The sequence below is a fragment of the Streptomyces aurantiacus genome (assembly GCF_001418335.1).
In the GTDB taxonomy this organism is placed as follows: domain Bacteria; phylum Actinomycetota; class Actinomycetes; order Streptomycetales; family Streptomycetaceae; genus Streptomyces; species Streptomyces aurantiacus.
Genome location: NZ_LIPP01000040.1, coordinates 1 through 43,365 on the forward strand (window position 1 = coordinate 1; position 43,365 = coordinate 43,365).

Genomic DNA, 43,365 nt, shown 5'->3' on the forward strand with positions numbered 1-43,365 from the left:
TGAGGCACTCCCCGCAGCCGCGACACGACCGGGCGGGGGCGTGCCGGTATGTCACAGCCCGCCGCCTAGGGCCCTTCTGATGGATCTCCGTGGGGAAGGAGCGGCGTTCGGTGCGTGCTCTCGGCGTGCCGGGCACAGGCCCGCGTACTGGACGTACTTGGGTCTGTGCCCGGTGCGGCGAGTGGGGGTCCCCCCTGCTCGAAGAGCTTGGGGGAGCGTGCCGGGCGTCGCGACGCCGCGGAGATCCATCAGAAGGGCCCTAGGCCCGAAGTCCGGCTGGGGCGCGGGCACGACGACATCGGCGGCGTCGTGGGCCCTGGCCTTCATCACCTGGCCGAGCGAGCCGCTCATCCCCACGGTGAACGTGACGGCGGCGGTGCCGAACAGGATCGCCGTGCCCATGGCCAGCGCGCGGGCGGGCCGCGCGAAGGGCCGGGCCAGGCCCATGGCGACAGGACGCGGCAGCGGCAGCCGTCCGGCCAGCCGGGCGGCCCACCGGCCGCGCACCGCGGCAGCGGTACGTCCGACCGCGAGCGCGTCGACCGTACGCAGCCGGCCGGCCCGCCAGGCACTGGCCCACGCGGTCACCGCCACCAGGCCGAGCACCCCGGCGATCACCGCCAGGTCGACCCAGGGAGCGATGCCCAGGGACGAGGTGCCGTAGACCTCCGCGGTGTCGGCCAGTACGGGGACGGCGAGCAGGTGCCCGGCGAGAACACCGAGGGCCGTGCCGGCAGCGGCCGGGATCAGCGCCTGGCCCACGTAGGCCCGTACGACCTGGGCCGGGGTGAAGCCGACGGCCTTGACGATGCCGATGCGGCGCGTTCCCGTGCCGACGGCCGACGCGACGACGTTGCCGACGACGAGCACCGACATGACCAGGCCCAGGGTGCCGAACGCGATGAGGAACGGGACGTAGAGCGCGGTGTCGCGCTCGGCGGTCTTCTTGGCGGTGAGCCATGACTGTTCGCCGACGGCCGCTCCCGGCGGCAGGGAATCCGTCACGGCCTTGCCGCCCGCGGTGATCCGCGCTTCGGTGCCCGCGTCGGTGAAGCGGTAGAGCATCTGGTAACCGCCGTTGCCGGGCGCGGTGAGCGCCGGCATCTGGGACGGCACCACCCAGGCGTCAGCGGTCCGCGTGACCGAGCGGGCCACCCCGACCACCGTCAGGGCCGGACCTCCGGACAGCTCGGGGAAGCGGATCTGCATGCCCAGGGCCGGGAAGAGCGGGGAGTCTGCGGACAGCACGATCTCGCCGGAGCGCGCGGGCCACCGCCCGTCGAGCAGGGCCACCTCGTCCACGTCCCGGCCAAGATCGCCCCGGCCGACCACGGTCATCGGCCCCCCGGGGCCCGCCCGGTCCGCCCGCGGCATGACGGTCGCCGTACGGAACGGCCCGGCCACGGCGCTCACCCCGTCGGCGTCCTTGGACCTCGACAACTGCCCGGCACTCACCTTGCCCGCGTCGAACCGTACGGACAGATGGGCGCCGTGCCGGTCGGCGAAGGCGTCGTCGAAGGGCGCACCGGACACCACGAGCAGCGATCCGCCGAGGACGGAGGCGGCCACCGCCGTCATCGTGGCGAGCCCGATCACCAGCGTCTGCACCCGGCGTCTGCTCACCCCCGCGCGCACCACTTTGCCGAGCGCGCTCATCGGGCGGCCTCCTGTGACGTGACGGCCTCCGAGGTGGTGGTCTCCTGCGAGGTCGCGGCCTCTGGTGTGACGGCCCCCGACCGGACGTCGTCGGTGATCCGGCCGTCGGCGATCCGGACCGTACGGTTCGTGCAGGACCGGGCCAGCGCCAGGTCGTGGGTGACCACGACGATGGTCTGCCCCTCGGCGTTGAGGTCGGTGAGCAGCCTGCTGACGTCCTGTCCGGCGGCCGTGTCCAGGGCCCCGGTCGGCTCGTCGGCCAGGAGCAGGGCCGGCCGGTTCATCAACGCACGGGCCACCGCGACGCGTTGCCGCTCGCCACCGGACAGCCGCCCCGGGTAGGCGCGGGCGTGCCGGCCGATGCCCAGCAGTTCCAGGAGCTCCGCCGTACGGCGGTCCGCCGCGCCACGTGCCATGCCCGCGAGGCGCGCGGGCAGGACGACGTTGTCGGCGACGGTCAGATCGTCGAGCAGGTTGAAGAACTGGAAGACCATGCCGATCCTCGACCGCCGATAGAGCGCCGAGCCGGCTTCGCCCAGCCGGTCCACCCGTACCCCGTCCACGGTGACGGTCCCCGCGTCGGGCCGGTCCAGGCCCGCGATCAGATTGAGCAGCGTGGACTTGCCGCTGCCGGAGGGACCGAGAATCGTGACGGCCTCGCCGGGCCGTACGGTCAGCGACGCCTCGTGCAGAGCGGGCGGACCGTCGTCGTAACGGCGGCTCACCTCGCACAGTTCGATCACCGGCACGGTCATGAAGTACTCCTCGGATACGGGCAGTTGGCTGCGTGAACGCTAGGAGCGAGCCCGGGTCGCACGCGTCACCCGTGCGGACCCATCGCGGTACCGCGCTGGGACGACCCCCGGAAACGTCATCCCTGCGATGTAGGCGAGCGATGTATCCGGTGCGCCGGGAACGACCGCCGGGACGGACTCCACGGGTCCGCGCGGCGGCGACAATGAACCGGTGACGGACGTACGTACGACGCCGGCGCGACTGCGGGAAGCCGCCCGCCGGACGATCCGCGACGCCGGACTCCGGACGCTTCGCGATGCCACCGGCCGGACGATGCGCGACGCGGCCCGCCGGGCGATCCGCGACGCCGGAGTTCCGAGCGGTCCGCCGCTGCGGCCCACCCGGCGCGCCTGGCAGTTCGACGTGCTGGTGGCCCTGGTACTCGGCATCGCCACCGTCTACTACGGCATCGACAACTCCGACAACGTCCTCGTGGTGCGTGAGATCGCGCCCGGCGAGCAGCGCGTCGTGCCACGCCCGACCGGCCCCGGCGGCCTGGCCTTCATGGTGACCCTCGCCGCCGTCGCCTCGGGTGCCCTGGTGCTGCGCCGCCGCTACCCCCTCGCCGTGCTGTGCGTCGTGACGACCGCGACACTGGCGACACCGCAGAGCGTCCTGCGGCTGACCTTCTACGCGTTCGTCATCGCCGTCTACGGCGCCGCCGTGTACAGCCCGTACCGGGTGGCGACCCTGGCGGCGCTCCCGACGTCCGTTCTCCTGGTCGCCACCTCGGGGAACTCGATGACACCGATCGTCCCCAACCAGTACACCGCCCTGCTGATCCTGGGCCCGATGGCCGTGGCCGCCGTCGGCCTGAGGTCCTGGAAACTGCGGACCGACGAGGGCCGCACCCGGCTCTCCGCCCTGGAACGCGAACAGGCCGAGGCGCTGCGCCGGGCCGTCGAGCACGAGCGGGCCAGGATCGCCCGCGAACTGCACGACGTCGTCACGCACAACGTCAGCGTGATGATCATCCAGGCGGGCGCCGCCCGCAAGATCATGAAGACCTCCCCCGAGCAGGCCGTCGAGGCGCTGCTCGCCGTCGAGTCGGGCGGACGGGCGGCCATGACCGAGCTGCGCCACGTCATGGGACTGCTCACCATGGCCGACGAGGGCGAGAGCGCGGGCGAGGGGAGGGAGGCAGGTGCGCACGGAGGTGCGGAACTGGGCGAGGCGGGGGCGGAGTTGACCCCGCAACCCGGCCTCGGCCAGCTGGCAGAGCTGGTCGGACGGGTCCGGGACACCGGGCTGCCCGTCGACCTGACCGTGACAGGGCTGCCCCGTCCGCTCCCGCCCGGCCTCGAACTCGCCGCCTACCGCGTGGTCCAGGAAGCCCTGACCAACACCGTGAAGCACGCGGCCGGGGCCACCGCCGCCGTGACCGTCGAATACGGCCCGCAGCGGCTCCGGTTGGAGGTCACCGACACCGGTGGGCACCCGGGCGCGGGCACGGCCACCGGAAGCGGCCGGGGCCTGGTCGGCCTGCGCGAGCGCCTCGCCGTCCACGACGGAACCCTGACCACCGGCCGACGCCTGACCGGCGGCTACCGTGTGGAGGCCCTGATCCCCTTGGAGACACCGTGACCGAGCCGCCGCGGGTGCTCGTCGCCGACGACCAGACCCTGGTCCGCACGGGCTTCCGGTTGATCCTCGGCGCCGACGGCATCGACGTCGTCGCCGAGGCGGCCAACGGAACCGAAGCGGTCGAAGCGGTCCGCCGCACACGGCCCGACGTGGTCCTGATGGACGTCCGGATGCCCGAGATGGACGGCCTGGAGGCCACCCGACGCATCCTCGACGGCGCCGCCGACACCCCCGGCATCTCCGGCGCCCCCGAGGGACCTCGCGTCATCATCCTGACCACCTTCGACCTCGACCGGTACGTCTACGCGGCACTGTCCGCCGGGGCCAGCGGCTTCCTCCTCAAGGACGTCACACCCGAGCAACTGACCGCGGCCGTCCGCACGGTCCGTACCGGCGACGCCCTGCTCGCGCCCGCCATCACCCGCCGCCTCGTGCAGCGGTTCGCCCGGCGCGGCAGCGACACCACCGCCCTGCACCGCGACCTCGCCTCGCTCACCCCGCGCGAACTGGAGGTCCTCGGCCTGCTGGCCCGAGGACTGAGCAACGCCGAACTCGCCACCCGCCTCCACCTGGCCGAGGCGACCGTCAAGACGCACGTCGCCCGCATCCTCGCCAAGCTCGGACTCCGTGACCGTGTCCAGGCCGTCATCGCCGCCTACGAGACGGGGTTGGTCAGCGCCGGCGCACACGACGAGTGACCGGGCGGTCGCGGTGAGGTGGTCAACCACAGAAAGTCTCCGTTGGGTACGACGAAGGTCACAATTACATATCGGGCACTTCGCACATCAATCTTCACGCGAGACACACAAGTTGGCTAAGTTGACCGGCAGGCCGTACGACTCCCTCCGGTGAACCTCGCCGGGTCGGGCGGCCTCCGCCGAATCCGGCAGGCCATGCGGCAGCCGGAGCCGGAGGTCCAGTCGATTTTCAGGGTGAATCGGCCCAACTGCCCAGTCGGCAGGGGCCGTAGGGCATGCCTTCCGGAACCGTCCGCCCGGACCCGACAGTCGACCCGGCAGGCGGAGCACGGAAGGAGTCGTCTCCCATCGCGTCGGAACGAACGCCGCGCCCCGGAGGCCCCGGTCTCCCCGGCAACTCCCGGTCCGCCCTCGTGAAGGCGGGCCCCACTTCCGTGGACCAGTACTCCTCGGACCGGTTCGCCGCCGCAGGCACGCCCGCCCCGAAAGACGACGAGCCGAGCCGCGAGGAGGTCCAGCAGCGGATCAGCAGCCTCTACGACCGGGTCGAGAACGCCGGCGGGAACTTCAACGCGACCCGGGCGGCGACCGCGGCGACGCGCACGGTCAAGCCGGCCTCCGGGAACGGCGGAGGCCGCGGCGGCGCCACCGATGCCGCCGCGCCGCTCCCGGAGGTGGCGAAGCGGTGGTTCGACGTGGGGCGCTCCCAACTGGGCCCCGTCGTACCGGCGATGCTGCCGCCCGACCGGATGCCGGACCGTAGGCCCGACCGCGGCTCGGCCGGGTCCCGGCCCGCCGATTCCGGCGCGCGCCCGGGCGGCCGGGATGAGACGGCCGGCAAGCCCGTCCTGGAGCTGACCGCCGGACCGTCGGCCGGAGGCGCCGCCGGACCCGTGGCGGAGCTGACCGCGAGACCCGTGGCCGAGTTGACCGCGGGACCCGTCGCCGCGCTGCCGGCCGTACCGGCGCAGCGCCAGGCGTCCGGCAGGACAGCCGCCTTGCCAGGACCGGCAGCCGACCCGTCGCAGACCTCGCAGGCGTCGTTGCGCACCTCCAAGCAGCGGAACCAGCGAAAGCTCGGACAGGCCCGTGAGCTGCTCGCCGGGCACGCCGCCCGGCGGAGCGCGCCCGTCGCGGCGATCGAGTCGTCCCGGCCGGTCGAGAACGCCTGGCGCCCCGCCGAGGAGCAGACCTACCCCTGGGCCGCGGCGGACCCGTGGCAGCAGCAATCCACCGGCTACGGCACCGAGCCGTACACCGGCAGCGCGCCGTACGCCGGTACGGACATGCGCGCGGGCACGGACCAGTACGCCGGTACAGCCGCGTATCCCGGTACGGCCACGTACCCCGGTCCGGGAATGGGCGCCGCCACCGACCAGAGCATCGGCGGCGGCATGTATCTCGGTACGGATCAATACGCCGGCACGGGCCTGTACGCCGACGCGAGCACGCCCATCGCCGCGGGAATCGTCCGTGACATGCAGGGCACGCCCGCCCCTGCGTACGCAACGCCCGCCCCTGCGTACGCAGCGCCCGACCCCGGGTACGCAGCGCCCGGTCCGGGGTACGCAGCGCCCGACCCCGGGTACGCCGGAAAGGCCGCCAGGGCCGTCGACTTCGCGCGCGGTCAGATCGGCAAACCGTGCGTCTGGGGTGCGATGGGGCCGGGCTCGTACGACTGCTCCAGTCTCACCCAGGCCGCCTGGAGGGCCGCCGGAGTCGCGCTCCCGCGTGCCGTCCACGAGCAGGCGACCGCCGGCACGATGATTCCCGTCTCCGACATCCGGCTCGGTGACCTGATCCTCTTCAGCGGGCCCGTCGGCCACGTCGGCATCTGCACCGGCAACGGCATGATGATCCACGCACCGAGCCCGGGAGTGGCCATACGCGAGGAGTCGATCTACTGGGCAGGGGAGTCGGCGATCCACAGCGTGATACGGCCCGTCTGAGCCCGCCGGCCCGCTACCGCCTCGTCCGCACGCCGCCGAGGAAGGCCGGGTGCCGGCCGAGGCGACGGACGTACTGGTCCAGCTCGGGGTACGCGGCCAGGGCGTCGGCCGTGCCGAGGTGGGTGAGCGCCACCCAGAGGTCCACGTCCGCAGCGGTGAGTTCCTCGCCCAACACGTAGGAATGCGTGGCCAGTTGATGGTCGAGGAGCGTCAGTGTCGCCGCTCGGGCATGAGGCTGAGCGGTCGGTGTGACATCCCGGGCGAGGAGCTCACGCAGGGCGTCGATCTCCGCGGCGAGGGCCGGCGGCCGAAGTACGGGCAGGCCGGCCGCCTCGTCGTCCCGCAGCCCGGAGAGGTCGGCGAGGTCGCGCAGTATGTCGGGCGTGTGGTTGCTGACGACGCGTCCGCTCCACCGGTCGCACAGCGCGGGCGCGGTGAGCGGGCCGTCGTAGTGGTGCCAGGTCGCCTCGTAGGCCCTGCGCAGTGCGGCGAAGGCGTCGGGCGTCTCGGCGGGACGGGTCAGGACCGTGGTGGCCGTCGAGTTCTCAAGTCCCAGCAGGGCCAGGGTGATCGAGACACGCAGCGAGCGCTGACAGCCTTCGGACAGATACAGCTGATAGCGGTGCGGCGCCGGATAGAAACCGCCGGCGAGACCGACGCCGATGCGGCCGCGGAAACGGTGCGGACGTGCTGCCGAGCCGGGCGCGGCCGGACCGCAGGCAACCGGACCGCAGGCGGCCGTGCCGGTGACGGCCGCACGGGCGGCGGCCGTCGCGAAGGTACCTGCACTTGAACTGCGGGAACTCGAACCGCGGGAAACTGTCTCGGGCATGGCTCTCCAGAGGGAATCGCGGAAGCCCTGGCAGCCTTGTGGGCGCCAGTGGCGAAACGGAGTGACTGCGCTGTCGGCGTGCAAATCCGGGTCGAGCGGACGTGCAGCCGACTAGTAAGCGCTGGAGACGCGGAGAAGATCGATGTGCAGTCGCCTCGTCAAGCCGTTCCTGGGCAATTCCCACCCGTCCACGGTCGGGGCTCGCACGAGGCGAGACCACGCTTGTCCCGCCGCTCCGGCGGAACCCGGTCGTCACCCGGGGCACCCCGTCGCGGTGGAAGGGTTGCCTGCCAGCGAGCCGGGGCCGATGACCGTACGGACGGGGGAACCCCGACCGACGGGCGCTGACAATCGTGACCGTCCCCGCAAGTGTCGGTGCGCTGAGTGAGGCCGTCAAGAAGGCGATACGACACGTCTCAACACGTGGGCAGACACATCGCCGAACCGCCGAACCGGCGTGCGGGACGTACCGTCGGGCCGGACGAACCGCCGGTCAAACCGTTCCCCGAACCGCTCAGGAGAAAATTCCGGCTGCCGGAAGAAACGGCATACCCGTACTGTTGTGTGCGTCGACGAGCAGACGGTGCCCGATCAGGGGACCGCGAACGAGGCCGGCCGGACCCGGGTCCGCCGAGCCGCAGGGACGGAGGTGACGCACGTGCGACCGAGCCCCGTGCCCCGCCTCCGCGTCCCGAAGCTCACCCCGCGCCGCCGCGTACGCCTGTACTCCCGGCCGCACATCGATCTGCTGCGCATCGCCGGCGCGCTCTGTCGTCCCTGACCCGTATCCCTCGCGGCCCCGCCCTCCTCCCGTGAGGGCCGGCTTTCTCCTACGGTCGATCAGGAAGGCACACCTCTCGTGTCCTCAGCTTCCCCTGCCCTGCCCTCTTCCGAGTCCGAGTCCGCCTCCGCTCCCTCCCACCTGCACCTCGCCGTGGCGCTCGACGGTGCCGGCTGGCATCCCGCCGCCTGGCGCGAACCGGTGGCCCGCCCCCGGGACCTGCTCACCGCCGGCTACTGGACGGACCTCGTCACCGAGGCCGAACGCGGCCTGCTCGACTTCGTGACCATCGAGGACGCCCTCGGCCTCCAGTCCTCGCACTTCACCGAACCCGACGGCCGGACCGACCAGGTCCGCGGCCGCCTCGACGCCGTCCTCATCGCGGCCCGCGTCGCACCACTGACCAGCCACATAGGTCTGCTGCCGACCGTGGTGGCCACCCACACAGAGCCCTTCCATATATCGAAGGCCATCGCCACGCTCGACTATGTGAGCACCGGCCGTGCGGGCGTACGGGTCCAGGTGTCGGTACGCCGGAGCGACGCCGCCCATTTCGGCCGCCGTACGCTCCCCTCGTTCAGCATCGAGGACCTGGGCAGCCCCGAGGTGCGGGAGCTGACGGTCGACCTCTTCGACGAAGCGGCCGACTACGTCGAAGCGGTCCGACGGCTGTGGGACAGCTGGGAGGACGACGCGGAGATCCGGGACGTCGCCACCGGCCGATTCATCGACCGGGACAAGCTGCACTACATCGACTTCGAGGGCGAGCACTTCAGCGTCAAGGGGCCCTCGATCACGCCCAGGCCCCCGCAGGGCCAGCCGCTCGTCGGCGCGCTCGCCCACGACACCGTGACCGGTGCGCCGTTCCGCCTGCTGGGCCGCTCCGCCGACCTCGGGTTCGTCACCCCGCACGACGCCGGACAGGCCCGGGTGATCGTCGCCTCGGTGCGCGCCGAACAGGACGCGGCCGGGCGGACGGGGGAGCCCCTGCACCTCTTCGGCGACCTGGTCGTCCTCCTGGACGACGATCCCGCCGAGGCCGCGGCCCGCAAGGAACGGCTCGACGCCCTCGCCGGCTACCCGTACACCAGTGACGCCAGGATCTTCACCGGCACACCGGCCCAACTCGCCGATCTGCTAGAGGAGTTGAGCCAGGCCGGTCTCACCGGCTTCCGGCTGCGCCCCGCCGTCGCCGGCCACGACCTCCCGGCGATCACCCGGGGCCTGGTCCCCGAACTCCAGCGCCGCGGCGTCTTCCGGCACGCGTACGAGGCCGACACCCTGCGCGGGCTGCTCGGGCTCGAACGCCCTGCCAACCGCTACGCCGCTGCTGCCCCCGACGCCGCCGCCGCCACCGCCTGAGCCGGAAGGACCACGACCATGAGCAAGCCCCGCAAGCAGATCCACCTCGCGGCCCACTTCCCCGGTGTCAACAACACCACCGTGTGGAGCGACCCCGCGGCCGGCAGCCACATCGAGTTCAGCTCCTTCGCCCACCTCGCGCGCACCGCCGAACGCGCCAAGTTCGACTTCCTCTTCCTCGCCGAGGGCCTGCGCCTGCGCGAACAGGGCGGCAAGATCTACGACTTGGACGTCGTCGGTCGGCCCGACACCTTCACCGTCCTGTCCGCGCTCGCCGCCGTCACCGAACGCCTCGGACTGACCGGCACCATCAACTCCACCTTCAACGAGCCCTACGAGGTGGCGCGTCAGTTCGCGAGCCTCGACCACCTCTCGGACGGCCGCGCCGCCTGGAACGTCGTCACCTCCTGGGACGCCTTCACCGGCGAGAACTTCCGCCGCGGCGGCTTCCTCCCGCAGGAGGAGCGCTACTCCCGCGCCAAGGAGTTCCTGGCCACCGCGAACGAACTCTTCGACTCCTGGCGCGGGGACGAGATCGTCGCCGACCAGGAGGGCGGCACGTTCCTGCGCGACGCGAAGGCCGGCGCCTTCGTCCACCAGGGCCGGCACTTCGACATCGAGGGGCAGTTCAACGTCCCGAGCTCGCCCCAGGGCCGCCCGGTGATCTTCCAGGCGGGCGACTCCGAGGAGGGCCGCGAGTTCGCCGCCGCCGGCGCCGACGCGATCTTCAGCCGGTACGCCACCCTCACGGAGGGCCAGGCGTTCTACACGGACGTCAAGGGCCGCCTGGCCCGCTACGGTCGCACGCCCGACCAGCTGCTGATCCTGCCCGCCGCGACCTTCGTCCTGGGCGACACGGACGCCGAGGCCGAGGAACTGGCCCGCGAGGTGCGCCGACAGCAGGTCAGCGGGGCGACCGCGCTCAAGCACCTGGAGTTCGTCTGGAACCGCGACCTGTCCGCGTACGATCCGGAAGGACCGCTGCCCGACATCGACCCCGACCTCGGCGAGCACACCCTCGCACGCGGCCGTGCCCAGGTCCGGATGTACCGCGACCCGCTGGCCACCGCCCGCGAGTGGCGGGAGCGCGCGGCAGCCAACAAGTGGTCCATCCGCGACCTGGTCATCGAGACCGGCAACCGCCAGGCCTTCGTCGGCTCCCCGGCGACCGTCGCGCACACCATCGACGAGCTCGTGCAGGCCGACGCCAGTGACGGCTTCATCCTGGTCCCGCACATCACCCCCGGCGGCCTCGACGTCTTCGCCGACACGGTCGTCCCGCTGCTCCAGGAGCGCGGCGTCTTCCGCACGGAGTACGAGGGCACGACCCTGCGCGACCACCTGGGACTGGCCCTGCCCTCCGCCCAGGAGACCTCCGCCAGTTCGGTCGGCTCCGCGGTGCGGGGCGAGCGGGCCGCGTCGTGAAGTTCCTGGCCATCACCCTGATCGTGCACGCGCCGGACCCGGTGACCGGCGTCCTCAAACCCACCGGCGCCCGCTTCCGCGAAGTGCTCGACAACGCCCTGCTGGCCGAGGAGCTGGGCTTCGACGGCTTCGGCGTGGGGGAGCGGCACGAGCGCCCCTTCATCTCCTCCTCGCCGCCCGTCGTACTCAGCCACATCGCCGCGCTCACCTCGCGCATCCGGCTGTTCACGGCGGTGACCACGCTCAGCCTCCTCGACCCGGTGCGCGCGTACGAGGACTACGCGACCCTGGACCACCTGTCCGGCGGTCGCCTCGAACTGATCATCGGCAAGGGCAACGGCGCCGCCCAGCGCGACCTGTTCCACGTCACGCCGGAGGACCAGTGGGACCGCAACGCCGAGAGCTACGAGGTGTTCCGCAAGCTCTGGCGGCAGGACAAGGTGACCGCGGCGACCCGCTTCCGCCCCGGCCTCGTGGACGCGGAGGTGTGGCCGAGACCGCTCCAACAGCCCATCCGCGTCTGGCACGGCAGCGCCACGAGCAAGGAGTCCGTCGACCTCGCCGCCCGCTACGGCGACCCGCTCTTCTCGGCGAACGTCACCAACCCGATCGACCCGTACGCCGAGTTGATCGGTTACTACCGCGACCGCTGGGAACACCACGGCCACGACCCGGCCCGCATCGCCGTCGGCGCCGGGACCGCCGGCTACTACGCGGCCCCCACCTCACAGGAGGCGACCAGCGCGTACCGGCCCGTCTTCGAGGGGCAGTTGGCGTTCCAGAGACGGCTCGGCCTCCAGCCGGTGTTCACCACCCTGGAGGACTTCGTGGAGCGGAGTTCGGCACTGATCGGCAGCCCGCAGCAGATCATCGAGAAAGTGCACCGCTACCACGAGCGGTTCGGCCACACGGTGCTGCATCTGCACGCGGACGCCGGCGGGCTGACGGACAGGCAGCACCGCGACTCGCTGACCCTCTTCCAGTCGGCCATCGCTCCCGTGCTGCGCCGCGAGATCCCCGACCCGCCGTTCCCCTGGGGCCCGGTGCAGGCCGGGCCCCCGCCGCTGCCCGTCTCCGCCGACCGCTGAGGAGCACCGCCACACATGTCAGACATCCCCCTCGGCGTCCTCGACCTGGTCCCGGTGTCGTCCGGCTCCACCGCGGCCGAGGCGCTGCGCAACTCCATCGACCTGGCCCGGCGGACGGAACGGCTGGGGTACGCCCGCTACTGGTTCGCCGAGCACCACCTGAACCCCGGAGTGGCCGGGACCTCACCGGCGGTCGTGCTCGCGCTCACCGCGTCCGCGACCTCGACGATCCGGCTCGGCTCCGGAGCCGTACAGCTGGGCCATCGCACCGCCCTGTCCACGGTGGAGGAGTTCGGGCTGGTCGACGCGCTGCATCCCGGGCGCCTCGACCTGGGCCTGGGCCGTTCCGGTGGCCGGCCGCCCGCGGCGCCCGTCGATCCGCCGCCGAACGCGACCCCGGTGGTGGACGGCCGTGCCCCGGGCGGTCTGCTGATCCCGCCGCGGTTCTCCTTCGCGCACCTGCTCGGCTCGCCCCGGGTCGCACTCCAGCTGGGGCTGCTCAAGCAGCCGAACGCCGAGTCGCAGGAGTACGGCGAGCAGGTCGACGACATCCTCGCGCTGCTGGCCGGCACCTACCGGTCGGCGGACGGCATCGAAGCCCATGTGGTCCCGGGTGAGGGCGCCGACGTACAGGTGTGGATCCTGGGCAGCAGCGGGGGTGAGAGCGCCGAGGTCGCGGGCCGGAGCGGTCTGCGGTTCGCGGCGAACTACCACGTCAGCCCGGGGACCGTACTGGAGGCCGTCGACGCGTACCGGGCCGCGTTCCAGCCCTCCGACGTACTCGACAAGCCGTATGTGAGCGTCTCGGCCGACGTCGTGGTCGCCGAGGACGACGAGCGGGCCCGAGAGCTGGCCGTCGGCTACGGCCCGTGGGTGCGCAGCATCCGCACGGCCGAGGGCGCGATCCCGTTCCCGACACCCGAGGAGGCCCGCGCCCATGTCTGGACCGACGCGGACCGGGAGCTGGTCCAGGACCGCCTCGACACCCAGTTCGTCGGCTCCCCGGGCCGGGTCGCCGGTCAACTGGAACAGCTGCTGGCGGCCACCGGAGCCGACGAGCTGCTGATCACCACCATCACCCACGACCACGCCGACCGGGTCCGCTCGTACGAGCTGCTGGCGGAGGAGTGGCGACGGAGGTGACCTGACCGGGCGGCGGCCCGACCGACACCGGGCCGCCGCCCGCCACCACCGTGGGTGTGGGCGTGTGTGCGCATGTGGATGTGGGTGCGGATGTGCGCTCCGGCTCAGCCCAGGCCCACGTAGTCCTGCAGTGCCTGCGAGCGGGAGGGGTGGCGCAGCTTCGACATCGTCTTGGACTCGATCTGACGGATGCGTTCACGGGTGACCCCGTAGACCTGGCCGATCTCCTCCAGGGTCTTGGCCTGGCCGTCCAGGAGCCCGTACCGCAGGGTGATGATGCCTGCCTCGCGCGGGGACATGTGGGACAGGACGGTCTGGATGGTGTCCTTGAGGAGCCGGAACGACACCGCGTCGAAGGGGGAGACGCTTTCGCTGTCCTCGATCACGTCACCCAGTTCGGTGCCGCCCTCTTCGCCCAGCGGCATGTGCAGTGAGACGGGTTCCTTGATGTATCCGTCGAGTTCCACGATCTTCGAGACGGGTAGATCCAATTTCTCCGCGATCTGCTCCACCGTGGGCTCGACGCCCAGTTCCTGGAGCAATTCCCGACGGAGTCTGGCCACTTTGTTGATCGCTTCGACCGCGTGGACCGGAATGCGGATGGTGCGGCTCTGGTCGGCCAGCGCCCGGGAAATCGCCTGCCGGATCCACCAGGTCGCGTAGGTGGAGAACTTGAATCCCTTGACGTAGTCGAACTTCTCGACGGCCCGGATCAGGCCCGTGTTGCCCTCCTGGATCAGGTCCAGGAAGTTGAGCCCGCGTCGTGTGTAGCGCTTGGCTATGGACACCACGAGACGGAGATTCGCCTCGGTGAGGTGGGACTTCGCCCGGTGCCCGTCGTCGGCGAGCATCGCCAGCTCCCGCCGGAACAGCGGGTCGAGACCGGGTTCCTCGTCGAGCTTCCGCTGGGCGAACAGGCCGGCCTCGATCCGCCGGGCGAGATCCACCTCCTGCGCGGCGGTCAGCAGGCGGACCCGGCTGATCACCTTCAGGTAGTCCCGGACCTGGTCGACCGAGGCGCCGTCGGAGGTGAGCACGGGTTCAGGGCCGTCGGACTCGTCGTCCGGAGACGGCGGATGGGTCTGCTGCTCCTGGGGGTCTGTCTCCATCGCGCTCAGCATCTCTTCCCGGGCCTCATTCCCCGCGCACACTCAAGCAATGTCAACAACGACCTCTGGGTCTTCGGAAATCCCGCATTCTCGTCATTCCTCGTGCCGTTCACAAAGGTACACCCGCCTGAGCCGTCGGTGACGGGCCGGAAATGTCGCAAAATTCTGGGTGAGATGTCTCACGTGTTCTCGGCGGTTGATTTTCGAGACGTTTCGTGAGCCCGGCGGCGGCGTTCGCACGGGGATCGGCGCCGGTCGAGACATCCACGCGGATCGCACGTACTACTACGCGGTCACCGCCACCGGCTCGCAGGAGGAGAGCGGCATCTCGGGGCGGGTGGCGGTGCCTTCCACCCCGACGCCGACGGCGGCCGTGTCGTTCAGCTCCGATAGCCGCGCAGTTTTCGATACAGCGTCGCGCGGGCGATGCCGAGCGCCGCCGCGGCTCGCGCCTTGTTGCCGCCGTGCCGGCGCAGCGCCTCCAGGATGGCGGTGCGCTCGGCGTGCTCCATCGGGCTCAGCGTGCGCGCCGCGGGCCCTTCCCGTACCGGGTCGGGCAGTTCGGCCCGTCGCACCGGCCCGAGCGTCCGGCGCTGCTGGGCCAGCGCCCTGACGACACGGGCCAGTTCGGTGACGTTACCGGGCCACGGATGGCGCTCCAGGGCGTGCAGCGCGTCCAGGGTCCAGGTGAGAGGGGGCTCGCCCGGCGCGGGACCCGGCGTCACCGCCGGGAGCAACTCCCTGATGTCCTCCGGGCGTTCGCGCAGCGCGGGCAGTGTCACCGAGTGGGTGGCCAGGGTGTCGAGCAGCCGTTGGAGGCAGGGGCCGGGAACGGCGTCGGGCGTGTACGTGACCAGGAGCGGTGCGTGCGGGTGCTGGTCGAGCAGGGAGTTGAGCGAGGCCACGTCCGACTGCGCGAGCCGCTCGGCGTGGCGCAGCAGGAGTGCCCGGCCGTCCGGCAACGCCTCGGCCCAGCCGTCGAGTTCGCCCACGGACCGGTCCGCCGCGTCCACGACCAGCGGCGCCTGCTGCCCGCGCGCGGCCAGCAACTCCCGTGCCAGGGCGGTCTTCCCGGTGCCGCGTTCGCCGGTCAGCAGCAGCGGCTCCCGGGTGGTTGCCAGCTCCGCCGCCCGGCTCGTCGCGTGGAGCCAGGGGACCGAACGCCCGGCGAGCGCCACGCGGGGCCGTCCGACGGTTCGCGCGACGCCGCCGGCGGGCGGTTCGAGGACGGCGACCACACCGATGACCTCGCTCCGGTGCCGTACCTGCGTGACGCGCGCGGTGCCGGCGCCGTCGGGCAGTTCGAGCTCGTACGCGCCCGGACCGGCGGCCCCGTGACAGGCCGCCGGCCGGTACGCCGGTCCGCCCGGAGCTTCCGCCTCGGGAGCTTCCACTTCGGAAGCTTCCGGCCCGGGAACCGCCGTGCCCGTGGCCGAGCCGGTGCCGGCCGGAGTGCGCGGGGTGCCCGGTGCCGAGTCGATGCCGGCCGTGGTGCGCGGGGCCGGGCCGTCGCCCCCGGCGCTCCGCTCCAGCATCTCCACCGCCTCCGGCGACAGCAGCCCCGCCGCCGCCTCGCTCAGCAGGCGGTTCCGCCCGTCCAGCGCCACGACCGCGGCTCCCGGTCGGGAGGCCGCCCGCTGGTACGCGTCGAGCAACACGTGTTCCGCCGTGCGCGACCGGGTCAGGAGCTCCGCCTCGACGGCCGCCGCGGTGGCCTCGGCGAGGGCGGCCCCGGGATGCGGCGAGCGTTCGGCGCACAGGCCGGACGCGACGGTCACCGTGCCCAGGACCCGCCCGTTCTCCGGCGCCAGCACCGGAACGCTGACGGCGGACACGTCCTGCCACAGATCGAGGAAGTGCTCCGGGCCGTGCGCCTCCGCGCGGCGCCGGCTGCGCAGGGCGAGCGCCGCGCTGTTGTGCCCGACCTCTCGTTCGGACAGGTCACGGCACCGCTCGTCGTCGGGAGCGTTCCCGCCCGACCACAGCACCCGCAGCCGCTCGTCGGTGAGGACCAGGGCCGACTGTCCGGAGGAGAGTCCGGGAGCGAGCCGTTCGAGCACCGGCCGCGCGGCGGTCAGCACGGCGGGCTCCCCGGAACGTACGGGCCGGACGGATTCCTTGAGGTCGTGCGGTACGCCGAAGAAGCGGGCGCGCCGCCACGCCGCGACGACCTCGTCCGGTACGCCGTCGGGCAGCGGGAGCCCCGTCAGGAACCGCTCGCGAGCCTGGCGCAGCGGTGCAAGAGCGGGGAGGTCCTGGGAGTCGTTCGCGGTGGTCACAGCGCGTCCCACGCTACCCGGCGTTGTTGAAGGAGCAACAAGGGGTGGTGCAGTCCGTGACGTGAGTGTCCGCAAGTTATCGAAACGGAAAGCGCTGTCATGCTCCTCGACAACCCGTTCGAGGCCAGCCCATTCTGCAAGCAGCAGTTGTGGCATGAGCGCGACAGGAGTGCCGAGGAAGTGCCAGAAGACATCAGAAGGTGCCAGGAGGTGCCAGAAGGGCGCCCAGGCAGTGCCAGGAGACGGCGATGAAGGAGAGGACCCATGATCAGGCGCAGATCGGTGCTGGCGGCGGCGGGCGGCACGCTGCTGGGCAGCGCGCTGGCCACGGGCACCGCACGGGCCGACGCGACGGTCGCGGTCGACCCCGCCGTCGGCTACGGCCGCTGGGAGGGCTGGGGCACCTCGCTCGCGTGGTGGGCCAACGTGTTCGGCGCCCGTGACGACTTCGCCGACATCTTCTTCACCACCAGGTCCGTGGCGTACGGCGGCAGGACCCTGCCCGGCCTCGGCCTGAACATCGCCCGCTACAACCTGGGCGCGTGCAGCCCGAACAGCGTGGGCGGCCAGAGCATGGTCGCCTCGCCCAACATCCCGGCGTTCAAGCAGATCGAGGGCTACTGGCAGGACTGGAACAACGAGGACCCCACCTCCGCCGCCTGGGACTGGACGGCCGACGCCAACCAGCGCGCCGCCCTGGTCAAGGCGGTCCGACGAGGCGCCGTCCCCGAGCTGTTCGCCAACTCGCCCATGTGGTGGATGTGCCTCAACCACAACCCCTCCGGCGCGTCCGGCGGCGGCAACAACCTCCAGTCCTGGAACTACCGCCAGCACGCCTCCCACCTGGCCGCCGTCGCCCTGTACGCGAAGAACAACTGGGGCGTGGACTTCGCGACGGTCGACCCGTTCAACGAGCCCTCGTCCAGCTGGTGGACCGCCACGGGCACCCAGGAGGGCTGCCACATGGACGCGACCGTCCAGGCGGCCGTACTCCCGTACCTGCGCGGCGAACTGGACGCGCGCGGCCTGTCCGGCGTCAGGCTCTCGGCGTCCGACGAGACCAGCTACGACCTGGCCCGCACCACTTGGAACTCCTTCGGGGCGTCGACGAAGGCCCTGGTCAGCCAGGTCAACGTGCACGGCTACCAGGGCTCCGGCGGCCGGCGCGACCTCCTCCACACCGACGCCGTGACGACAGCCGGCAAGAAACTCTGGAACTCGGAGACCGGTGACAGCGACGGCACCGGCCTCACCCTGGCGAGCAATCTGTGCCTGGACTTCCGCTGGCTGCACCCGACCGCCTGGGTCTACTGGCAGGTGATGGACCCCTCCACCGGCTGGGCGATGATCGCGTACGACCAGAGCACGCTGCAGCCGACCACCGTGCAGACCAAGTACTACGTGATGGCCCAGTTCAGCCGCCACATCCGGCCGGGCATGACCATCCTCGACACGGGCGTCGGATACGCGGTCGCCGCCCATGACGCGACCCAGCAGCGCCTGGTCGTCGTGGCGGTCAACTCCGGCGCCGCGCAGACGCTGACGTTCGACCTGTCCCGCTTCGGCCAGGTCACCGGCGGTACGGGCGGACTCGTACGCCGCTGGAACACGCTCACCTCCGGCGGCGGAGACCTCTACACCGCCCGCTCGGACACCTATCTGAACGGCAAGAGCCTGAGCGTGCCGTTCGCCGCCGGCTCGGTGCAGACCTTCGAGATCGACGGGGTCACCGTGTGACGGTGGGGCCGGGCCGGGTCCCACCGGGCTGAGCGGTCGTGCCGGCGCCCCGGAGGCGGGTGTCTCGAAATGAGACACCCGCCTCCGCGCGTCCTGGTTCAAGATCGTCATGAGTTCCGTGCCGTCTCGCCGGGGCTCTGACGCAGGTGATGAAAGGTGAACACCATGGCCCTCGCACTGCTTCGGCGCCGGCGGCCCAAGCGAGGCTCCGGCGCCGGCGCGACGGGCGTCTCGCTCCCCCTCCCGCCGGGCGCGGGCGCCATCAGCCGGGAGGTCGTCGACCCCATGGGCCAGCCGATGGGCGGCGCCGACGTGACGGTCACCGCTCTGGCCACGCACCGCGTCGTGGCACGCGGCACCACCGACCCGTACGGCTACTTCCTCGCCGCGCTGCCGCCCGCCCAGTACAGCCTGATGATCGCCGCCGAGGGCCTGCACCCCCACCGCGAGACGGTCGACGTGGTGGCCGGGCCCGCGGCTCCCGGGGAGCAGATCTGGCTGCAGCCCGCCCGCCGGCTGGAACTGCCGTCGCCGGGCACCTGGCTCTTCGACCCGCCCCACACGGCGATCCGGTTCATCGCCAAGCACGTCGGCATGGCCCATGTGCACGGCCGCTTCGAGCGCTTCGAGGGCGGCATTCAGATCGCCCCGGACATGGCCGACTCCCGCGTCCACGTCCGTATCGACGCGTCGAGCATCACCACCGGCAACCGGACGCGCGACGACCACCTGCGGTCGGGGGACTTCCTGGACGTCGAGCGGTTCCCGCACATCGACTTCCACAGCACGCGGTTCGCTTACCGCGGCGGCAGCAGGTGGACCCTCCAAGGCGCGCTGACGATGCACGGGGTGAGCCGCTCGGTGGCCCTGGACACCACCTACCTCGGCACGGTGAACGGCGGCTACGGCGAGGAACTGCGCTGCGCGGCCCTGGCCAAGGCGGAGCTGCACCGGGAGGACTACACGCTCAACTGGCGCTCCATGCTGGCGCGTGGCATCGCGGTGGTCGGCCCGACGGTCCAACTGGAACTGGACATCCAGGCGATGTACCGCACGCACGACACGCCCACCCCGCCGCGGTAGCGCTCCGCTGGGTTTGAGGTGTTCGGCTGCGGGTGATCCGTGGCCGGGCGCGCCGTTCCCCGCGCCCCTTACGGGGCGCCCGTGAGCAGGCGGCGTGGGTTGGCGATGCGGAAGGCGTACGCCGCGGCGCCGCCCAGCCCGAAGCCGGGGCTCTGCGGGGGTTCGGCGTAGGGGCGGTCCGAGCCCTGGACGATTACGTCGGTGCCGAGGGCCCGGACGACCGCGTCGACAGCGCGCGGACCGTACGAGGAGGTCTCGACGAACACGTTCCGATCGACCTCCTTGCGGCCCTCGGCCCCGCCACGGGCCGCGAAACGTTCCCCGTGCAGGGGCGCGAGACCGGCCAGCAGCGCGAAGCACACCCGCAGCCGCGGATGGCGTGGCCGGCCGAAGGCCCGGAACGCGAACCAGGCGGCGTGCATCTGCTGCACGTACGGCACCATCGCGGGCCACCAGCCGGGCCGCGGCGACGCGTCGGCCGCGGGGCCCGGGTGGACGAACAGCGGAAGGCCGCGCGCTTCGAGCAGGTCGAGCAGCGGGGCGCAGTGCGCGTAACCGGCCGCGTCGGCCAGACAGTTCGCCGGGAGCTGGAGGCCGGCGAAGCCCCGGTCGAGATCCCCGGCGGTCACGTCGGCGTCGATGTCCCGGACACAGGCGGCGGCCCAGGCACCGAACGGCCGGGGCAGCGCGGCGGCGCCCTCGTGGTACGCGTCGAGCAGCGGCCGTGCCTCCCCGGACGGCAGCCACTCCACACCGAGCGGCGCGGACAGCGAGACCAGGGCCCGGCCGAGGCCGTCGGCGACCGCGAGTTCGGCACGCCGTGCGATGTCGTGGTCGGCGGGGGAGACCTCGTAGGGCGGCTCACCCGCGGTGTGCAGGGTCCAGCGGTCCCGGCCGTCTCCACCATCCCCACCGTCCAGGAACGGCGGCTCGGTGCGCGCACGCAGGGCCGCGACGAACGAGCCGGTCCACAGATGCTGGTGTACGTCGACGTTGGTCACGAAGCTCCTCTTGTCAGGGCGCGCAGGGTGCTTCGTACCTCGTCGGACCCCAGGACGGCATCGCTCACCCGGTCCACGTCCGCACCGCAGGGCCGGTCGTCGTCCAGGCGCGGGACGAGCTCGCGGATCGCCGCGTGCAGGACGACAGGTCCCCGTCCGAGAGCGGCGGGCGAGGCCAGGTCGACCGCCTGCGCGGCGGCCAGGGCCTCCACGGCGAGCAGTTGCCGCAGCCGGACGAGCATCGTCGACAGCCGCCGTGCGCCGAGCGCCGCGTTGGTCGAGTCGTCCTCGACACCGTCCGCGCCGTGCCGGGGGTCGGTGCTCACCGGCGCCGACAGCAGGCGGATCTCGGCGACCAGTGCCTGCGCCGTCTTGGCCAGGGGCGCGAAGCCGGAACGCTCCGGGCCGTACGGGGAGAGGTTGGCGGGCAGCCCGCTCAAACCAGGGTTCAGCAGTCGCCGCATCCGTTCCGCGGAGATCGCCGCGGTCTGCGTCAGGGCCAGCGCCAGGGTGTCGAAGGCCAGGGCGAGGGCCGGGGTGTGGAAGTTGCCGGACGAGAGGATCTCACCGGTGCCGGTGCCGAAATCGGCGCTGGTGCCGGCATTGCTGTCGGTGTCGGTGTCGGCCAGTACCACCGGGTTGTCGCCGCTTCCGTTGAGCTCGGGATCCAGCGCCGCGTCGGCGAAGTCGAGCGCGGAGTGCAGCGCACCGTGCACCTGGGCGGCGCAGCGCAGGCTGATCGGGTCCTGGACCCGCCGGGCGTGCCGGGGGTCGGTGAGGTCACCGCCGGCCAGGAGCGCGAGCAGTTCCGCCGCCGCCCGGGACTGCCCGGGTGCCGGACGCAGACCCAGCACGCGGGCGTCCAGCGGGCTGGTGTTGGCCCGGAAGCCCTCGAAGGTGAGCGCGGTGACCGCCTGGGCCAGGGTCAGGACGGTGGCCGCCTCATGGAGGACGAGGCCGCCGTGTCCCGCGGCCAGCGGGCTCGCGCTGCACAGCACGTGCCCGTCCTTCGGACCCAGCTCGGCGGGGGACAGCCCGGCCCGCCGCAGGGCCGCCGCACCGTCGAGCACCTCGCCGACAAGTTCGGCGCGGCCCTCGCCGATGACGACGAGCCCGACATGGGCCATCTGACACAGGTCCGAGGCACCGATCGACCCCACCTCGGGGACCACCGGATGGACCCGCGAGTTGAGCATGCCGACGAGCAGCGGCACGATCTCCGGGCTGACTCCACTGCCACCGCCCGCCAGACCGTTGACGCGGGCGACGAGGGCGGCGCGTACGACGGGGACCGGCAGCGGGTCCCCGACCGCGTTGGCCCGGCCCCGCACCGTACGCACGCTGAACTGCGCGAGTTCGTCGCGCGGCAGTGCGTACGACGACCGGCTGCCGAGGCCCGTCGTCAGGCCGTACGTCGGCACCTGACGGTCGACCACGTCGTCGACCACCGCGCGGTCGCGGGCCAGCCGGGGGAGCACCTCGTCCGCGAGCACGACCCTGGCGCCGTGCAGGGCGACGGCGGCGACGTCCTCGCAGGACAGGGTGCGCCCGTCGACGATCACTGCTTCGGGACGGCCGGGGTAGGGACCCGTCATGCCCGCCATACCTTTCATGCCCGTCGTACTCGAAGTACCCGTCGTGCCCGTCGCGCCCACCGCGCTTGTCATGAGAACCGCAGCTTCTGTCCGAGTCCGCGCTCCGCGGCCTTCGCGAGCACGGCCGCGCCCAGGGCGATGTCGGACAGGGACAGTCCGCGGTGCCAGAAGAGGATCGTCTCGTCGGGCCGCTCCCGGCCGGGCTTGTCGCCGGCCACGATCTCGCACAGTTCACCGTGCAGGGTCGACTCGCTGAGCCGGCCCGACTCGACATGCGCGCGCAGCGCACCGAAGGGCCCGGACCGGCACTGGCCCCAGTCGTCGACGACGACCTTGTCCATGATGTCGGTGAGGGTGAGTTCGACCGCGCTCATCGTTCCGTACGGCACGACCAGGGCGCCCGGCGCGATCCACTCCGTCCTGAGCAGGGGCTCGGGCCGTTCCAGCCGGGACGCCTCCACGACGATGTCCGCGCCCTCGACGCACGACCGCCAGTCGTCGGTGACGATCACGGGCTTGCCGAGGTCACGCTCCAGCCGCTCCGCGAAGGCGTTGCGGCTCTCCGGACGGCGCGAGTGGACGCGGATCTCGTCCAGGTCGAAGATCCGGTCGAGCAGCCGGACGTTCCAGTACGAGGTGGCGCGGGCGCCGATGTGACCGAGCACCTTGGCATCGGTCCTGGCGAGGTGCCGGGCTCCGAGCGCGGTGATCGCGCCGGTGCGCATCTCGGTGATCGCGGTCGCGTCCAGGACGGCCAGGGGCATGCCCGTACGGGGATCGAAGAGGTTCAGGAGGGCCATCTCGGAGGGCAGACCCGATTTGTAATTGTCGACGTAGTCGCCCACGATCTTGACTCCGGCCATGCCCAGGGGGGCCACATAGCCGCGCAGGACGTTGAAGTGGCCGTTGAAGGCGGGGTCGGGCGTGAGATGGACCCGTGGTTCGATGACCGTCTCGCCGCGACCTTGGGCGAGCAGTCCCTGTTCGACGGCGTCGAGCACCTCGGTGTCGTTCAGTTCCAGCTGTTCGATGTCCGAACCGTTCAGGAACGTGAACAGAACAGGGTCAAGAGTGGTCATTCCGGGCGTCCTCTCGCTTTCTTCGGACGAACGTAACGCCCCGTTTACAAAAGGGGATTGACTGTAATTCAGCCAAGAACAACTCTGCATGACGATATGCAGTCGGGTAAGGGGCAGCTTTGATCAGATTCGACGCGGTGAGCAAAAACTATCCCAACGGCACCACAGCCGTGGACGGACTGTCCCTGGAGCTGGCCGAGGGCGGCATCACGGTCCTGGTCGGTCCCTCCGGCTGTGGCAAGACCACGACCCTGCGGATGGTCAACCGCATGGTGGAGCCGACGGCCGGCACGGTCAGCCTGCGCGGCCAGGACATACGGGAGGTGGCCGCCCCCGAACTGCGCAGGGGGATCGGCTACGTGATCCAGCACGCCGGACTCTTCCCGCATCGCACCATCCTGGACAACGTCGCGACCGTGCCGCTGCTGCTCGGCTGGGGCAAGAAGAAGGCCCGCGCGCGGGCGGCCGAACTGCTCGAACTGGTGGGGCTGCCGGCCACGATGGCCAAGCGCTACCCGTACCAGCTCTCCGGCGGGCAGCAGCAGCGCGTCGGGGTGGCCAGGGCGCTGGGCGCGGACCCGCCCGTGCTGCTCATGGACGAGCCGTTCAGCGCGGTCGACCCCATCGTCCGGGGGGAACTGCAGGCGGAGTTCCTCCGGCTGCAGAAGGAACTGCACAAGACGATCGTGTTCGTCACCCATGACATCGACGAGGCGATCAAGCTCGGCGACAACATCGCGGTGTTCCGGACAGGCGGCAAGCTCGCGCAGTTCGACACCCCGGAGCGGCTGCTCGCGCACCCCGCCGACGACTTCGTCGCCGACTTCGTAGGGCAGGACCGGGGCATCCGCCGGCTCTCCTTCGTCCAGGCGGCCGGTCTGCCGCTGCGCGAGGGCCCGGCGCTGCCGGTGACCGCCTCCGTGGCCGAGGCCCGTGCCCTGGACGAGCCCTGGGTGCTCGTCGTCGACGACGCCCGCCGGCCGCTCGGCTGGGCCGAGGCCGCCGGCCTCGCGGACGCCGGCACGCTGGCGGACATCCCGCTCGCACCGCTCGGCCACACGTTCAGCCTGGTCGGCGACTCGGCGCGGGCCGCCCTCGACGCGGCGCTCCTGTCACCCTCCCGGCTGGCGGTGGGAGTGGACGCGCAGGGCGCGGTCGCGGGAGTCGCGGACGCGTACGAGCTGTCGGCGGCGATCGCCGGTACCGGCGGGTCCCTCGGCGCGGCGCCCGAAGCGGCCGGCGTGGCCGGCGTGGCCGAGACCGCCGAGGCGGCCGGGCCTCAGCTCGTCAAAGGCGCCGCGGACCCGGCCGACGCGGAGGACGCGGAGGACGCCGACGGTTCCGGCAGCAACACAGGCAAGACAGGCGGTGGGGACCGATGAGAGACGGTGAGCCGCTCATACGGTGGGTGTGGATCGGCGATCACGTCGGTGAACTGGCCCACTACACCGGAGTCCATCTGCGCCTCGGCCTCCTGCCGGTGCTGTTCGGGCTGATCATCTCCGTGCCGCTGGGCATCCTCTGCCACCGCTGGCGATGGATCTACCCGCCGACCCTGACCGCGGCCAACGTCCTGTACTCCGTCCCGTCGCTGGCCCTGTTCATGATCTTCGTCCGCTACACGGGGCTGACCGAACGCACGGTCATGATCCCGCTGACCCTCTACACGCTGTCGGTCCTGATACCCAACGTCGTGGACGGACTGGCCTCGGTGCCCGATCCGGTACGGCAGGCGGCCACCGCGATGGGATTCAGTACGGTCCGCCGGGTCATCCAGGTCGAACTGCCGATCGCCGTACCCGTTGTCGTCGCCGGGGTACGGGTCGCCGCGGTCTCCTCCATCAGCCTCGTCGCGGTGGGACAGCTGATCGGCCAGGGCGGCCTCGGCTACTACATCATCCGGGGCCTCCAGCTCGACTTCCCGACGCCGATCATCACCGCGACCGTACTGATCATGCTGCTGGCCCTCGTCACCGACGCGCTGCTCGTACTGGCCCAGCGGCTGCTCACACCGTGGGCGCGGGGCAAGGGGGCGAAGGCGTGAACGATCTCCTGAACCAGATCCGGCTCGTGGGCGACTGGCTGACGTCGTCCCAGCAGTGGCACGGGGACGACGGCATCCCGCACCGGCTCGCGGAGCACCTGACCTACAGCGGTCTGTCGCTGCTGTTCGCGACGCTGATCGGGCTGGCGTTCGGGCTGCTGGTCGGGCACACCGGCCGCGGCGCGTTCGCCGTCGCGAGCGTCGCGAACCTTGCGCGGGCGATCCCCACCTTCGGCCTGGTCGTACTCGTCGTGACCCTCGCCGGGCTCAGTACCACTCCCGTGCTGGTCGCCCTGGTGGCGCTCGCGGTCCCGCCGATCCTCATCAACACCTTCGAGGGGGTCCGCGGCGTCGACCCCGACGCCCGGGACGCCGCGAAGGGAATGGGCATGACCGGCTGGGAGGTCCTGCTGAAGGTCGAGGTGCCGATGGCGCTGCCGCTGATCCTGCTCGGCCTGCGGGTCGCCGCGATCCAGGTGGTGGCCACGGCGACCGTCGCCGCGTATCCCGGTCTCGGCGGTCTGGGCCGCTTCATCGTCGACGGGCTCTCCCGCAACGACTACGAACTGGTCATCGGCGGCTCCGCCGTCGTCGTGGCACTGGCGCTCGTCGTCCAGGCCGTCTTCACCGCGCTGCGGCGCGCCATCGTCTCGCCGGGGCTGCGGCCCGCGGCGACCAAGTCATGAGCCACCGGACTCCCGCGCACCCGATGCATCCGATGCGCGCGGAAGTCGCACCAGAGCCCGCCCCGAGACCTGAGCCCGCCCCGAGACCAGAGCCGTACCTGAGAAAGGGAACACCATGAACAAGGCCACGTACCGCGCCGCCGCCCTCGGCGTCGTCGCCGCGCTCTCGCTGACCGCCACCGCCTGCGGAGGCAGCGACGACAGTGACGACAACCCGCTGACAGGCGGCAGCGCCGACAGCGGAGGCGGCAAGGCCATCGTCGTCGGCTCGGCCAACTTCCCCGAGAACCAGCTGCTCGCCGAGATCTACGCCCAGGCCCTGGAGGACAAGGGCCTGAAGGTGACCCGCAAGTTCGACATCGGCGCCCGCGAGGTCTTCTACGACCAGGTCGTCAAGGGCGGCATCGGGGTCATCCCCGAGTACAACGGGGCGCTGCTGTCCGTGGCGGTCGACAAGAAGAGCACCGCCACCAGCACGGAGGAGATCAACGCCGAGCTGACGAAGAAGCTCCCGAAGTCGGTGGGGATACTCGACTCCGCCGCGGCCGAGGACAAGGACTCGGTCACGGTCACCGCCGAGACCGCCGACAAGTACAACCTCAAGACCCTGGCCGACCTCAAGCCGGTCGCGAAGGACCTGGCCATCGGCGCAGGCTCGGAGTTCAAGACGCGCACCCAGGGCGGGGTCGGCCTGAAGACCGTCTACGGCGTCGAGTTCGGCAAGTTCCAGCCGCTGGACGCGGGCGCCCAGAGCACCCTGCTGAAGCTGCTGAAGGACGACAAGGTCCAGGCCGCCAACCTCTACACGACCGACCCCGCCATCGTCGAGGACAAGCTGGTGGTCCTGGAGGACCCGAAGAACCTCTTCTCCTCCCAGAACGTCACGCCCCTCATCTACAAGTCCGCGGTCAACGACAAGGCCAAGTCGGCGCTCAACGACCTCTCGGCCAAGCTCACCACCGAGGACCTGCTGGACATGATGAAGAAGCTCGTCAACGACAAGGAGGACGCCTCCGACGTGGCGAAGGAGTGGCTCACCTCGGCCGGCCTCGCAAGCTGACCCGCGCCGTCGTCCGGGCACCTCGGACCACACGTGTCAGGGACGAGCGGGCGAGCGGGGGTCGCGTACGACGGACTGGGGGGACGAGGGTGAGCGACACGGAGGCAGCCGGTAGGGAGAGAGCCGGTACGGAGAGAGCTGGGGAGGGCGCCGGAGAAGGCGCCGGCGTCGATGTGTCCCACGGGGCCGCTGTCGCTCCCTCGCGGCTGTACCAGCTGTTCGAGGGACGCCGACTGACGCCCACCCAACGCCGTATCGCCCACTGCCTGGTCCGGCGGACGGCGGCCGCGCCGTTCCTTTCGAGCGTGGAACTGGCCCAGCTGGCCGGGGTGAGCCAGCCGTCGGTGACCCGGTTCGCGGTCGCCCTCGGCTTCGACGGATATCCGGCGCTGCGCAGACATCTGCGGGACGTCGTACCGGCCGGGCCGGCCGTGGACGCACGGCCGGCCAACCCCTACCAGCAGGCGGTACGGGCCGAGATCGACAACCTGCTTCAACTGGCGTCCCTGCTCGCCGACCCCGGACCGGTGGAAACCGCGGGCCGGCTGCTCGCCGCCTCCCGTCCACTGCCCGTGCTCGGGTTGCGCGCCTCGGCCGCCCAGGCGTGCGGCTTCGCCTACTTCGCGGCGAAGGTGCACCCCGACGTGCGCCTGCTGGACGAGGGCGGGTCGTCGCTCGCCGACCGGATCGACGCGGCCCGCCACGCGGGCGCGAGCGCGCTCCTGTGCTTCGCGCTGCCGCGCCACCCGGTCGAGCTCCTGGACGCGCTCGACCACGCCCGGGACGCCGGGCTGACCGTGGTGACGATCGCCGACGGCACGTACGCCCCGGTGGCGGCCCACAGCGACATGCTGCTCCCGGCCGCCGTGGGCACCGGCCTGGTCTTCGACACGGTGAGCGCGCCCATGCTCCTGGGGCAGGTCCTCCTGGAGGCGATGTGCGACCGCATGCCCGACGCCCAGGCCCACCTGGAGGAGTTCGACGCGAGGGCCGCGGCACGGGGCCTGTTCGTCGACTGACCTCCTGGCGAGGACGGCCGCCCGTCCAGGTGCGGTAAGGTTCACCTGCGTCTTCACGCGGTTCACCGCAGCGAGGCGCATCGGGACGTGGCGCAGCTTGGTAGCGCACTTGACTGGGGGTCAAGGGGTCGCAGGTTCAAATCCTGTCGTCCCGACAGAGCGAAGGGTCTTCGCAGGCGAGAGCCTGCGGGGACCCTTTTCGTGTGGGTCGTTTCCGGCCTTCGAGGTTGAGCATGCCGCTCATCGGCACCTTTACTCGGAGGCTCGCGAAGTTGCCGCTCCTGGACTTGAACAAGATCACTGCGGGGCTGTCGAAGACCTGGGCGGGGTTCCTGCGGGACGAGGCGGTCATCCGCCTGTACGCAACACGGGTGCGCGTCGCGCCTAAGGCTGTCCCGTAACTCCCGGCGGGCGCACGACGACAGCTACGGCGCCTCGCGGGGTTGCCGGATCGCCCGAATACACCCGGTATGAGGGCGACCCGGCGCCTTGCGATGCACCGCATCCGACGCCGCGCGCTGAGATCCCCGACAGGGTCGAGCTCGGCGGCTGGGAAGCTGAGGCGTCCGCACCGTCGAGGTGGTCGGGCGAGCCAGGCAGACGCCGGGGCCCTGGGGTCGCACCTGCCACAAGCCCCACGTCCAACGAACGACAATACGGGCCCGAAAAGATCACCCCCTCCTAAACGTCTCACGAACTACGTGAATATGAAGGCGGAGGGTCATGTCCGAGAAGTTTGTGTTCGTCGTAGGCGACAATCTCGCCTGCAGGTCGAATTCAGAAGATCTGGTGCCCTTATCCCAGTTGGACTTACTTCTTGAAGAGGGGCTGTCGTCCGATCCCCCACTGGTGATCGTGCCGGGGCAGGGCATCGAGAAGGACGAGCGAGACATCGTCCGCGCCAAGCTGCGCCGGCGTGGCCTGCCGGAGTCGATGCTCATGGACCTGCCTCTGCCGACGCTGCTGCACCGTCACGAGGTGCACAAACATAATCCGGAGAACGTCCTCATCGCCGGGCTGCGCAAGGTCGACGACCAGTTGTTCCGGGCGACGCTGCGCATCTCCGACCGCCAGGAAATGGTCCTCGACCACGCCACTGGCTCCCATGTGACCGGCATGGTCATCCAGGAGGCCGTACGGCAGATGACGCTCGCCGTCGGGGAGCGACATCTGCTGGCGCCGCTCGACACGGCCCGTCGGTTCGTCATCAGCTCCCTCCAGACCACGTTCCACAAGTTCCTGCTCCCGCTGCCCACTCAGGTGGAGTACACGGTGGAGGAACTCAAGCGCAAAGGCCCCAACCGGCTGCGGTTCCGGGGCCGGTGCGACCTGCTGCAGGCGGATGTCCTCGCCGCGTCGGGCTCGATGGACGTGATGGTGATCGACGGGCAGCGGGCCGATCAGATCGAGGCGGACCACATTCGCGTGACGACCCGCGCGCTGGCGGAGCTCTACGCGGAGAAGCAGGGCGTGAGCGAGCACCTGACCCTCGGCCAGGGTGCCGCGTCCTGATCACCGGCGGCCGGTCCGGTCCCGCGGCCGGTCCAGTCCGTCGGCCATCCGCCCGCCGCGCCGTGGAGGTTCCCCGAATGTGGTTACTGCGTAAATATCCCCTTTTCGTCCTTGGTGTATGTGTCGCGGCGACCGGCACGGCCGTGGTCCGCGGACTGCTCGACCTCTCCGCTCCCTGGCAGCGGGTGGCGGTGGCGCTCGCCGGGCTCCATCTGATGTGGATACTGCTGGAGACTTGGACGACCGTCCGCAGCTCGACCTCGGTCGAGCTGGCAACCGACCGCGGCACCATCTACGTCTACGCCACCGCCCGTGCCGCCACCGTCGCCGCGGCCTGTCTGCCTGCGGCCGACGACCAGACCTACCACCCCTGGATGCTCGCGCTGCCCGTGGTCTTCGCGGCGGCAGTCGGCTTCCGGCTGTGGGGCATCCGGACCCTTGGCCGGTTCTATTCGCACCGCGTCCGGGTGCTCGGCGACCATCAGGTCGTCCAGAGCGGCCCCTACAGGTGGGTGCGGCATCCCGCCTATCTCGGGATGGCCCTCGCCCACGTCGTCTTCGTGCTGTTCTTCCTCAACACCTACAGTGCCGCCGCCCTCATGGTCCTGCTGCCGACGCTGGTCGTGCGCATCCTCGTCGAGGAGCGGACCCTGCTCACACTTCCCGGCTACTCCGACTATGCGGCGACCCACCGCCGTGTCATCCCCTGGATATGGTGATCGGCTCGATGAACGCACGCCGCGCACTGCGCATCCCCACGTTCTCGTCGCACCGCAGGAAGGGGCCGGTCATGCGTGGGCGGGCCCTGCTGAACGAGGCGGAGGTCGGTCCGAAGTTCTCCCGGCAGGCGCGGATGGCAACGGAAGGCTTCCCGGTCCCCCGCTTCTTCTGCGTGTCGGCAGCCACGTTCACCGAAGTGCTGCGCCCTGTGCGCGCCGAGCTGGACGCCCTTCTCGCCGGCTTGGACACAGCGGACGCCGAGACTCTGGAGAAAAGGGCGTCCGCGCTGCGCGAGACGGTGCTCGCCGCCTCCGTACCGGCCGCAGTCGCACGGCAGCTGTACGACGCCTTCGACGATGTCTTCGGGCCGGATGCCGTGGTCTCGGTGCGCTCCTCGGTCGTCGGTACAGGCGCGGACGTCGGCGAGGACTCGGCGCACGACGCGTTCGCCGGAATCAGCGACAGCTTCCTGTACGTCACCCGCGAGGAGCTCCTGGACCGGGTACGGCAGTGCTGGGCCTCCGGCTTCGGGACGCAGGCGCTGCTGTACCGGGCCGCCCGGGGCGGCACACAGCACGGCTTCGCGGTGGCCGTCGGCGTCCAGCGCATGGAGTTCGGCCGCCGCTCGTTCGTACTGTTCACCTGCGATCCGCTGACCGGCGCCCGCGACCGAGTGCTCGCTGCCGGCCTCGGCATCGGCGAGGGCGTCGTCCAGGAGAAGGTCCCGGTCGACCACTACTTCGTCAGCCGGCGCGACAACGCGGTGCGGTCCGTGCTCGCCCACAAGACACAGCTGATGGAGGAGAACCCCGGCCGGCTCGCCGACGGCCCGCGTACGGTGGCCGCGCCCGAGGAGCTGTGGGACGCACCGGCGCTGACGGACGAGCAGATCCAACAGGTCGTGATGGTCGGCGACCGGATCGAGGAGCTCTTCGGGTGCCCGCAGGACATCGAGGGCACCTTCACCGCGGACGGCCGGCTGAACATCCTCCAGGCCCGCCCGGTGGTGCTGGAGCTGGACCGGCAGCGGCTGTGGAGCAACGCCAACATCACCGAGTCCTACCCGGACGTCACCACGGCACTGACCTACTCCTTCGCCCAGCGCTTCTACCGTGAGGACTTCCACGACTTCTACCGGCTGCTCGGCGTGCCCCGCAAGGTCCTCGACCGGCACGAGGGTGAACTGCGCGGCATGATCGGCCTGTTGCGTGGACGGGTCTACTACTCGCTGAGCGTCTGGTACGCCTTGCACGGACTGAGCCGGACCTTCCCGCTGTGGCGGAGAAGCTTCGAGCGGATGATGGGCATGTCCCCGTCGGTCACCCACGTCCGGCCCACCCCGCCGCTCACCGACCCCGCCCTGTTGCCCGCGACGGCGGCGGCCACGGCGCGCCTGGCATGGCGGCTGGTGACGCACGGCGCGGCGGTGAAGGACTTCGAGACCTGGTGGGAGAGGATCCTCACCGCGCACCGGGAGGCCGCGAAGACCGCCGATCCGCTGCAACTCGCGCAGCTGATGCGGTCGTTGTGGACCGAGGTCGGTGACCGCTGGGGCATCACGCTGGTCAACGACCTCCTGCTGCAACTGCACGAGACGCTGGCCATGAAGATGCTCGGCCGCTGGGTGCCGCAGGCCGACGCCGGACTGCACAGCGATCTGCTGTGCGGCGGCGAGGAGAACCGCAGCGTCATCATCCTGATGTCGATCGTCGAGATCGCCGAACGGATACGCGCCACGCCGGGCGTCCTCGACGCGCTCGCGGTGAAGCCCGCCGAGGAGGTGTGGGACGAGATCGACCGGGACGCCTACGGCAGTGACCTCGCCGACCGGATGCGCACCCACAACCACCTCCACGGCGACCGGGGCCTGCAGGAACTGAAGCTGGAGGTGCCGGTCCCCCGCGACCAGCCCGCCCAGCTGCTGCGCATCGCCGCCGAGTACGCGCGCGGCGACCTCACACGCGCCCTGTTGCGCGAACGGGAGGCCCAGGCCCGCCGGGCGGGCGAGCGGCGGCTGGCCGAGCTGCTCGCGGGGCGCCCGCTGGCCGGCGGCGCGCTGCGCGCGGCGCTGGCCGGGCAGCGCCGGTACATCAACATGCGGGAGAACACCCGCTACGGTCGCAGCGAGCTGTTCGGATTCGGCCGCCAGGTATACCGCAGGCTCGGCGCCGACCTGGCCGCACGCGGTCTGCTGGAGAAGGCCGAGGACGTGATGCACCTGACCGAGGAGGAGATCCTCGGCACATACGACGGCACGGCCGTCACCGACGACCTGCGGGGCCTGGCCGCCGTACGCCGGGCCGAGTTCCACGCGCGGGGCGCCGAACTGCCCATGGACTTCGTGACCATGGGCCCCGTACGGGACGCGCTGCCGGACCCGAACCGGGACACGGCCGCCTCGGGCACCCTGCGCGGCTTGGGCTCCAGCGGAGGCATCGTACGAGGCACCGCCCGCGTCGTCATCGACCCGCACGACCTCGGCGACCCCTCCGAGGACATGATCCTGATCGCCCGCGAGACCGATCCCGGCTGGCTGTTTCTGATGCTGTCCTCGCGCGGCATCGTCGTCGAGCGCGGCACCCTGCTGTCGCACACCGCCATCTCCGGGCGCAAATTCGGCATCCCGACCATAGTTGCGCTTCCTCACGCGACCACCCGTATCCCCGACGGCGCCCGTGTCGAGATGGACGGCGCGGCTGGCACCGTGAAGATCCTTGAGGAGGACGAGGCATGACCGTCACAGACGCTTCCCACCCGGTGGCTCGCGAGTCCCGTTCCGCCGCCACCAGCGCCCGCCGTCTGCGTGCCTTCTTCGCCGAACGGGCTCCCGCCCGCATCTATGTCGTCTACGCGGTCCTGTGGGTCCTCGCCCTTCAGGGCACCCTCGCGCTGCTCTCGCCGGAGCGGGACTGGAAGCTCGGCGGCTCCCTCGTCGCCGAGATCGCCACCATCTATCTTGCGCTGCTGTTCATCCGGGTCGTCGACGAGCAGAAGGACCTGGAGTACGACCGCCTGCACAGCCCTGACCGGCCCCTGCCACGCGGCGCGATCGACGTACGGGAGCTGCGGATCGCGATGGCGCTGATCGTCGTCGCGGAACTCGCGCTCACCGGCTGGCGCTCGCCGCTGCTGGTCGGCTGGCTGCTGCTGAACCTCAGTTACATCTGCCTCCTGGTGTGGCTGGAACGCTGGTCGGCGACGGTTCGGGACCGCATCTTCGTCAACCTGCTGGTGAGCTATCCGGCGCAGGCAATGCTCAGCGTGCACATCTGGTTGTCATTCCGGGAAGCGACCGGCGCTGGGCCGGGATCGCACGCGGTGCTGGGTGCCTTGCTGTGCGCAGGTGTCTTCATGCACTACGAGTTCGCCCGCAAGACCGGTGCCACGGTGGTGCCCGGCGCCACGCTGTACTCGAACGTCGTCGGGCTGCGCGCTTCAGTCGCGCTGACCGTGGGCTGCGCGCTGACCGGGATGGCCCTGGTGCTCGGCGTGATCCGCCCCTGGGAACTGCACGGGACGGCCACGCTGGCAGGCTGGCTGCCGCTGACCGCGCTGGGCTTCCTGTGGGGCGGGGCGGAGCGGTTCACGTCATCGAACACGCCGACCTGGCCTCCCGGACCGGCGATGGGCTATTTGGCCTGGCTGTATCTCGGGGTGTTCGTCGCGGCGCTGGCCGTGGTCCGGCCGGGGATCGGGGGATGACGCCGGTGCACAGGGTCGCGCCGCCCGCCGTCCACCGCGAGGTCAGGCTGGCTGCGCGTCCGGACGCGCAGCTGGGACCCGAGCACTTCGCAACGGCGCGGGTCCCGCTGCGCCGTCCGGCGACGGGCGAGGTGCTGGTACGCAACGTATTGCTGCGCATCGGCGCGGCCACCCGCACCCTGATGGCCGACGCGGACGTCCTGCCCATGCGCCCCTACCAGCCAGGCCGGGCTCTGCGCGGCACAGCCCTCGGCGAGGTGATGGAGGCCCCGGGGACGGGGCTGTGCCCCGGCGAGCTGGTCCGGCACGACTCCGGCTGGCAGGAGTACGCGGTGCTCCCGGCGAACTCGGTACGGCGGGTCGACGCCGGCCGCTGGCCCGACCCGGCGGCCTCTCTGTCCCAGGGGTTCGCCGGCTGGCTGGCTGTCTCCCAAGGGGGCACGGTGCGCACCGGTGACACCGTCCTGGTGACCGGAGCGGCGGGCGGGGTCGGGTCGATCGCGGGGCAGTTCGCGCGGCTGCGCGGGGCGGGGCGGCTGATCGGCACGACCGGATCACGCTGGAAGGCCGACCGTCTGCGGCGCGAGCTGGGCTTCGACGCGGTGCTGGTGCGTGGCGAGGGGCCGATCGGGGAGCAGTTGCGGGTGGCGGCGCCGGAGGGCGTCGACGTGCTGATCGACACGGTCGGCGGCGAGCAGATCGAGGCCGCGCTGGCCTCGGCCCGCCGCGGGGCCCGCTGTGTGGTGGTGGGTGCCGTCGGCCGACAGGCCGACGGCGGTACCAGGGCCGAGGCGACCGTCGACACCCTCTCGCTGCTCTCCCGGGGCATCAGCATCGTCGGGCTGTCGGCCACCGACCACCAGGCGTCGGCTGCCCGTTGGGAGGCGGAGTTCAGCGCCGCACTGCGGGCCGGCACGGTCCGCTTCCCGCATGTCCGGCTGTACGGTCTCGACCGGGCGCCCGGCGCACTGATCGACCTGCTGGCGGGCTGTCACTTCGGCACGGTATTGGTAGAACCCACCTGAGGAAGGAGTGCTCAACTTGGAGGAGATCGTCGCTCTCTACGCCCAGGGCGAGGTGCCCGGCCGGATCGTCGGGACCGCGCCCCGCACCCGCATGAGAAGGGAGAACCTACCGCACGCGGCGGTGAAGATCCTGGTCCGGGACGCCGACGGGCGGGTCTATGTGCATCGCCGCACCGAGACAAAGGACCTGTTCCCCGACCTGGACGACGTGTGGATCGGCGGAGTGATTACCGCGGGCGAGGAACCGGACACCGCCGCCGTACGCGAACTCCACGAGGAACTCGGTCTGCGGGAGTGTGAGCTGCGCCCGCTGGACCAGCACTGGTACACGGACGCGCACACCGATTTCCTCGCGTACACCTATGAGACGGTCCACGATCCGGAGCGGCACGGGCCGATCGTCCATCAGCAGGCGGAGGTCGCCGACGGCTGGTGGCTGGCCTGGGACGACCTGACGGCCCGCCTGGCGGAGCCCGGCTTGCCGTTCGCCCCGGACGGCCGCGAACTCCTGGCCCGCTACACCACCGCACGGCAGACACGGCCCTACCTGTAGTGGCTGGTGGACGAGCTGGTCACCCACAGGTTCCGTCATCCGGCAGTGGGGGCGGCGACGTGATGATCCCCCCCACCATCGGGCGAACTGTTTGTCGCGCAACGCGCTCAGGCTCAATGACAGCAGCAGGTCGTACTCATCCTCATCGGCGGACTGCCCGGCACTGGCAAAACCACGCTTGCCCGACTTCTGGCCGTACGCATCGGTGCGGTGCACCTGCGGATCGACACCATTGAACAGGCGCTCGTCCGCTCCGGTCCGGCGCAGCACCCTCCAGGGCCGGTCGGTTACGTCGTGTCCCCCTTGCTGCTTTTCTGGGCCGCCACACTCTTGGGAATACCCCCCAGGGGTATACGGTTCTGGTGTGGGAGCCCGCGGATCGGGGTCACACCGGACGGAATGGGGATGACGGTCATGGACCACAGCACGCACCACACCGGAGCTCACGACCACGCCGCGCACCAGGGGCACGAGGGTCACGGCGGGCATCAGATGGGCGCGGTGACCTGGGGAGCCGCCGCGAAAGCGACGCTGCACTGCCTCACCGGGTGCGCCGTAGGTGAGATCCTGGGCATGGTCATCGGCACCGCCCTGATGTGGGGCAACGCGCCCACCATGATCTTGGCGATCGCACTGGCCTTTGTTTTTGGCTACTCCTTCACCCTGTTCGCCATTCGCAAGGCCGGCCTGGACTTCAGGACCGCCCTCAAGGTCGCGCTGGCCGCCGACACCGTCTCCATCGCGGTGATGGAACTCGTCGACAACGGGATCATCGCCCTGGTTCCCGGCGCGATGGACGCCCATCTCGCCGACGTCCTGTTCTGGACGTCACTCCTGGGCGGCTTCGGCATCGCGTTCCTGCTCACGACCCCGGTCAACAAGTGGATGATCGGCCGCGGCAAGGGCCACGCCGTTGTCCACGCCTACCACTGACCACCCTCCCGTCCCGCGTGCCCGGCCGCACCGTGAAGATGCGGCCGGGCACGTTCGCGCCGTGCCGGAATTTCACGGGACTCGCCGACGGCCAGAGCCGGTCCTGGCGTCACACGGCGCGCAGAAGGTCCTGGGCACTGTGGGCAGGGGGTGGTCATGTTGAAGCGCCTCATGGGCTCTCGTGGGCCCGGGCCGCCGGGCATGATGGTGCGCGGTCCGTCGGGATCGCCGCCGGAGGCTGTTGTCCGCCCGCCGGATGCGTTCTCAGGGTCTGCGGGCGCCGCCCGGGCGGTCGGGCAGTGTGCGTCAGGCGACGCTCAGGGCGTTGAGCAGACCGGGCAGCCGGCCCCGGCGATGATGGTCGCGTGGCGGATCCGGCTGACCTGATGGCACGTCGCTGTTGGCATCGGACGTTCCACGGGAGTCTCGCCCCGGGGAACCGTTCGAGCGGTCGAAGACCGACGTCGAGCAGTTGCCGGCGAGCTTCGTCGGCTGTTGGCCGCCATCGGCCGGGCGCTGCCTGCGGTGCGCGCTCGTCGCGTCTGCGCTCCAGCTGCCGCCCGGTTGCACGTCTGAGCCCAGGCAGGGAACGCCTTCTCGGGGACGTCGCACGCGACGAGGTAGACGTACAACTGCTTCTCCGAGGTGACCCGCTGGGTACGGGTGCGGATCCGCCACGCCGCTGACCGGGACAGGTGGACGAACTCGCCGGCGCGCGCCGCGGCACGCTCTTCCATCACGTGTCCTCGTGGACGCTGGTGGCTCACCTTCCACACGCGCGGAGGCCGGGACCACAAGGCTCCGGCCTCCGCCTGTATCTGCCCCCGCACGGAGGCCGCGGCGCGCGCGGTTCCGGTTGGCCTCGGTTCAACTGTTCACCCCGCAACGAGCAGCGGCGCCGACAGCAGCAGATGGACGAGCCCGCCGAGCCCACCGCTCACCGGTCGCCGACCACCTGGTCGCCTCGTCACCCGGCTGCTACCTGATCACCTCGGCACCTCGGTCATTTTGGCGACGATGTCGCGGTGCAGGAACTTCTTGTCGAGCTTTCCCACCGGGGTCTTGGGCATCTCCGGGACCCATTCGAGCCGCTCGGGCCACTTGAACTTCGCCAGTGACAGCGCGTTCAGGTGCTCCTGCACCTCCTGCATCGTCAGGGGCTCGCCCGCGGCGACGAGATAGGCGCAGGCCCGTTCGCCGAGGCGCTCGTCCGGCATCGCCACGACGGCGGCGGCGACGATCCGGGGATGGCGCAGGAGGAGGTTTTCGACCTCCTCCGCGCTGATCTTTTCGCCGCCTCGGCTGATCAGGTCCTTCAGGCGGCCCTCGACCACGAGGGACCGCTCGCCGCCGAGGGTGCGGACGGCGACCAGGTCCCCGGTGCGGTAGAAGCCGTCCGAGGTGAACGCCGTGGCATTGATGTCGGGGGCGTCGAAGTAGCCGCGGATGGTGTAGGGCCCGCGGGTCACCAGCTCGCCGACGGTGCCGTCCGGCAACTCCTGCTCGGTACCGGGCTCAAGGACGCGGAACTCGTCGTACGGCGAGTTCGGGACGCCCACCGTCGTCAGGCGGGCCTCGCGCGTGGACGCCGCGGTCGACGTGGCGAAGAACCCCTCACCCATGCCGAACATCTGGCCCACCAGGATGCCCCGGCTCTCGAAGGGCTCGAAGACGCGGACGGGAACCTTGGCTCCCGAGAGCAGCACCCGTCTCATCGAGGCCGTCGCGTCGTCGAAGAGCGGGTGGTCGACGATGTTGTAGTGCCCGTGACCGATGAGCACGTCGGTGGTCTTCTCACGGGCGACGAGGGGCAGCGCCTGGTCGAGGACCGCGGTGCCGAGCACCAGGGTGCCGCCGACGCTGTGGACGGCGTGCAGCCCGCAGGTGATGCCCGCGTTGTGGATGATCGGGATCAGGTGGGCGGTACGGGTGCTCTCGTCCCAGCCGCCGACCTCGGCGAACGCCCGGGCGTTGTACCAGTATTCGGCATGCAGCCGCGGGATGATCTTCGGTGCGCCGGTGGTCCCGCCGGAGAGCTGGAAGCAGGCGATCTCGTCCGGGTCGATCGCCGCCTGGATCGCCGCGACCCGCTCCCGGGCGAGCGCCGGGTCGGACTCGCCGGCGAGCCGTTCGATCGGGGTCCCGGAGGCGCCCGCGGGAGCGCCCGCGGTGAGTACGTGCCGCATCGTCGGGTGTCCGGCCCGCTGGTCGAGCGCGAAGGCCACCAGGTCGAAGCCCGAGGGGCTCGCCTCGACCAGGTGGGCCACGGCGCCGACCTTGCGGCTGATCGAGCCGATCTCGTGGGCACGGTGAGCCGCCAGGGTGCACACCGGCACGAGGCCGGCCTTGAGCATCCCGTACCACGCCACGACCGAGTGCAGCCGGTTCGTCAGCTGCACGACGACCCGGTCGCCGGGGACGAGGCCGAGGTCGGCGAGGCCGACGGCGAGCCGGTCGGTGGCCTCGTCGAGCTCGGAGTAGGTGAGCGAGCCCTCCTCGGCGACCACGGCCGGGTGCTGAGCCCGCCCGACGGCGATCTCGTGGAACTCCGCGCCGATGGGGCGCGTGCCCCACAGCCCGGCGGAGCGGTAGCGCTCCACGACGTCGGCGGGGAAGGGAGTGAGCCGTCCAGCCCAGTCGATCACCGATGCCTCCTGCGTCGTCGGTCCTCGTTCATGGTGCGTGCGCCCTTCACGGTAGGCGATCTAACGTACTAGTCAAAAGATAGACGCTCATGTTGATTCGGTCTATCGTGCTGCACACAGCAAGGAGGAGTCGAATGAGACTGAGCTCGGTGGCCGTCCTCGGCGGTGGGCCCGGCGGCCTGTACGCCGCACGACTGATGAAGCTTCGCCGGCCCGAGTGCGCGGTGACCGTGTACGAACAGTCCCCGCCCAGCGGCACCTTCGGGTTCGGGGTCGGACTGGCGACCGCCACCCAGCGGCACCTGGAGAAGGCCGATCCCGTCTCCCTGCGTGCGATCGTCGCGGACGCGTGGCGGCACGAGATGTCGATGTCCGTCGGCGACGTGACTGTCACCCTGCCCGCCGGCGACCTGATCGCGATCGGCCGGGCCAGGCTGCTGGAGATCCTGCGCGACCAGGCGCTCGCGGCGGGCGTGGAGATCCACGACGGCACCCGGGTCTCGGCAGAGGAGCTCGACGCCGACCTCGTCATCGCGGCGGACGGCGTCAACAGCGCGACGCGCGAGCGGTTCGGTGCCGAGCTGGGCGTCCGCGTCGACCGGCACGACAGCCTCTACCTGTGGTGCGGCACCGACTTCGCGCTGCCGCGCGCGGTTTTCCGGCCCGAGGTGACCGGGCACGGCACCTTCGTGGCGCACGCCTACCCCTACCAGCGCGACCGCAGCACCTTTCTGGTCGAGACCGATCCCGGGACCTGGCGGCGCGCCGGCTTCGACGCGACCACCGACAGGACGGCGCCGGACCAGAGCGACGAGACGGCGCTCGACCACCTGTCGGACGTCTTCGCCGACACGCTGCGCGGGCACCGGCTGATCGGAAATCGCACCCGCTGGCTCCGGTTCCGGACCGTCACCTGCGAGACCTGGCACCACGGCAACGTCGTACTGCTGGGAGACGCCGCCCACACGGCCCACTACTCCATCGGCTCAGGGACGAAGCTGGCCATGGAGAGCGGGATCGCGCTCGTCGAGGCACTCGATGCCGGCCCGGATCTGGAGTCCGCGCTGACGGCGTACGAGACCGCCCGCCGGCCGGCCGTGGAACATCTGCAGGACACCGCACGCCGCAGCATGCGGTGGTGGGACGAGTTCCCCGAGCGTTTGGACCTGCCGGTGGAGCAGCTGCTCATCGCCTATATGACACGGGCAGGCAAGGTCTCGCTCGAACGGCTGGCGCGGGACGCCCCGGCCGTGGTGGCCGCGGGCCTCGCCCGGTACGACGGGGGGCCGGTCGAACGGCTGCCCGATGACGTGGTCGGCTGGGTCCTCGACCGCCCGCTCGACGCCGGCGGGCAGCACTGGCCGACGCGCGCCGTGCCGTGCGGCGGGCTCCACGAGAGCGAGAAGGTGACAGCGCTCGATGCCGGCACCACCCGCGAGAGCGCCCTTGCCGCCTTCGACGCGGCCGAGCGGGTGCGCCGTACCGGGCGGCTGGTCGGGGTGCGCGTGCCGGACGGCCTGCGTGGGCTCGCCGCCGAGGCCCTGGCCGGCGGCCGGGTCGATCTCGTCGAGCTGGTCTGACAGGCTCGGCGCATGACGGAGTTGGCCTACGCCGAGGACCTGAACGTCGGAGCGGTCTTCCCGCTGGGTGATTACGAGGTCACCCTCGACGAGATCAAGGAGTTCTCCGACCTGTGGGACCCGCAGCCCTTCCATACCGATGACTCCGCGGCGGCTGCCGGCTATTTCGGGGAGCCGATCGCCAGTGGCATCCACTCGCTCGCGATCCTGCAACGGCTGGCGGTGCTGGGCATGTTCAGCGGTTGGTCGGTGCTGGCGGGCCGCCGCATCCGTGAGGTGAGCTTCGAGGCGCCGGTGCGGGCCGGCATGGTGCTGACGGGCACGACGGTGATCAAGGCGCTGGAGCACGTATCCGCCGAGCGGTCGCTGGTCACCGTGGCGGGGACCCTCCGTCACCAGGACAACCCGGTCCTCAACGCCGTCCATGAGCTGTACGTACAGCTCATGGACGATCGGATCAGAAACGCTCGGCCGCCCAGGCGACGATCCGGGCGGCCGCCAGTTCGTTGCCGGTCGGCTCGTCCTGCGCGAGCCGGTCCCCGAAGTGGGTCCCGTCGACCGCTCCCACGCTCAGGTCCTCGGCCGGAATCGCCGCCGCGAAGGCGGCGATGTCCGCGGGGAAGGACGCCTGGTCGCCGGTGAACTCCAGCAGGAGCGTCGGCACCGTGATGCCGGCGGCGCAGCGCAGGAAGTCGGCGTTGGTCGTGGTCGCGCTCCAGGTCGACATCCAGGCCTCGGCCGTCGACAGTCGGCCGAAGCCGACCAGCCCGTGGTTGGTCAGGTCGGGACGCCGGCCGAACAGCGAACCGTAGGGCCGCTTGTTCCTGTCGAGGCTCAGGTCGACGTTCCGCAGGTCGGCGTCGGTGCGATAGACGGTGATCAGCGCCGGGGTGAGGGCGGCACGCCGGTCGGCCGCCTCGCCCGAGCCCTTGAACGCGGCGTCGGCGCGTCGGCGCGTCGTGACGAGCTCTGCCGCGAGCGCGTCGATACGGGCCATCCGGTCGTGCTGTGCCGCGCGGTACGCCTCGACGAAGTCGGGGGAGTAGTGCGCGGATTCGGGTGCCTCGGTGAAGCCGTTCGCCGGGTCGAAGGCGTCGAGTCCGGGGTCGCGCGAGAGCGGGTCGGCCTCGTCGGTCACCGACGGGTCGATGACGCGCCGCAGCAGCGCTCCCTGTCCGGGGTGCGGCGCGAGCGCGACGAACCCGCTCGGCAGCGGCATCTCGGTCTCGGCCAGGGGGACCGGCCGGCCCGACGGCGTACGCGACAGCCGTGCGCCGGGCGGCAACGCCGCCTGCTGGAGGTAGAAGGCGCCGAGCGTGCCGCCACCGGAGTGCCCCAGGGACACCACGGACTCGAACCCGAAGTCGCGGAGGAACACCTGACCGGCCGCGAAGTCGATGACGGCCTGCTCGTGGATCAGGTTGAGGTCGTTGTTGGGCGACCGGGATCCCTGCGTCCACACGGCAAGACCGGCGGCGAGGAGGTACGGGACCAGGGCGTGGTGGGTCACGTCCTGGCGCGGGTGCATCAAGGTCACGACGGTGCGCGCCCCGGCCGGGCGGCGCAGCACGCCGGTCACCTGGGCCCGGTCCGAGGTCCGGAGCCGGTGGACCGAGGTCGTGACGCCGTCGGGCTCGGCGACGGCCGCCGTGTAGCGGTCCGCGCCGAGCCGGCGTACTCCGGTGCTCATCGCTCCTCCGTGCGCAGGGCGTCCTTGTCCCACTGTGCGATGCGCCAGCCGTCGAGGCCCGCGACGAAGCTGTACCAGACGGCGTGCCGCACACCGGTCGCCCGCCGGTCGATGGACAGGGGCGCGTCGGACTCGATCACGAAATAGGGCCCGAGCCTGCCGACCCTGACGTCCGGCAGGTGGCGTGCGACGCCGGCGATCGGGACGTTCTCCGGCACGTCGAGCATGAACAGGCGGTGTCCCATCAGCGCGCCTCCTGGGTGGCGGTCCACTCCGGGGCCCGCTCGACGATGAGTTCGGCCCGGCGCACGAGCAGGTCGTCCAGCGTGTGGCCGGGCGTCTGCGCGATGTGGACCAGGGCGTCGATGGTGAGGTCGGCGTCCAGGTCCTCCTGGGGCGTCACCGGCCGCAGCGCCCTGGTGATCTCGAAGAAGTAGCCGTTGGGGTCGTGGGTGTAGATCGACTCGATCGTCTCGTGCTGGATCTGCATCTCGACGGGCCACTCGCTGGCGTCGAGCCGGCGCCGGTACTCCAGCAGGTGCTCCTCGGACTCGACGTGCAGCGCGAGGTGGCGGGAGCGGACGAACCAGTCCGGTGTGCCCTCCGGGAAGCGGGCGTAGACGTCGCCGGAACCGGCGGACGTGTCGGGCCTCGGGAGGCCGAAGTAGTAGAAGAACGCGATGCGGTCGCCGTTGCCGATGTCGAAGAAGAAGTGGATGAAGTCGGGATGGTCGCCGGGGCCCCAGCCGGCGGCGCAGATGGAGTGCACGACCGGGAAGCCGAGGACGTCGCGGTAGAACTTCACGGTGCCCGCCGGGTCGAACGTCGGGAAGGCGATGTGGTCGACCCCGGTGACGAGGTGCTGGTCGTTGAGCTGGTTCATGGGGGACTCCTTTGGAGGAGCGGAGGAGGGTCTGTGTCAGGTTGACGGGGCGACGGCGACGGCGGCGTCGGCGTAGGCGTCGGAGCGCAGCAGGGACCCGGCGCCGGGGACGGTGAG

General features: G+C 71.3%; 35 protein-coding genes, 1 tRNA gene, 2 pseudogenes and 1 riboswitch. Of the genes and pseudogenes, 25 read left to right on the top strand and 13 right to left on the bottom strand.

Features of this window, described 5'->3' with window-relative positions:
* Window positions 1–51: 51 nt before the first annotated feature.
* A complete protein-coding gene (locus tag AOK01_RS06645) occupies window positions 52–1,656 on the bottom strand; it encodes an ABC transporter permease (RefSeq protein ID WP_245702144.1) in 1,605 nt (534 codons plus the stop codon).
* Window positions 1,653–2,411, bottom strand: coding sequence for an ABC transporter ATP-binding protein (locus AOK01_RS06650; RefSeq protein WP_055509432.1), 759 nt, complete (start codon window positions 2,409–2,411; stop codon window positions 1,653–1,655). Before AOK01_RS06650 ends, AOK01_RS06645 begins: the two co-directional genes overlap by 4 nt.
* 313 nt (window positions 2,412–2,724) lie before the next feature.
* Here AOK01_RS06650 and AOK01_RS06655 point away from each other — a divergent pair, with 313 nt between their 5' ends.
* From AOK01_RS06655 to AOK01_RS44755, 3 genes are all read left to right on the top strand, one after another.
* Entirely contained in the window at window positions 2,725–4,035 is a 1,311-nt protein-coding gene (locus AOK01_RS06655; RefSeq protein ID WP_055509492.1) for a sensor histidine kinase, read from the top strand.
* Window positions 4,032–4,733 (top strand): response regulator, encoded by a 702-nt coding sequence (locus AOK01_RS06660; RefSeq protein WP_055509434.1) that lies wholly within the window; start codon window positions 4,032–4,034, stop codon window positions 4,731–4,733. The genes AOK01_RS06655 and AOK01_RS06660 overlap by 4 nt, the downstream gene beginning before the upstream one ends.
* Window positions 4,734–5,167: 434 nt before the next feature.
* On the top strand, window positions 5,168–6,682 hold the full coding sequence (locus AOK01_RS44755) for a C40 family peptidase (RefSeq protein WP_055509436.1): 1,515 nt from the start codon (window positions 5,168–5,170) through the stop codon (window positions 6,680–6,682).
* 13 nt (window positions 6,683–6,695) lie between these two features.
* On the opposite strand, the gene AOK01_RS06670 is transcribed toward AOK01_RS44755, so the two are convergent.
* Both AOK01_RS06670 and AOK01_RS46450 read right to left on the bottom strand, forming a co-directional pair.
* The gene (locus AOK01_RS06670; protein WP_055509438.1) at window positions 6,696–7,514 is read right to left on the bottom strand and encodes a glutathione S-transferase family protein; all 819 of its coding nucleotides are present in this window, start codon (window positions 7,512–7,514) and stop codon (window positions 6,696–6,698) included.
* Between the two features lie 111 nt (window positions 7,515–7,625).
* A complete protein-coding gene (locus AOK01_RS46450; protein ID WP_414111686.1) occupies window positions 7,626–7,721 on the bottom strand; it encodes a putative leader peptide in 96 nt (31 codons plus the stop codon).
* 6 nt (window positions 7,722–7,727) lie between these two features.
* Window positions 7,728–7,873, bottom strand: a riboswitch (SAM riboswitch).
* Between the two features lie 299 nt (window positions 7,874–8,172).
* On the opposite strand from AOK01_RS46450, the gene AOK01_RS46090 reads away from it, so the two are divergent.
* The 5 genes from AOK01_RS46090 (at window position 8,173) to AOK01_RS06695 (ending at window position 13,313) form a co-directional block, all read left to right on the top strand.
* A complete protein-coding gene (locus tag AOK01_RS46090; protein WP_281181316.1) occupies window positions 8,173–8,295 on the top strand; it encodes a putative leader peptide in 123 nt (40 codons plus the stop codon).
* A gap of 78 nt (window positions 8,296–8,373) precedes the next feature.
* A complete protein-coding gene (locus AOK01_RS06680) occupies window positions 8,374–9,657 on the top strand; it encodes an LLM class flavin-dependent oxidoreductase (RefSeq protein WP_055509442.1) in 1,284 nt (427 codons plus the stop codon).
* Between the two features lie 18 nt (window positions 9,658–9,675).
* Window positions 9,676–11,082, top strand: coding sequence for an NtaA/DmoA family FMN-dependent monooxygenase (locus AOK01_RS06685; protein ID WP_055509445.1), 1,407 nt, complete (start codon window positions 9,676–9,678; stop codon window positions 11,080–11,082).
* A complete protein-coding gene (locus AOK01_RS06690) occupies window positions 11,079–12,170 on the top strand; it encodes an LLM class flavin-dependent oxidoreductase (RefSeq protein WP_055509447.1) in 1,092 nt (363 codons plus the stop codon). Before AOK01_RS06685 ends, AOK01_RS06690 begins: the two co-directional genes overlap by 4 nt.
* 15 nt (window positions 12,171–12,185) lie before the next feature.
* Window positions 12,186–13,313: an LLM class flavin-dependent oxidoreductase gene (locus AOK01_RS06695; RefSeq protein WP_055509449.1), complete on the top strand. Its 1,128-nt coding sequence runs from the start codon at window positions 12,186–12,188 to the stop codon at window positions 13,311–13,313.
* A 104-nt stretch (window positions 13,314–13,417) separates the two neighbouring features.
* Here AOK01_RS06695 and AOK01_RS06700 read toward each other — a convergent pair.
* Together AOK01_RS06700 and AOK01_RS06705 are read right to left on the bottom strand one after the other, a co-directional pair.
* Window positions 13,418–14,455, bottom strand: a pseudogene (locus AOK01_RS06700) (RNA polymerase sigma factor); the annotation flags it as partial.
* A 347-nt stretch (window positions 14,456–14,802) separates the two neighbouring features.
* Window positions 14,803–16,701, bottom strand: a complete 1,899-nt coding sequence (locus tag AOK01_RS06705) for a helix-turn-helix domain-containing protein (RefSeq protein ID WP_055509452.1) — start codon at window positions 16,699–16,701, stop codon at window positions 14,803–14,805.
* A 264-nt stretch (window positions 16,702–16,965) separates the two neighbouring features.
* Here AOK01_RS06705 and AOK01_RS06710 point away from each other — a divergent pair, with 264 nt between their 5' ends.
* Window positions 16,966–18,438, top strand: a complete 1,473-nt coding sequence (locus AOK01_RS06710; RefSeq protein ID WP_055509454.1) for a glycoside hydrolase — start codon at window positions 16,966–16,968, stop codon at window positions 18,436–18,438.
* 165 nt (window positions 18,439–18,603) lie between these two features.
* Window positions 18,604–19,521: a YceI family protein gene (locus AOK01_RS06715; RefSeq protein WP_055509456.1), complete on the top strand. Its 918-nt coding sequence runs from the start codon at window positions 18,604–18,606 to the stop codon at window positions 19,519–19,521.
* 68 nt (window positions 19,522–19,589) lie between these two features.
* On the opposite strand, the gene AOK01_RS06720 is transcribed toward AOK01_RS06715, so the two are convergent.
* The 3 genes from AOK01_RS06720 to AOK01_RS06730 form a co-directional block, all read right to left on the bottom strand.
* Complete coding sequence (locus tag AOK01_RS06720; protein WP_055509458.1) at window positions 19,590–20,522, bottom strand: amidohydrolase family protein; 933 nt, start codon at window positions 20,520–20,522, stop codon at window positions 19,590–19,592.
* The gene (locus AOK01_RS06725) at window positions 20,519–22,117 is read right to left on the bottom strand and encodes an HAL/PAL/TAL family ammonia-lyase (protein ID WP_079103214.1); all 1,599 of its coding nucleotides are present in this window, start codon (window positions 22,115–22,117) and stop codon (window positions 20,519–20,521) included. Before AOK01_RS06725 ends, AOK01_RS06720 begins: the two co-directional genes overlap by 4 nt.
* A gap of 68 nt (window positions 22,118–22,185) precedes the next feature.
* Window positions 22,186–23,196 (bottom strand): ornithine cyclodeaminase family protein, encoded by a 1,011-nt coding sequence (locus AOK01_RS06730; protein ID WP_055509460.1) that lies wholly within the window; start codon window positions 23,194–23,196, stop codon window positions 22,186–22,188.
* A gap of 119 nt (window positions 23,197–23,315) precedes the next feature.
* Between AOK01_RS06730 and AOK01_RS06735 the strand changes: the two genes are divergently transcribed.
* The 13 genes from AOK01_RS06735 (at window position 23,316) to AOK01_RS06795 (ending at window position 36,450) form a co-directional block, all read left to right on the top strand.
* Window positions 23,316–24,578, top strand: coding sequence for an ABC transporter ATP-binding protein (locus tag AOK01_RS06735; protein ID WP_079103211.1), 1,263 nt, complete (start codon window positions 23,316–23,318; stop codon window positions 24,576–24,578).
* A complete protein-coding gene (locus AOK01_RS06740; RefSeq protein WP_055509462.1) occupies window positions 24,575–25,240 on the top strand; it encodes an ABC transporter permease in 666 nt (221 codons plus the stop codon). The genes AOK01_RS06735 and AOK01_RS06740 overlap by 4 nt, the downstream gene beginning before the upstream one ends.
* Window positions 25,237–25,926, top strand: coding sequence for an ABC transporter permease (locus AOK01_RS06745; protein WP_055509464.1), 690 nt, complete (start codon window positions 25,237–25,239; stop codon window positions 25,924–25,926). Before AOK01_RS06740 ends, AOK01_RS06745 begins: the two co-directional genes overlap by 4 nt.
* Before the next feature lie 115 nt (window positions 25,927–26,041).
* A complete protein-coding gene (locus AOK01_RS06750) occupies window positions 26,042–26,986 on the top strand; it encodes an ABC transporter substrate-binding protein (protein ID WP_055509466.1) in 945 nt (314 codons plus the stop codon).
* Window positions 26,987–27,159: 173 nt separating this feature from the next.
* Window positions 27,160–28,005: a MurR/RpiR family transcriptional regulator gene (locus tag AOK01_RS06755; RefSeq protein WP_055509468.1), complete on the top strand. Its 846-nt coding sequence runs from the start codon at window positions 27,160–27,162 to the stop codon at window positions 28,003–28,005.
* Between the two features lie 81 nt (window positions 28,006–28,086).
* A tRNA-Pro gene (locus AOK01_RS06760) sits at window positions 28,087–28,160 on the top strand.
* A gap of 568 nt (window positions 28,161–28,728) precedes the next feature.
* Complete coding sequence (locus AOK01_RS06765; RefSeq protein ID WP_055509470.1) at window positions 28,729–29,517, top strand: AfsA-related hotdog domain-containing protein; 789 nt, start codon at window positions 28,729–28,731, stop codon at window positions 29,515–29,517.
* A 143-nt stretch (window positions 29,518–29,660) separates the two neighbouring features.
* Window positions 29,661–30,236 (top strand): methyltransferase family protein, encoded by a 576-nt coding sequence (locus AOK01_RS06770; RefSeq protein ID WP_245702145.1) that lies wholly within the window; start codon window positions 29,661–29,663, stop codon window positions 30,234–30,236.
* A gap of 8 nt (window positions 30,237–30,244) precedes the next feature.
* Window positions 30,245–32,971, top strand: a complete 2,727-nt coding sequence (locus AOK01_RS06775) for a PEP/pyruvate-binding domain-containing protein (RefSeq protein WP_055509498.1) — start codon at window positions 30,245–30,247, stop codon at window positions 32,969–32,971.
* Window positions 32,968–33,939, top strand: coding sequence for a hypothetical protein (locus AOK01_RS06780; RefSeq protein WP_055509475.1), 972 nt, complete (start codon window positions 32,968–32,970; stop codon window positions 33,937–33,939). The genes AOK01_RS06775 and AOK01_RS06780 overlap by 4 nt, the downstream gene beginning before the upstream one ends.
* Window positions 33,936–34,964, top strand: a complete 1,029-nt coding sequence (locus AOK01_RS06785; protein ID WP_055509477.1) for an MDR family NADP-dependent oxidoreductase — start codon at window positions 33,936–33,938, stop codon at window positions 34,962–34,964. The genes AOK01_RS06780 and AOK01_RS06785 overlap by 4 nt, the downstream gene beginning before the upstream one ends.
* Window positions 34,965–34,980: 16 nt before the next feature.
* Window positions 34,981–35,517 (top strand): NUDIX domain-containing protein, encoded by a 537-nt coding sequence (locus tag AOK01_RS06790; RefSeq protein WP_055509500.1) that lies wholly within the window; start codon window positions 34,981–34,983, stop codon window positions 35,515–35,517.
* Window positions 35,518–35,931: 414 nt separating this feature from the next.
* The gene (locus AOK01_RS06795; protein WP_055509502.1) at window positions 35,932–36,450 is read left to right on the top strand and encodes a DUF4396 domain-containing protein; all 519 of its coding nucleotides are present in this window, start codon (window positions 35,932–35,934) and stop codon (window positions 36,448–36,450) included.
* 986 nt (window positions 36,451–37,436) lie between these two features.
* Here AOK01_RS06795 and AOK01_RS06805 read toward each other — a convergent pair.
* Window positions 37,437–39,095, bottom strand: a complete 1,659-nt coding sequence (locus AOK01_RS06805; RefSeq protein WP_055509481.1) for a (2,3-dihydroxybenzoyl)adenylate synthase — start codon at window positions 39,093–39,095, stop codon at window positions 37,437–37,439.
* 134 nt (window positions 39,096–39,229) lie between these two features.
* On the opposite strand from AOK01_RS06805, the gene AOK01_RS06810 reads away from it, so the two are divergent.
* Complete coding sequence (locus AOK01_RS06810; protein WP_055509483.1) at window positions 39,230–40,675, top strand: FAD-dependent monooxygenase; 1,446 nt, start codon at window positions 39,230–39,232, stop codon at window positions 40,673–40,675.
* A gap of 12 nt (window positions 40,676–40,687) precedes the next feature.
* A pseudogene (locus tag AOK01_RS46455) lies at window positions 40,688–40,978 on the top strand (MaoC/PaaZ C-terminal domain-containing protein); the annotation flags it as partial.
* Between the two features lie 154 nt (window positions 40,979–41,132).
* Here the strand turns inward: AOK01_RS46455 and AOK01_RS44765 are convergent.
* The 3 genes from AOK01_RS44765 to AOK01_RS06830 are packed head-to-tail and all read right to left on the bottom strand — an operon-like array spanning window position 41,133 to window position 43,248.
* The gene (locus AOK01_RS44765) at window positions 41,133–42,365 is read right to left on the bottom strand and encodes an alpha/beta fold hydrolase (protein WP_055509486.1); all 1,233 of its coding nucleotides are present in this window, start codon (window positions 42,363–42,365) and stop codon (window positions 41,133–41,135) included.
* Entirely contained in the window at window positions 42,362–42,610 is a 249-nt protein-coding gene (locus AOK01_RS06825) for a hypothetical protein (protein ID WP_055509489.1), read from the bottom strand. The genes AOK01_RS44765 and AOK01_RS06825 overlap by 4 nt, the downstream gene beginning before the upstream one ends.
* Entirely contained in the window at window positions 42,610–43,248 is a 639-nt protein-coding gene (locus AOK01_RS06830) for a VOC family protein (protein ID WP_055509491.1), read from the bottom strand. The genes AOK01_RS06825 and AOK01_RS06830 overlap by 1 nt, the downstream gene beginning before the upstream one ends.
* Window positions 43,249–43,365 lie beyond the last annotated feature (117 nt).

What these genes read in the sequence shown, in the direction of transcription:
- AOK01_RS06740 (WP_055509462.1), top strand. Translation starts at nt 24,575, where the DNA reads ATGAGAGACGGTGAGCCGCTCATACGGTGGGTGTGGATCGGCGATCAC.
- AOK01_RS44765 (WP_055509486.1), bottom strand. Translation starts at nt 42,365, where the DNA reads ATGAGCACCGGAGTACGCCGGCTCGGCGCGGACCGCTACACGGCGGCC.
- AOK01_RS06780 (WP_055509475.1), top strand. Translation starts at nt 32,968, where the DNA reads ATGACCGTCACAGACGCTTCCCACCCGGTGGCTCGCGAGTCCCGTTCC.
- AOK01_RS06825 (WP_055509489.1), bottom strand. Translation starts at nt 42,610, where the DNA reads ATGGGACACCGCCTGTTCATGCTCGACGTGCCGGAGAACGTCCCGATC.
- AOK01_RS06725 (WP_079103214.1), bottom strand. Translation starts at nt 22,117, where the DNA reads ATGACGGGTCCCTACCCCGGCCGTCCCGAAGCAGTGATCGTCGACGGG.
- AOK01_RS06765 (WP_055509470.1), top strand. Translation starts at nt 28,729, where the DNA reads ATGTCCGAGAAGTTTGTGTTCGTCGTAGGCGACAATCTCGCCTGCAGG.
- AOK01_RS06795 (WP_055509502.1), top strand. Translation starts at nt 35,932, where the DNA reads ATGGACCACAGCACGCACCACACCGGAGCTCACGACCACGCCGCGCAC.
- AOK01_RS06650 (WP_055509432.1), bottom strand. Translation starts at nt 2,411, where the DNA reads ATGACCGTGCCGGTGATCGAACTGTGCGAGGTGAGCCGCCGTTACGAC.
- AOK01_RS06775 (WP_055509498.1), top strand. Translation starts at nt 30,245, where the DNA reads ATGAACGCACGCCGCGCACTGCGCATCCCCACGTTCTCGTCGCACCGC.
- AOK01_RS06710 (WP_055509454.1), top strand. Translation starts at nt 16,966, where the DNA reads ATGATCAGGCGCAGATCGGTGCTGGCGGCGGCGGGCGGCACGCTGCTG.
- AOK01_RS06830 (WP_055509491.1), bottom strand. Translation starts at nt 43,248, where the DNA reads ATGAACCAGCTCAACGACCAGCACCTCGTCACCGGGGTCGACCACATC.
- AOK01_RS06715 (WP_055509456.1), top strand. Translation starts at nt 18,604, where the DNA reads ATGGCCCTCGCACTGCTTCGGCGCCGGCGGCCCAAGCGAGGCTCCGGC.
- AOK01_RS06730 (WP_055509460.1), bottom strand. Translation starts at nt 23,196, where the DNA reads ATGACCACTCTTGACCCTGTTCTGTTCACGTTCCTGAACGGTTCGGAC.
- AOK01_RS06695 (WP_055509449.1), top strand. Translation starts at nt 12,186, where the DNA reads ATGTCAGACATCCCCCTCGGCGTCCTCGACCTGGTCCCGGTGTCGTCC.
- AOK01_RS06810 (WP_055509483.1), top strand. Translation starts at nt 39,230, where the DNA reads ATGAGACTGAGCTCGGTGGCCGTCCTCGGCGGTGGGCCCGGCGGCCTG.
- AOK01_RS06655 (WP_055509492.1), top strand. Translation starts at nt 2,725, where the DNA reads ATGCGCGACGCGGCCCGCCGGGCGATCCGCGACGCCGGAGTTCCGAGC.
- AOK01_RS06645 (WP_245702144.1), bottom strand. Translation starts at nt 1,656, where the DNA reads ATGAGCGCGCTCGGCAAAGTGGTGCGCGCGGGGGTGAGCAGACGCCGG.
- AOK01_RS06785 (WP_055509477.1), top strand. Translation starts at nt 33,936, where the DNA reads ATGACGCCGGTGCACAGGGTCGCGCCGCCCGCCGTCCACCGCGAGGTC.
- AOK01_RS06670 (WP_055509438.1), bottom strand. Translation starts at nt 7,514, where the DNA reads ATGCCCGAGACAGTTTCCCGCGGTTCGAGTTCCCGCAGTTCAAGTGCA.
- AOK01_RS06750 (WP_055509466.1), top strand. Translation starts at nt 26,042, where the DNA reads ATGAACAAGGCCACGTACCGCGCCGCCGCCCTCGGCGTCGTCGCCGCG.
- AOK01_RS06685 (WP_055509445.1), top strand. Translation starts at nt 9,676, where the DNA reads ATGAGCAAGCCCCGCAAGCAGATCCACCTCGCGGCCCACTTCCCCGGT.